This is a genomic window from Collimonas sp. GW821-FHT02H07 (genome assembly GCF_059421505.1).
In genome coordinates this window covers 113,384-171,054 of sequence record NZ_JBWKVC010000007.1, presented here as the reverse complement: position 1 = coordinate 171,054, position 57,671 = coordinate 113,384, and the positions used below count along the sequence as shown (strand labels likewise).

44 protein-coding genes (2 of these 44 running past the window's edge) are annotated in these 57,671 nt (G+C 60.8%); 5 read left to right on the top strand and 39 right to left on the bottom strand.

The genetic code is table 11. The features are described 5' to 3' along the window. The 3 genes from AC07V8_RS13170 to AC07V8_RS13160 form a co-directional block, all read right to left on the bottom strand. Positions 1–76, bottom strand: the start of a protein-coding gene (locus tag AC07V8_RS13170) for a glutamate synthase-related protein (RefSeq protein ID WP_494678586.1). Its footprint begins 4,613 nt before the window's first position; the window shows 76 of its 4,689 coding nt (coding positions 1–76); it begins with the start codon at positions 74–76; the stop codon falls past the left edge of the window. A 171-nt stretch (positions 77–247) separates the two neighbouring features. Beyond that, the gene (locus AC07V8_RS13165) at positions 248–979 is read right to left on the bottom strand and encodes a transposase (protein ID WP_494678587.1); all 732 of its coding nucleotides are present in this window, start codon (positions 977–979) and stop codon (positions 248–250) included. Positions 980–1,050: 71 nt separating this feature from the next. After that, on the bottom strand, positions 1,051–1,941 hold the full coding sequence (locus AC07V8_RS13160) for a LysR substrate-binding domain-containing protein (RefSeq protein ID WP_494678588.1): 891 nt from the start codon (positions 1,939–1,941) through the stop codon (positions 1,051–1,053). A gap of 146 nt (positions 1,942–2,087) precedes the next feature. Between AC07V8_RS13160 and AC07V8_RS13155 the strand changes: the two genes are divergently transcribed. Further along, the gene (locus AC07V8_RS13155) at positions 2,088–3,179 is read left to right on the top strand and encodes an NAD(P)H-dependent flavin oxidoreductase (protein WP_494678589.1); all 1,092 of its coding nucleotides are present in this window, start codon (positions 2,088–2,090) and stop codon (positions 3,177–3,179) included. 57 nt (positions 3,180–3,236) lie between these two features. Beyond that, a complete protein-coding gene (locus tag AC07V8_RS13150) occupies positions 3,237–4,409 on the top strand; it encodes a YbfB/YjiJ family MFS transporter (protein ID WP_494678692.1) in 1,173 nt (390 codons plus the stop codon). A 1-nt stretch (position 4,410) separates the two neighbouring features. On the opposite strand, the gene AC07V8_RS13145 is transcribed toward AC07V8_RS13150, so the two are convergent. From AC07V8_RS13145 to AC07V8_RS13120, 6 genes are all read right to left on the bottom strand, one after another. Further along, on the bottom strand, positions 4,411–4,641 hold the full coding sequence (locus AC07V8_RS13145) for a hypothetical protein (RefSeq protein WP_494678590.1): 231 nt from the start codon (positions 4,639–4,641) through the stop codon (positions 4,411–4,413). Between the two features lie 6 nt (positions 4,642–4,647). Next, positions 4,648–6,141, bottom strand: a complete 1,494-nt coding sequence (locus AC07V8_RS13140; protein WP_494678591.1) for an AMP nucleosidase — start codon at positions 6,139–6,141, stop codon at positions 4,648–4,650. A 130-nt stretch (positions 6,142–6,271) separates the two neighbouring features. Then, positions 6,272–6,943 (bottom strand): glutathione S-transferase, encoded by a 672-nt coding sequence (locus AC07V8_RS13135; RefSeq protein ID WP_494678592.1) that lies wholly within the window; start codon positions 6,941–6,943, stop codon positions 6,272–6,274. 130 nt (positions 6,944–7,073) lie between these two features. Beyond that, a complete protein-coding gene (locus tag AC07V8_RS13130) occupies positions 7,074–8,642 on the bottom strand; it encodes a thioredoxin family protein (protein ID WP_494678593.1) in 1,569 nt (522 codons plus the stop codon). Between the two features lie 105 nt (positions 8,643–8,747). Further along, positions 8,748–11,495 carry a TonB-dependent receptor domain-containing protein gene (locus AC07V8_RS13125; protein WP_494678594.1) on the bottom strand — a complete coding sequence of 916 codons (2,748 nt, stop codon included), beginning with the start codon at positions 11,493–11,495 and terminating at the stop codon, positions 8,748–8,750. 186 nt (positions 11,496–11,681) lie between these two features. Beyond that, on the bottom strand, positions 11,682–12,569 hold the full coding sequence (locus AC07V8_RS13120) for an HTH-type transcriptional regulator ArgP (RefSeq protein ID WP_494678595.1): 888 nt from the start codon (positions 12,567–12,569) through the stop codon (positions 11,682–11,684). A gap of 151 nt (positions 12,570–12,720) precedes the next feature. On the opposite strand from AC07V8_RS13120, the gene AC07V8_RS13115 reads away from it, so the two are divergent. Both AC07V8_RS13115 and AC07V8_RS13110 read left to right on the top strand, forming a co-directional pair. Next, on the top strand, positions 12,721–15,093 hold the full coding sequence (locus tag AC07V8_RS13115; RefSeq protein WP_494678596.1) for a penicillin-binding protein 1A: 2,373 nt from the start codon (positions 12,721–12,723) through the stop codon (positions 15,091–15,093). A 23-nt stretch (positions 15,094–15,116) separates the two neighbouring features. Next, the gene (locus tag AC07V8_RS13110) at positions 15,117–15,740 is read left to right on the top strand and encodes a trimeric intracellular cation channel family protein (RefSeq protein WP_494678597.1); all 624 of its coding nucleotides are present in this window, start codon (positions 15,117–15,119) and stop codon (positions 15,738–15,740) included. A 65-nt stretch (positions 15,741–15,805) separates the two neighbouring features. On the opposite strand, the gene AC07V8_RS13105 is transcribed toward AC07V8_RS13110, so the two are convergent. From AC07V8_RS13105 to chrA, 17 genes are all read right to left on the bottom strand, one after another. Further along, on the bottom strand, positions 15,806–16,891 hold the full coding sequence (locus AC07V8_RS13105) for a porin (protein ID WP_494678598.1): 1,086 nt from the start codon (positions 16,889–16,891) through the stop codon (positions 15,806–15,808). A gap of 183 nt (positions 16,892–17,074) precedes the next feature. Then, positions 17,075–18,025 (bottom strand): PDR/VanB family oxidoreductase, encoded by a 951-nt coding sequence (locus AC07V8_RS13100; protein WP_494678599.1) that lies wholly within the window; start codon positions 18,023–18,025, stop codon positions 17,075–17,077. A 7-nt stretch (positions 18,026–18,032) separates the two neighbouring features. After that, the gene (locus tag AC07V8_RS13095) at positions 18,033–18,461 is read right to left on the bottom strand and encodes a RidA family protein (protein WP_494678693.1); all 429 of its coding nucleotides are present in this window, start codon (positions 18,459–18,461) and stop codon (positions 18,033–18,035) included. 5 nt (positions 18,462–18,466) lie between these two features. Continuing rightward, entirely contained in the window at positions 18,467–19,504 is a 1,038-nt protein-coding gene (locus AC07V8_RS13090; RefSeq protein WP_494678600.1) for a Rieske 2Fe-2S domain-containing protein, read from the bottom strand. A gap of 28 nt (positions 19,505–19,532) precedes the next feature. Further along, positions 19,533–19,757, bottom strand: a complete 225-nt coding sequence (locus tag AC07V8_RS13085) for a recombinase-like helix-turn-helix domain-containing protein (RefSeq protein ID WP_494678694.1) — start codon at positions 19,755–19,757, stop codon at positions 19,533–19,535. 8 nt (positions 19,758–19,765) lie between these two features. Further along, positions 19,766–20,110, bottom strand: a complete 345-nt coding sequence (locus tag AC07V8_RS13080) for a hypothetical protein (RefSeq protein WP_494678601.1) — start codon at positions 20,108–20,110, stop codon at positions 19,766–19,768. Between the two features lie 14 nt (positions 20,111–20,124). Continuing rightward, on the bottom strand, positions 20,125–21,090 hold the full coding sequence (locus tag AC07V8_RS13075) for a VOC family protein (RefSeq protein ID WP_494678602.1): 966 nt from the start codon (positions 21,088–21,090) through the stop codon (positions 20,125–20,127). 38 nt (positions 21,091–21,128) lie between these two features. After that, a complete protein-coding gene (locus tag AC07V8_RS13070) occupies positions 21,129–22,604 on the bottom strand; it encodes an aldehyde dehydrogenase (RefSeq protein WP_494678603.1) in 1,476 nt (491 codons plus the stop codon). An 8-nt stretch (positions 22,605–22,612) separates the two neighbouring features. Beyond that, positions 22,613–23,419 carry an aspartate dehydrogenase gene (locus tag AC07V8_RS13065; RefSeq protein WP_494678604.1) on the bottom strand — a complete coding sequence of 269 codons (807 nt, stop codon included), beginning with the start codon at positions 23,417–23,419 and terminating at the stop codon, positions 22,613–22,615. 10 nt (positions 23,420–23,429) lie between these two features. After that, positions 23,430–25,145, bottom strand: coding sequence for a thiamine pyrophosphate-binding protein (locus AC07V8_RS13060; protein WP_494678605.1), 1,716 nt, complete (start codon positions 25,143–25,145; stop codon positions 23,430–23,432). Then, positions 25,138–25,947 (bottom strand): SDR family oxidoreductase, encoded by an 810-nt coding sequence (locus AC07V8_RS13055; RefSeq protein ID WP_494678606.1) that lies wholly within the window; start codon positions 25,945–25,947, stop codon positions 25,138–25,140. Before AC07V8_RS13055 ends, AC07V8_RS13060 begins: the two co-directional genes overlap by 8 nt. A gap of 5 nt (positions 25,948–25,952) precedes the next feature. Further along, on the bottom strand, positions 25,953–26,789 hold the full coding sequence (locus tag AC07V8_RS13050; RefSeq protein ID WP_494678607.1) for an IclR family transcriptional regulator: 837 nt from the start codon (positions 26,787–26,789) through the stop codon (positions 25,953–25,955). A gap of 9 nt (positions 26,790–26,798) precedes the next feature. Further along, positions 26,799–27,692 carry an alpha/beta fold hydrolase gene (locus AC07V8_RS13045; protein WP_494678608.1) on the bottom strand — a complete coding sequence of 298 codons (894 nt, stop codon included), beginning with the start codon at positions 27,690–27,692 and terminating at the stop codon, positions 26,799–26,801. Position 27,693: 1 nt separating this feature from the next. After that, entirely contained in the window at positions 27,694–28,233 is a 540-nt protein-coding gene (locus AC07V8_RS13040; RefSeq protein ID WP_494678609.1) for a cupin domain-containing protein, read from the bottom strand. Between the two features lie 43 nt (positions 28,234–28,276). After that, on the bottom strand, positions 28,277–29,041 hold the full coding sequence (locus AC07V8_RS13035) for an SDR family oxidoreductase (protein ID WP_494678610.1): 765 nt from the start codon (positions 29,039–29,041) through the stop codon (positions 28,277–28,279). A 263-nt stretch (positions 29,042–29,304) separates the two neighbouring features. Beyond that, positions 29,305–30,609 carry an MFS transporter gene (locus tag AC07V8_RS13030; RefSeq protein ID WP_494678611.1) on the bottom strand — a complete coding sequence of 435 codons (1,305 nt, stop codon included), beginning with the start codon at positions 30,607–30,609 and terminating at the stop codon, positions 29,305–29,307. A 472-nt stretch (positions 30,610–31,081) separates the two neighbouring features. Next, the gene (chrA, locus tag AC07V8_RS13025) at positions 31,082–32,257 is read right to left on the bottom strand and encodes a chromate efflux transporter (protein ID WP_494678612.1); all 1,176 of its coding nucleotides are present in this window, start codon (positions 32,255–32,257) and stop codon (positions 31,082–31,084) included. Between the two features lie 454 nt (positions 32,258–32,711). Between chrA and AC07V8_RS13020 the strand changes: the two genes are divergently transcribed. Further along, positions 32,712–33,416, top strand: coding sequence for a glutathione S-transferase N-terminal domain-containing protein (locus tag AC07V8_RS13020; protein WP_494678613.1), 705 nt, complete (start codon positions 32,712–32,714; stop codon positions 33,414–33,416). Between the two features lie 59 nt (positions 33,417–33,475). Here the strand turns inward: AC07V8_RS13020 and AC07V8_RS13015 are convergent, their stop codons facing one another. From AC07V8_RS13015 to AC07V8_RS12955, 13 genes are all read right to left on the bottom strand, one after another. Continuing rightward, entirely contained in the window at positions 33,476–34,660 is a 1,185-nt protein-coding gene (locus AC07V8_RS13015) for an acetyl-CoA C-acyltransferase family protein (protein ID WP_494678614.1), read from the bottom strand. A gap of 242 nt (positions 34,661–34,902) precedes the next feature. Further along, complete coding sequence (gene qhpG / locus AC07V8_RS13010) at positions 34,903–36,387, bottom strand: flavin-dependent monooxygenase QhpG (protein ID WP_494678615.1); 1,485 nt, start codon at positions 36,385–36,387, stop codon at positions 34,903–34,905. A gap of 1 nt (position 36,388) precedes the next feature. After that, positions 36,389–37,828, bottom strand: a complete 1,440-nt coding sequence (locus AC07V8_RS13005; protein ID WP_494678616.1) for a radical SAM protein — start codon at positions 37,826–37,828, stop codon at positions 36,389–36,391. Beyond that, positions 37,818–38,642: a LodA/GoxA family CTQ-dependent oxidase gene (locus AC07V8_RS13000; protein ID WP_494678617.1), complete on the bottom strand. Its 825-nt coding sequence runs from the start codon at positions 38,640–38,642 to the stop codon at positions 37,818–37,820. The genes AC07V8_RS13005 and AC07V8_RS13000 overlap by 11 nt, the downstream gene beginning before the upstream one ends. Next, positions 38,632–40,047 carry a hypothetical protein gene (locus tag AC07V8_RS12995; RefSeq protein ID WP_494678618.1) on the bottom strand — a complete coding sequence of 472 codons (1,416 nt, stop codon included), beginning with the start codon at positions 40,045–40,047 and terminating at the stop codon, positions 38,632–38,634. Before AC07V8_RS12995 ends, AC07V8_RS13000 begins: the two co-directional genes overlap by 11 nt. A 9-nt stretch (positions 40,048–40,056) precedes the next feature. Next, entirely contained in the window at positions 40,057–41,589 is a 1,533-nt protein-coding gene (locus AC07V8_RS12990; protein WP_494678619.1) for a ferritin-like domain-containing protein, read from the bottom strand. 513 nt (positions 41,590–42,102) lie between these two features. Continuing rightward, positions 42,103–43,137 carry a cytochrome P450 gene (locus AC07V8_RS12985; RefSeq protein WP_494678620.1) on the bottom strand — a complete coding sequence of 345 codons (1,035 nt, stop codon included), beginning with the start codon at positions 43,135–43,137 and terminating at the stop codon, positions 42,103–42,105. A 111-nt stretch (positions 43,138–43,248) separates the two neighbouring features. Then, a complete protein-coding gene (locus AC07V8_RS12980; RefSeq protein WP_369827853.1) occupies positions 43,249–43,329 on the bottom strand; it encodes a tryptorubin family RiPP precursor in 81 nt (26 codons plus the stop codon). Between the two features lie 266 nt (positions 43,330–43,595). Next, complete coding sequence (locus tag AC07V8_RS12975) at positions 43,596–43,991, bottom strand: DoxX family protein (protein ID WP_494678621.1); 396 nt, start codon at positions 43,989–43,991, stop codon at positions 43,596–43,598. A 284-nt stretch (positions 43,992–44,275) separates the two neighbouring features. Continuing rightward, positions 44,276–44,590: a hypothetical protein gene (locus AC07V8_RS12970; protein ID WP_494678622.1), complete on the bottom strand. Its 315-nt coding sequence runs from the start codon at positions 44,588–44,590 to the stop codon at positions 44,276–44,278. Then, complete coding sequence (locus tag AC07V8_RS12965; RefSeq protein WP_494678623.1) at positions 44,587–55,647, bottom strand: hemagglutinin repeat-containing protein; 11,061 nt, start codon at positions 55,645–55,647, stop codon at positions 44,587–44,589. The genes AC07V8_RS12970 and AC07V8_RS12965 overlap by 4 nt, the downstream gene beginning before the upstream one ends. A 6-nt stretch (positions 55,648–55,653) precedes the next feature. Next, positions 55,654–56,109 carry an ESPR domain-containing protein gene (locus AC07V8_RS12960; RefSeq protein ID WP_494678624.1) on the bottom strand — a complete coding sequence of 152 codons (456 nt, stop codon included), beginning with the start codon at positions 56,107–56,109 and terminating at the stop codon, positions 55,654–55,656. A 38-nt stretch (positions 56,110–56,147) separates the two neighbouring features. Then, a protein-coding gene (locus AC07V8_RS12955) for a ShlB/FhaC/HecB family hemolysin secretion/activation protein (protein ID WP_494678625.1) crosses the window boundary here: on the bottom strand, positions 56,148–57,671 show its 3' portion. Its footprint extends 237 nt past the window's final position; 1,524 of the gene's 1,761 nt are visible here — the last part of the coding sequence; its start codon lies beyond the right edge, outside the window; the stop codon is at positions 56,148–56,150.

Here is a 57,671-nt window from a genome sequence, read left to right as displayed (position 1 = left end):
CTTTGATGTGTGCAATAAAACCGACGCCACAGGCATCGTGTTCATTAGCCGGATCGTATAAACCTTGCGCTTGCATAACGTTGCTCCACCACTTTGAGAGTAAGGACATTAAGAATAGTGCAGACGGTTGCAGACTTCAATCACAATAAATGGGGTCAGAGTCAAATTAAGCCCATCAATTTTTGCACCAAAATTAAATAGGGACAGAGTCAATTTAGTGCGTTTGATGGTTTCTTGCTCATTTCCGTTATTTTTTTGTTTCCGGAGCCGCCGACTCCTCGGCCGACTCAGGCCGCGCCTTGAACGGCCTCCCGCGCCGGGACGGACGCACTCTCACGGCTCCCTGCTTTTCCAGCTTGGCCTTGAAGATTTCCGATCCCAGCGGCCAACCCTTGTTGGTGGCATCCATCAATTGCTTGGCCTGTTCGGATGTGAGCGCTTGCTCTGCCATTTCCTTATATGCAGCTTCACGATCGAAGGGCGTATTACCCAAGGCCCAATACAGCGCATGATCCGTCACCAATGGATCGGGCTTGATCCCAACATGGTGCAAATAACTCGACCAGGGATACTCGCCGGGCGTAGACGCAATGCCGGCGCGCACCGGGTTCTGGTCGATGTAGCAGCTACACAACATGAAATACCGCTCTGAGTCGATCACGGTGGCCCTGTAGCGCCCTTGCCACAGCGTGCCCACCCGCGCATATTTCTGGTTGAAATAAGGTACGTAATATCGCCCTACCCACTGCATCATCCGTGCCAAGCCCTCCACATCGCTAGGCGTCGCCAGCAGGTGGATGTGGTTAGTCATCAGCACATAACCGTGGATGGCCACCTTGAACTGCCTGGCCGCATCGCGCAAACGGCCCAGAAAATTCACATAATCTTCGGTTTCGCGAAAAATTGCCTGCCTATCAACACCCCGTTGTATCAGGTGATGCGGCTGGTTGGGAATGACGAGACGAGGTAAGCGAGCCATGGCTAAAAGAGAGCAGTTTGAGATGTCCTCATTTTATCCATTAATTTGACTCTGACCCCAATTGTTTTCATTTAATTGGGGTCAGAGTCGAATTTTTCGGCTTCGGATTGGAGGATCTGGCTGAGGGCGTCGAAGGCGGGGGAGCTGTAGTCGTGGCGGCGGATCAGGTAGGTTGGGATCTGGCCGGCGGGGCCGATGGGGTAGATGGCGAGGCTTTCGCTGCAATTGTGGAGTTCGAGCACGGAGCGCGGGGCCAGGGCGATGCCGGCGCCGGCGGCGACGCAGGCCAGCATGGCGTGGTAGGAGCCGAGTTCGAGGATGCGGTCGGGGCGGCGGCCGGGGATGCTGCCAGAGGCTAGCCAGTTTTCGGCGTGGCGGCGGTAAGCGCAGCCGTTTTCGAAGGCGATCAGGGTGTGGGTCTGCAGGTCGTCCGGGCTGGTGATTGGCGGGTGATTACGCGGGGCCAGCAGCACCAGTTCTTCGGCGTACAGTGGCAAGATCGTCAACAGCGGATCGTCCAATGGACCGGCAACCAGCGCCGCATCGAGGGTGAATGCGCGTACGCGGTCGATCAGCATCTGGGTCGGGCCGGTGCTCAGTTCCAGCTGGACGGCCGGCCATTGCTGGTGGAAGCGCGCCAGCGGCAGCGGCAAACGGCTGGCGGCGGTGCTTTCCATGGAGCCGATGCGCAAGCGCCCTTGCGGCACGGCCGGCTGCACGGCCTCGCGCGCTTCAACGGCCAGGTTCAGCAGGCGCTCTGCGTAGCCCAGCAGGGTTTCGCCGGCCGGCGTCAGCACCAGACGCTTGTTGTTGCGGGAAAACAGGCTGACGCCCAGCGATTGTTCGAGCTGGCGGATGCGGGTGGTGACATTCGATTGCACCCGGTGCAACTGTTCCGCCGCGCGGGTAATGCCGCCTTCGCGCACCACGGTGCGGAAAATTTCCAGAGACAGGAGGTCCATAGATCATCTCATTTAAAGATGAATAACATTTTAATTATTCATTTTTCGGGATGATTATATCAATGTAGGATGGATTCACCTGCCGCGGCGCAACATTTTCCTCTACGACATCCGCGCCTTGGCAGCCTTTCCCAAGGAGCTTCAACATGTCCAGCATCAACCTGCATTCCGGCGCGCAGCGCACATCGTTTGCCGCCCAACTCGATATCCGCTATCCGATCGTGCAAGGCCCCATGAACGGCGGCTCACCGATTGAACTGGTCACGCAAGTCTGCAACGCCGGCGGCCTGGGTTCATTTGCAGCCGCCCTGCTGTCGCCGGCGGCGATCATCGAAGCCGTCCAGAAAATCCGCACGCAGACGGCGCGCCCATTCAACGTCAATTTATTCATCCTGGAAACCACCCAGCCCGGCGAGGCGGAAATCGCGCTGGCGGAAGAACTGCTGCTGCCGTTCCGGGACGCGCTTGGCCTTGGCCCGGCAACCAGGCCGCAGAAATTCAGCGAGAATTTCAATGGGCAGCTGGCAGCCCTGCTGGAAGCCGCGCCGCCGGTGGTCAGTTTCACCTTCGGCATTCTTCCCGCCGATACGGTGGCGCGCTTCAAGGCCAAAGGCTGCAAAGTGATCGGCACCGCCACTACGGTGGCCGAAGCCGTCGCCTGGGAACAGGCCGGCGCCGATTTCGTCTGCCTGCAGGGCGCGGAAGCCGGCGGCCACCGCGCGACTTTCCTCGGCGACATCGAGCAATCCAGCGTCGGCTTGATGACCTTGATCCCGCAGGCGGCGGCAGCGGTAAAACTGCCGCTCATCGCCGCCGGCGGCATCATGGACGGCCGCGGCATCGCCGCCGCCTTGCTGCTTGGCGCCCAGGCGGCGCAGCTCGGCACCGCCTTCCTCGCTTGCCCGGAATCCGGCATCGCGCCGGCCTGGCGTGCCCAGCTGGCCGGCGCGCGCGACGACAGCACGCGCCTGATCCGTAGCTTTTCCGGACGCCATGCGCGCGGCATCGTCAATGCGTATGTGAAGCAGATGGCGCTCCATGAAAGCGCGTTGCCGGCGTATCCTGTACAAAATGCGCTGACTGCTGAAATCCGCCAGGCCGCCGCCAAACTCAACCGTCCTGAATTCATGTCGCTCTGGGCCGGCCAAGGGGTGGCCATGGCGCGGCCGATGCCGGCGGCGCAGCTGGTCGCCACGCTGGCGGCCGAGCTGCAGGCGCCGCACGCCATCAATTACTAGCGCAGGCTGAACTTGAAGCAAACGCAAATCACTGCAACGGCAGACATCGCGATGAAGATGGAACAAAATCAGGAAGCTTGGCGCGTGGCCTTGGCCGGCGCGCTGGCGCTGGCGGTAGCGATGGGCATAGGCCGCTTCGCCTTCACGCCGCTGCTGCCGATGATGCTGCACGATGGCGTGATCGATCTGACCGCGGGCGGCTGGCTGGCGACTGCGAATTACCTGGGTTATTTTATCGGCGCCCTGCTGTGCATGGCATTGCACGGCAGCGCCACCCGCTTCATACGGATCGGCCTCGTCGCCACCGTGCTGCTGACCCTTGGCATGGGAGTATTGCAGTCGTCTGGCCTGTGGCTGGCGCTGCGCACGCTGGCAGGCATCGCCAGCGCCTGCACCTTTGTATTCGCCTCCGGCTGGTGTTTGCAACGCCTGGCGCAACTGCAGGCGCCGGCGCTGGGCGGCATCATCTATTGCGGACCCGGCCTTGGCATCCTGCTGACCGGACTGGCAACCAGCGCGATGGTGTCGCATCACTGGAAGGCATCCTACGGCTGGCTCAGCTATGCGCTGCTGGCCTTGCTGCTGACGGCAATCGTCTGGCGCACCTTCGCCGGATCCGCGTCCGCCTTGAACGCGCCTGCAGCGGCCTCCCATGCACTCCCTGCGGCGCAAATCGTGCGGCAGACACGCGGCCTGACGATTGCCTACGCGCTGGCAGGATTCGGCTACATCATCACGGCGACTTTCCTGCCGGTGATCGCGCGCCAGGCATTGCCGGGCTCCAGCTGGCCGGATCTGTTCTGGCCCTTGTTCGGGATCTGCGTTTCGCTAGGCGCCTGGCTGGCGACGCGCTTGCCGGTGCATTGGGATAATCGACTATTGCTGGCCGCCTGCTATCTGCTGCAGGCATGCGGCATCCTGGTCGGCGTGGCGTCGCCCAGCGTATTTGGCTTTGCGCTCGGCAGCATCTTGCTGGGCTTGCCGTTTACCGCGATTACCTTGTTTGCCATGCGCGATGCGCGCCGCCTGCGCGGCGACCAGGCGCGCAGCCTGATGGGCTTGCTGACGGCCACCTACGGCATCGGCCAGATCGTCGGACCGCCGCTGGCGACGCGCCTGGTCCAGGGCAGCGGCAATTTCACTTCGTCGCTGTGCGTGGCGGCCTGCGCGTTGGTGGCAGGTGCCGGCCTGCTGGGCCAGATGTACCGGGAAAGCCGGCAGCGCGCCTGAGCTATTCGGCGGCGAACTCGGCGGCGGCCTTGGCGGTCCACAGCGCCTTGTTATAAGAAGGAAACGGCGCATCGTAGCTGTCGATGGCGCCATTCTCGCCGACAAAATGCGTCCACCAGCCAGCGGCATCCTGCACCAGCGCGATATCGCCGCTGCGGCAATGTTCCTGGATCGCTTCGCCTTCCGCCAGGGTAACGATGTTGACGCGGCGGTGTTTGATGACGGCAACCATCGGCGCCTAGCGGAACGCCGGTTCGCTGAAGCTGCGCAGCTTGCGGCTGTGCAGCTGCTCGACACCCTGGTTGCGCAGCAATTCCAGCGCCTTGATGCCGATCTTCAAATGCTGGTTGACGCGCTGCTCGTAAAAGCGGTTGGCCATGCCGGGCAATTTGATTTCACCGTGCAGCGGCTTGTCCGAAACACATAGCAAGGTGCCGTAAGGAACCCGGAAACGGAAACCGTTGGCGGCCACCGTCGCGCTTTCCATATCCAGCGCAATTGCGCGGCTCTGGTTGAAACGCAGCAAGGGCTTGCGATGATCGCGCAGCTCCCAGTTGCGGTCGTCGATCGAGGCCACCGTGCCGGTGCGCATGATGCGCTTCAGTTCATAGCCTTCCAGCTGGGTGATGGTGGCCACCGCATCCTGCAGGGCCAGCTGCACCTCGGCCAGCGCCGGCACCGGCACCCACAGCGGCAGGTCGTCGTCCAGCACATGGTCGTCGCGCACGTAAGCGTGCGCCAGCACGTAATCGCCCATGCGCTGCGAAGTCGACAAACCGGCGCAGTGGCCGAGCATGATCCAGCCGTGCGGACGCAGGACCGCGACGTGGTCGGTGATGGTCTTGGCGTTCGACGGCCCTACCCCGATATTGATCAGCGTAATGCCGGAGCCGTCCGCGCGCTGCAAGTGGTAGGCCGGCATCTGCGGCTGGCGCGCCGGCGCCACGCCGGTCAGCGAGCGATCTGACGGCAGGTCATCCAGGTTGGCGTTCCAGGTGGTGAGGTCGCCCGGTTCGACAAAAGCCGAGTATTGCTGGCGGTAGGCGCGCTGCTCGGGATCGCTGGTGGCTTGCATCAGCTCGCGCCCCATGCGGATGAATTCGTCGATATAGAAGGCGTAATTGGTGAACAGCACATAGCGCTGGAAACGGTCGGGCGAGGTGGCGGTGTAGTGCTTCAGCCGATGCAGCGAATAATCGACGCGCGGCGCCGTGAACAGCGACAGCGGATGCGGATCGCCGGGCAGCTCTTCAAAGGTGCCGTTGACGATGCGGTCGTCCATGGTCGCCAGGTTGGGCAGGTCGAACACATCCGGCAGCGTGCGCAGATGATCGGGATCGAGCGTGCCCTCGACGTGGATGCCTTCGGGGAAGGCAAAGTGCACCGGGATCGGCATCTCGCTGACGCCGATTTCCAGCGGCACGTCGTGATTGTCGCGCAGCAGCTTGAACTGGCTGACCAGGTAGTTGGTGTAGAGCGCAGGCCGGGTCAGCGTGGTTTCATAGACGCCGGGGCCGGAGACGAAACCGAAGGAATGGCGGGTATCGGCGCGGGTGTTGAATTCGGTGGTGACGCGTACAAAGGGATAGCAGGCGCGCACCCGTTCCGGCATCGCCTCGCCACTGGCAAAGCGTTTGAAAGCCCGGCGCAGCAAGGCAGTATTGTGTTCGTAGATTTCGCGCACGCGCTCGACGGCCGCGTGGGGATCGGTGAATTGCTCAGTGGGGAACATTGACTCTCCGTTGCAGTAGCTTGGCGTTCAGGCCCGGATATTCTTATCCGGGCCGTACAACCCAATTCTACTGTGATTGGAGAGGAAGTGCGCAGAGAGAATGCGCACACGAGGTGCGCAACGGCCTGCCCTATTTCAGCAGATCGTACTTGCCGCCTCTGGCGATCGCGCGCTGATATGCCGGTCGCGCATGAATCTGCTGCAGGAAATCCAGCAGGCGCGGCCGGCTGGCGTCCAGGCCGCCGCGCGACTGCGATGCTTCCAGCGGGAAGCTCATCTGGATATCGGCGGCGCTGAATTCTTCGCCGGCAAACCAGGTCGATTTTCCCAGTTCGCCTTCCAGGAAATCCAGATGCGATTTCAGTTGCGGATCGATGTAGCTGCGCTGCACGCCGTTGGCAATCATGCGCGCCAGCGGCCGCAGCAAGGCTGGCATCGGCGGCTTGCCGAGGCGGCCGAAAATCAGCTTCATCAGCAAAGGCGGCATGGCCGAGCCTTCGGCGTAATGCAGCCAGTAGGTGTAGCGCAGACGGTCCTTGCTGTCGGCGGCGGGAATCAGGCGGCCGTAGCTGTATTTCTGCATCAGGTATTCGATGATCGCGCCCGACTCGGCGATCGTATTGTCGCCATCGGTAATCACCGGCGACTTGCCGAGCGGATGGACGGCCCGCAGTTCGGGCGGCGCCAGCATGGTTTTCGGATCGCGCTGGTAGGGCTTGATTTCATAGGCCAGCCCCAGCTCTTCGAGCAGCCACAGCACGCGCTGCGAACGGGAGTTGTTGAGATGGTGAACAAGAATCATGGTCGGCAAGTCCGGTCAGGTGAATGGGATCGCTGCGGCGCATCTCGGGAAATAATTGCCGCTAGCGTACCCCATTTGCCGGGAAATATCCTGTCTTTGCAGATTTCCCGGCAACCGCGTTCGCCAGCCGCTACACCCGCGTCGGACTCAGCAAACCCTGGCAGGTGGCGCGCTGGGCGTCCGCCGCCGGCAGCTTGGCGCAGACGCCATCGAGCTGGCCGCGCAAGCGCCCCACCGCCGCCTGATGGCTGCCGCCGTTATTCCAGGCCGTGAGCTTTTGCCCGAGACGTTCCAGCACCGAACGATTGCGTTCATAAAACGCATTCTGGGTGCCGCCCAGTTCCTGGAACAGGCCGTGCGCCACCTTCTCGATGCGCGCTTCGTCTTGCGGCGCCAGTTCCAGCAGGCCGGACAGATAAGCTACGCCCCATTGCAGGCGGGTGGCCGGGCCCTGAGCCGCCTGATAGGCTTGCTCATACCAATTGATGGCAGCCGCTTTGTCGCCGCGTTTCTTGGCGTTCGAGGCCAGGCTGAGCATGAAATAATAAGGCGCATGCGAGCGCTTCAGCTCGGCCTTCAGCAAGCTGTCCGAATCGTCCAGCAGGCCGGCATCGCTCAATGCATGCGCCGCGGTATTGATCACGGATTGGCGTTCGAAGGCATCGGTAGTGGCGCGGTCGGCTTGCGCTACTTTTTGCTTCACCTCTTTCAGCAGCGCCGGCGGCAAGGCGCCGTCAGGATTGTCTATGCGCGCCAGCGATACCTGCGCGGCCAGCGCCGACAGCCGGTCGGTCTTCGACAAACTTGCATCGACCGACAGGCGCTGCATGGCCAGATTGGCCGCCGCCAGCAGCTTGGCGCGCGCCGCCGATTTCGGGTCGCTCGCCAGTTGCACCAGCTCGGCCGGATAGTTGGTCAGGATATCCATGTTCTCGCGGGAGCTGCGCACATCCGCCAGCGTCTTGTTCAACTGCGCCGCCGCTGCCGTCTTGTCGACCGCCCCCGCCGCCTCCGGTTTCGCCGCTGCCACCAGCGCGCTCAGCGCCAGGCGATCGGCGATATCGCCGGCCGGGCTGGCCGCCGCCAGCCGCTTCAGGGTCGCCGGCAAGTCTTTGCCGTTGACCAGTTGCTGTTCATCGGTGTCCCACGAGTAGTAAGCCAGCAAACGCCATTCATCGGCGCTCAGCTTGCCGCCGGCCAGCGCCGCCTGCAAGGTTTGCCGCACCGGACGGTTGGCGCTGATGCCTAGCGTCAGCGTCTGCAGATAACGGTCCGCATCGACCTCGCCCGGCAGGCGCGTGATTTCGCTGCCGTCCGGCTTGAACAGGATCATGGTCGGATAGCCGCGCACCTTGAACCGCTCGCCCAGTTTTTGCGCGCCGGCGCTGTCGCCGTCGATATGCACCGGCACAAAGAAGCGCGATCGCTCGATAAAGCCTTGGCGGTTGAATATGGTTGCCTTGACCTGATTGCATGGCGGGCACCAGGTCGCGCCCCAGTACAGGAACAGAGGTTTGTTATTGGCCTTGGCGAAGGCGAAAGCGGCGTCGACGTCGCCTTCATACCAGTTGATGCCTTCAACTGCAGCAGCAGCAGCAGAGGCCGCTGGCTTTTGGCCGGCGGCGGGCAGCGCGGACGCTGGCCCGGCTGCGCATATCAGGGTGACGACAATGGCAGCAGTAGCAGATTGGATTTTCATCGTGTCTTTGTATAAATTATTAACACCGTATTTAAGCCGACCTCGTCTGGCCGACCGCGTCATTCCCCCGTGCGCGGGAATGACGGAGAGATCGTTATGCCGGCCCTAAGAACCAAAATGATAATTAAATTCCAGCCATCCCATGCGGCCGTAGGGATTGTAGTTACCGGTAGGATAATACGGCCAGCCGCCGGTATTGTCTTGCTTCACCGAGTTGAACACATTGTTGACGATCAGCGCAATCGACGCCTGCGGGCTGATCTGGTAGCTGGCGCTCAGGTTGACCAGCGCGAACGGCGAGATGCGGCGGGTCTGATCGGCGCTCGGCAAGCTGCCGTAGCGCGTGACTTGCACCGTGCTGGTCCATGGACCGCGCAGCCAGGTGACGCTGGCGTTGACCTTGGAACCCCAGTCCGGATTGGTCAGCGAGTTCAGCAGATCCTGGTCGGGATCGCTGGCAAACTGGCGGTAGTGGTGGCTCAGCACCTTGGTGTAATTCGCCTTCAGCAGGAAATCGCCGGCGCCGCCGCCCTTGATGCGCCACTTGCCGCTGAAATCCAGGCCGCTGGTGCGTTCCTGCGCCGCATTGATCGGATTGACCAGGATGTTCTGAATCGCGTTCGGCTGGTAGATCGCCGTGGGCGGATTGCGCACCACCCGCGCCAGCGCATCAACGCAGGTGGGCGAAGTGATATCCAGCTGGCCGGCGCGGCAATTGGCTTCGTTGCGCAGGATGATGTCGGAATCGAGATTGGTCACCAGGTTATCGATCTGGATGCGCCAGAAATCGGCCGAGACATCGAAGTTGGAGCTTGGCGACCACACCACGCCGTAGCTCCAGGACTTGCCGTTTTCCGGCTTCAGGTCCTTGCTGCCGCTCTGGATGTAGTTGGCGCCGGGCGAATAATTATTGTAGTCGCAACCTGCCAGCGGCTGCCCCGCCAGCGCGCAGCGGTAGTAATCGGTGGTGGACGAGTAGTAGCCGCGCGTGGTCGACGAATAGATGTAGTTCATGTCCGGCGCGCGGAAGCTGGTAGCGTAGTTGCCGCGGAATAGCAGGGTCTTGGCGGGACGGAACTCCAGCCCGGTGTTATAGGTGAACTTGCCGTCGCTGCGGCCGGCAAAATCGTACTCGTCGTAACGTCCGGCGACCGTGGCCACCAATTGCTTGAGCAGCGGGATATTCAGTTCCGTACCCAGTGCATAGCGCTTGCGCGAACCGCTGGCGCCGGCGGCGTTCGACTGGTTGTAGAACACGCCCTGGTTGATTTGCGGATCCGGCGTATTGCTGAAGCCCTGGCTGCCGAATTCGGTGACCGCGGCCAGGCGCACCGGTCCGGCCGGCAGATTGAACAGCTCGCCGTTGGCGCTCAGGCTCAAGGTCTGGGTCCAGGATTTGTTGCGGCTGATGGATTCACCGGCAATCGAGTTGAACTCGTCAGGGGTCAGCGGCTGGCTGAGCCGTTTGGGATCAGGCGCGTAGATGGCGACGCCGTCGCTGTCGTAGCCCAGTCGCGGGCCCAGGAAAAAGCTATCCACTTTGCTCAGCAGCACCGGCGCGGTCTGGCGGCTGGTGTAAGCGGAAATATTATAGGCCGCCTCGTAGTTCCAGCTGCTGGTGGCGGGAATATCGCCGCGCACCCCGACAGTCCAGTTGCCGGCGACGTCGTTCCACTTGCGGTTGTAACGCGTCGCGCCGCCGATCTCTTCCGGCGAAATGCGGCGCGACCAGCTCTCGTTGGCGCCGCTGTTCTGGTTGTAGAAATAGCCGTTGCCGCCGCCTTCCGACGTCCAGTTAGGACCGCGCGTATTGTTCTGGGTAGAGTTAAATCCCAGCATCAGGTCGCTGAACACCTCAGTCTTGGGCGTCAGCTGATAAGTCAGGCTGCCGAACAGGTTCTCGCTTTCATTCTGCGTCATGGTGGTCCAGAACGCCGGCTGCGCCTTGCCGCTGCCGCAATACGGGCCTTTTTTCGACTGTACCTGCACCACGCTGTCGTAGAACAGATTGCCTATCTGGGCGCAATTGTTCGCACCTGGATCGACATACTTCCCGCTATCGACATTCTGGCGCGACAATATGCGTGTCGGCGCCGTGCCGTCGGAAGAGGCCGACGCCATGAAATCGCGCTGCCGGCTCCAGATCGGCTGGGTGCGGCTTAGTTCTACGCCAAAGACGCCGCTCAGCTTGCCGCTGCTGCCGCCGCCGGTGAACTGGATGCGCTGGTTGGAACCGCCGCCGTGCTGGGTGCCGCCGGCCTTGACGTTGAGGTCGAAACCCTCGGCGCGCTTTTTGAGGATGACGTTGACCACGCCGGCAATCGCATCGGAACCATATACCGCGGAGGCGCCGCCGTTCAGGATCTCGATGCGGTCGACCAGCGCCGAGGGGATATTCGCCAGGTTGACGAAGTTGACCGCGCCTTCGTACGCCACCGGGTAATCGGCGACGCGCCGGCCGTTGACCAGGATCAGGGTGTGGTTCGGGCCGAGGCCGCGCAGGCTGATGGTGTTCGCCGCCGGCGTGAAGGTGTTGCCGAAATCGGCGCCTTGCGTCATGCCGGTATTTTGCGTCTGCGCGCTGAGGGCATCGTACACATTACGGTAGCCTTGTTTCTCGATATCTTCGCCGGTGATCACGGTAACGCTGGTCGGCCCCTCCTTGCTGGCGCGCGGGATGCGCGAGCCGGTGACCAATACCTGTTTACTGTCGTTGCCGGCGGCGTCGTCTGCCGCCGGACTTGGCTGTGTTGTTTGTGTTTGTGCTTGAGCTGACTGATAGACGTACGGAACGCCATAAGCGATCAATAGCGACAGTGCGGAGCGCACCGGCCAGGTGTTGAATCTGTGCATGCGTATCTAACCCTTCCCATGTTTTCTTTTGTAAAGAACTGTGTCGTTCTTTAATGGGGAGTTAGAATATAGTATCCATACGGAAATAAAAACTGCTGTATTTACATATCTTTATGCGTTACATAAACAGCGGCGACCGCCGTAAGGTCGCCATGCCGAAGGCATGCCGCGGTCCAAGCAAAACCCTCATTTCAGGATTTTCCGCGCCGCAGAAATAATCTGCCGCGACAGGTTTTCCATGCGCGGCGACTGCACCTTCCAGGTATGCCAGTACAGCGCCAGTTCCAGCGGCCGGGTCGGCGCCAGATGGACCATGTCATCCTTCTTGCCGGCAGCCTTGAGCAGCAGTTCCGGCACCATGCCGTAACCCAGGCCGTAGCGGATAGCGTTGAAATGCGAGGCGGCGCCCGGCACATAATGGCAGGGATAAGCGCCAGCCGGCAGCCCCAGTTTGCTGAGCAGGAATGAAGACTGCAGGGTGTCCTTGTGGGTGTAGGCCACCACCGGCGCCTTGCGCGCGGCCTTGCGCGTCAGTCCGTCGGCGAACCAGCGGTCGCGAAAGCTTTCCGACGCCACCAGCCAGTAGCGCATTACGCCCAATAGCTCGGCCGAACAGCCGCGCATAGGTTTCGGCTCGGTGCTGATGCAGCCGATCGCCAGCCCGGTCTCCAGCAGCGAATAAGTATGGTCCTGGTCTTCCACGGTCAGGTCCAGCAATACGCGCTCGCGTATCAGCACCTCCGACAATGCCGGGAAAAACCAGGTGCCGATGGAATCGGCGTTGAGCGCCAGCACCAGGGTCAGCGGCGCATCCTGCTGCACCGCCAGTTCCGCCGCCAGGTCGGTTTCCAGCAGTTCCGCCCGCTTCAGGTATTGCATCAGGCGCTGTCCCATGCGGGTGGCGCGCGCCGGCCGGCTGCGCACGATCAGCGCATTGCCGAGCTGGCTTTCGAGCGCCCGCACGCGCTGGGAAATGGCCGGCGAAGTCAGGTGCAGGCGCACGGCAGCCTGCTCGAAACTGCCGCTCTCGATCACCGCACGAAACGCCTCGGTGTGTTTGGGATTGAGATTCATGCGCGCCATCCTTGGATAAGAAATATTTATGATTACTTAATAATACTTAATTCTACTAAGTATATCGCTTGCTGCCTTCACAATGACCGCTCTCAAAGTCATTCATCCCGCGTTCGCCTTCGATTCGTGCGCCATTTCAACAGGAGCGACCATGCGGCCAGCAGCCGAGCAAGCAACATCGCGACTTCCCCGTCGTCTCAAATTCATCCTCGGCTTCAGCATCGGCCTGATGCTGGCAGCCGGCCTCGCCAGCGGCTACTGGCTGCGCCAGGCCTGGCAGCAGCTGCCTTCGGTCGACCACCTGGCCCAATACAATCCGGCGCTGCCGTTGCGGATCTATTCCAGCGAGGGCATCCTGCTGGCGGAATACGGCGAAGAGCGCCGCGAATTCCTTCCCATTGAAAAAATTCCGCTGGTGATGCGCCAGGCCCTGCTGGCCATCGAGGATGCGCGCTTCTATGAGCACGGCGCCGTCGATTTCACCGGCCTGCTGCGCGCAACGCTGGCCAACCTGACCAGCGGCCAGCACGGACAGGGCGCCAGCACCATCACCATGCAGGTGGCGCGCGGCTTTTTCCTGACGCGCGAAAAAACCCTGCAGCGCAAGCTGATGGAAATCCTGCTGTCCTATAAGCTGGAACAGCAGTACAGCAAGGACAAGCTGCTGGAGCTGTACATGAACCAAATATATCTCGGCGAGCGTTCGTACGGCTTCGCGGCGGCGTCCAATATCTATTTCGACAAGCCGCTGGATCAGGTCAGCGTGGCTGAAGCGGCGATGCTGGCGGGCTTGCCGAAAGCGCCGTCGGCCTATAACCCGGTCGCCAATCCGCAGCGCGCGGAGACGCGCCAGCACTATATCCTGCAGCGCATGCTGGAACTCGGCTATATCAAGGAAGAAATTTTCCAGCAGGCCATGGAAGAAAAGCTTGCGCTCAACCCCAGCCGCAACCCCTCAGTGCGGGAAGCCGCCTACGCGGTGGAGGAAGCAAGGCAGATGGTGATCCAGCTGTATCAGGAGCGCGCCTACACCATGGGACTGGATGTCACCACCACCATCCAGATGGAGCCGCAGCTGGCAGCCGACAAGCAGCTGCGTTCGGGCCTGCTGGATGCGCAGGGACGCAGAGGCTATCGCGGTCCCGAAGCGCAGCTGGCCGCAATCGCCAGCGCTGACGTGGTTCGCACCATACATAAACTGCTGCTGCCCTATCCGGACAGCAGCGAAATCCGTGCGGCGCTGGTCACCGCGGTCTCGCCGAAGCTGATCAAGGCCGTCTTGCGCAACGGCGAGGCGCTGCAGATCGGCGCCATCGATCCGCGCATCGCCGGCGGCTGGGCTAAATTGCCGGCCAGCGGCAAGCGCAGCATCGTGCCGGGCTCGGTCATCCGCACCTATCGCGACAGCTCCGGTCGCTGGCTGCTGAGCCAGACGCCGGAAATGGAAGGCGCGCTGATTTCGGTCGACGCCAGGAACGGCGATATCCTGGCGCTGGCCGGCGGCTTCGACTTTTTCCGCAATCCTTTCGATCACGCCTTGCAGGCGTTCCGCCAGCCCGGCTCCAGCTTCAAGCCCTTTGTCTATTCCGCCGCCCTGGAAAAGGGCTATTTCCCGGGCACCATGGTCGATGATACGCAGCGCGTCCTGCTGCCGCAGGAAACCGGCGCCCGTGCCTGGCGGCCGCGCAACTTCGGCAACAACTACGAAGGCTTCATCACCGTCAGGCGCGGCCTGATGCGTTCCAAAAACCTGGTGGCCGTGAGCTTGATGCAAGCTTCCGGCGCCGGCTACGTGCAAGAGTTTGCGACGCAGTTCGGCTTCCTGGCCGAACGCAATCCGGTCTCGCTGCCGCTGGCGCTCGGCGCCGGCGCCGTGACGCCGCTGCAGCTGGCGCAATCCTATGCGGTGTTCGCCAACGGCGGCTATTCGCAGGCGCCGCGGCTGATCAAGGAAATCCGCGACCGCAACGGCCGGGTGCTGTTTGCCGACAGCGCACGCAAGAATCCGGGCAAGAAAGTCGTCTCTGCGCGCAATGCCTACATCATGGACAGCATGCTGCAGGACGTCGTGAAAGCCGGCACCGGCCGCGGCGCCAAGGTGCTGGCGCGCAGCGATACCGCCGGCAAGACCGGCACTTCGAACAATGCCTACGACGCCTGGTTCGCCGGTTATTCGTCGGGCGTGGTGTCGGTGGTGTGGCTGGGCTATGATCAGCCTAAATCGCTGGGCAACACCACCGGCGGCGTAGCGGCGCTGCCGATCTGGAGCCGCTACATGCAGGTCGCGGTGAAGGAGCGCAGCGAACAGCTGCGGGAAGAGCCGGCGGGGCTCAGCCTCTACGACGGCGATTATGTCTATTCGGAGTACCTGAAGGGCAGCTGCCTGGCGGACAGCAATCCCTTCATCCACAGCAAGTTCAAATGCCAGGCCGACGGCAGCGCCGATCTGGCGCTTGAAAAGGAAGCCTTGAACGCAGCACAGGAACGCGAGCAGATCCTGAAACTATTTTCTTCCGGAGACTAAGGCCTGTTAACAGGCCCTAAGCCATGCTTCTGCATACCATCTATCTGATTGCGATCGTGGCCGAAGCCATGTCCGGCGCCATCATGGGCATGCGGCGCGACATGGACCTGTTCGGCATCTGCGTCGTCGGCACCATCACCGCGCTCGGCGGCGGCACCATCCGCGACGTCTTGCTGGGCAACTATCCGCTGGGCTGGATCGCCCATCCGCAATATCTGCTGTTCACCGTCGGCGCCGCCCTCGTCACCGCCCTGGTGGCGCGCTTCCTGCACCATCTGCGCAGCGTGTTCCTGGTGGTCGACGGCCTCGGCCTGGTGGCGTTCAGCGTGATCGGCTGCGACATCGCCCGCGCCAACGGCATGGCGCCAGGCATCGTGATCCTGGCCGGCATGATCACCGGCGTCTTCGGCGGCCTGTTGCGCGATGTCTTGTGCAACCAGATTCCGCTGGTGCTGCAGCGCGAGCTGTACGCCACCATCGCCTTGTTTACCGGCGCCTTGTATGTCGGCCTGCTGTGGCTCGATGTCGATCCGGCGATTGCGCCGCTGGCCGCCATCGGCAGCGGCTTCCTGTGCCGCCTGCTGGCCATGCGCTTCCACTGGAAGCTGCCGAGTTTCAACGGCAGCGGCATCCTCGGATTCGAGTAGCGGTCCGCTTGTTTCAAGGGATGCGGGGCCGCCATGCGGGCGGCCCGTGTTCCTCGGTTGCCGTCTTAGAATGAATGATGCATGCCGACTGTCGTCACCAGCTGGCTGGCGCTGCCGGAGACACCGGTTGAACCGCCGGCGCCGGTGCCGTTCATCACGGCATATTTGGCGTCGCCGCCAGCCCGTTGATAGGCAGCCTGCAGATACAGCTCAGTGCGCTTGGACAAGGCATGCACATTGCTCAGGCTGACCGTGTTCCAGCGTGCGCCTTCCAGCTTGGACAAGCCGTATCCGAGATTCAAGGTATCGGCCGTCGCATAGCGCCATGCCACGCCCAGGTCCAGGTTTTTCTGCTTCGGCGAAATTTCTGTCGGCAAGGCGATCTTGGTCTGCGTGTAAATGCCGTTCAGCCGCACGCTGCCCAGCGTGTATCCGAGCCCTGCCGCTACCGTGGTCAAGCTGTTGAAGACGGTGGCTGCGCTGCCCAGCTTCAGGCTGCCGAGGAAAGTGCCGGCAAACCCGGCCGGGCGGTCGTTCAGCTTGGAATAGGCCAGTACTGCCCGCAGCGGGCCATTCACATAGCTGGCGCCGGCGCTCACATTGCGGCCCTTGCTGCTGTCGCCGGCCACCTCGCCCAAACCCACCATGCCGCTCATCTGCAGGCCGGCGAAGGTCGGCGATGTGTAGCGCACGGCGTTGTCGAACTGGTAGGTGTTGGCCAGGCTGTCCAGATTCCCCGGATGGAACAGATACCAGTTGGTCAGCTGATAGCCGTTGCTGAGCTTGCCGGCGTAATCGAACACGATATCCGGCATGTGGCCCATGGTCACGGCGCCGAAATCGCCGGACAGGCCGACCGTGCTCATGCGGTTGAACAGCTTCCCGGCCGATGGCTGGGCCCCGGTGTCGGTATAAAATCCGCTCTCCAGCTGGAAAGTGGCTTTCAGGTTGCCGCCCAACTCTTCGCTGCCGCGAAAGCCGATGCGGTCTGGCTGCATGGTGCCTTGGTCCAGGCGCACCACAGAACTTCCGCCCAAATTGTTGACATAGGCGACGCCGGCGTCCAGGCTGCCGTAAATCGTCACATTGCTTTGCGCAGATGCGCTCGCCGCCAGGCCGCTTGCCGCCAAGGCGATCAATATTTTCTTCATGCGTGTCTCCCCCTTCATCGAATTGCCACGGCCGCAGCCGTGTCCACCGTTCCCATATGCCCCGCGCTTACGAGATGTGTGCTTGGCGGATCGTTGACGTTTTGTTTTATATACGAATCAACGTTCCATAAAAAGATTGCGCAAAAAAAATGCCCGAAGCGTATTCGGGCAGATTGCTTGCAACTACAGGTCGAGCACCAGGCGCTTTCCTTTGCAGCCGGATACGCACACCATCATTACTTTGTTCGAGGCGCGCTCGCTCTTGCTCAGCACGCCGTCACGATGCTCGGGTTCGCCTTCCAGCACCCGGGTTTCGCACGAGCCGCAAACGCCTTCGCGGCAGCTGTGCTCGACTTCCAGGCCGGCATCCAGCAGAGCGTCCAGCAGCGATTTCCCGGCCGGCACCGCGACCGTTTTCTTGCTGCGCGCGAGTTCCGCCACGTATTCCCCGCTTTGCACCGCGGCGACATTTTCGGCGGCAGCGAAGCGTTCGATATGCACATTCGGCAAATCCAGCTCGGCGCAGATGGCTTCGAACGCATTGAGCATCGGCGTCGGCCCGCAGCAATAGAAATGCGCATCCTTCGGCCTGGCTGCCAGATAGGCGCGCAGGTCGGGCGGCGCGCCTTGTTCGTCGTCGAAATGCGCGCTCACGCTATCCTGCTGCAACAGCGCCGTGCTGAACGCCGCTTCGCCGCGCGACCTCGCGCAGTACAGCAGCTCGCACGACTTGCCCTCGCTGCGCAGCTGGTTCAGCATGCAAGAGATCGGCGTGATGCCTATGCCGCCGGCAATCAGCACCGAATGCGCGGCGGACGCGTCCAGGGGAAAATTATTGCGCGGCGCTGAAATTTTCATGTCTGCGCCGACCCGCAGCTGTTCATGCACGTAGCGCGAGCCGCCGCGGCTGTTGCGATCGTTGAGCACGCCGACCACATAGCGATGGCGCTCGGCCGCCGCGTTCAGCAGAGAATAGCTGCGCACGATGCCGTTAGCCAGATGCAGGTCGATGTGCGATCCGGCTTCAAACGGCGGCAATACGGCATCGCCCAGCGCCACCAGCTCCACGCTAAGAACACCTTTCGCCTCGAAACGCATGGCCTGGACACGAACCGAAATCAGAGAATTGCTCATAAAAACCTCAAACTAAACGATGGCCTGTTGTGATGCTCCGTTGCAGATCGATGTCGCGCCGCGCAAAAGCATCGATCTCGACCGTCAACTCGGGAAACACCAGGCCGCTCACCTGCACCAGCGTCGAACACGGATACGGTGACTGGAAGAAGGCGCGGCGCGCGCGCCCTACTTCATCCTTGTCGCCAATATCCTTCACATAAATCACCAGCTTATAAATGCTGCCTAGCGTACCGCCGGCGGCTTCCACCAGATCGCGGATCTTGCCGAGCACCACCAGCGTCTGCGCATAGGTATCGAGCGCCGCATTGCGTGAAGCCGGATGTGCGGTCATTCCGGACAACACGATCTCATTGCCGAGCAGCAGGCAATTGGACCAGGTCGCGCCGGCTGGTTCGGCTAGCTTGTCGCACGTGACATGGTGCACAGCGGTCATGCTGTTCACGCCGCCTTGACCTGGATGGCGGCCTCTTCCTTGGCCAGCTGTTCCTTGGCCAGGTTGCGCATATGGCGGCGCAGGCGGACGATGCCCATATCGTGCTGATACAGCATCTCGTGCTGGTTGGCGTCCGGCTCCATCACTTCCAGCACGACGCGATCCTGCTCCAGCACCGCCCAATGACGCGCTTCCAGCCGGTTGCGATAGAGGAAACGCCAGGTATCGCGCTGCCATCCGCTCACTTTGCGGCAGCGCCAGTGAAACACTGCGGCGACGTTATCGCTGATTGGGGTATAGCTGCCGATGATGTAGAAGCTGCCGCCGGGTCCGCCGGTTTTCGGATAGGGAATCGCCAGGCGCATCCAGTGAAGATCCGTATCGGCCCATTCCGTCCAGTCGAAATTGACGCCGGTCTGGCCTTCTTTTTCGAACACAAAGCCGATATCGGTTTCGCGCACGCGGAAGGTTGCCGTGCTGTCGCCCTCGGCCATCGAGTGCGACTGCTTGTGCAAGAAAGTGCCGTGCATCGGATCCATCACGTTGTCGAGCACGTAGCGGTAGCCCCCTTTCCATTCGGTGTAGCATAGGAAATGCGAGTATTCATCGCTAGTCAATTCTTCGGGGAGCTGCAACGGCGGCGGCTGGTCGACATCAACGCTGGAGTTGTAAAGGAAAATCGCACCGCAAGCTTCCTGCACATGGAAGGAGCGGGTCGCTTTCGCGCCTTCGAGCTTGCAGCCAGGGCTGCCAGGCACGCTGGTGACAACCCCGTCGAAACGCACTTGCACGCCGTGATAACCGCAAGCGATACGGTCGCCCAGCGCGATCCCCATGGACAATGGCGCGCCGCGATGCGGGCAATGGTCTTCCAGCGCATGCAATTTACCGGACGCTTCGCGCCAGATGACGAATTTCCGTCCCAGGCGCCGCAGCGACACCGGGCGCTCGGCGATAAAATCGGAAGGACAAATCGGGTACCACAAATCTTTCAATCCGGCGGTAAGTACTGCTTCCACTGGATCATTGGCTGTCGTTCTCATCACTATTCTCCTGAATGGCTCGGCCGGCTTAGGCCGCCAGTCTTGCGATTTCTTCTTGATATAAAGTTTCAGTCCAGATACCGCCGTTAAGCGGGCAACCCGGTCCGGTGCGGTTCAGATGGACTACCAGCCCCGGCAAATCGTGGATGCCGGCCGCAAATGCGCGTTCGATGGAATCGCCAAGCAAGTCTTCAAACTGAGTTGGCTGACGCCGCCTCGCCTGGTGCGGATTAAGATAGACGTCCTGTTTCATATCGTTCATTACTGGCCTCCATTTTTTACGCGTTCGCGGATACGCTCACGCACAGGTACAAAATCGTAAGTCGGATAACATTCGGTGCGGTACGCGCCCCAGGCGCTACGCTCGAGCTCGACATTGACCAGCGGCAGCAACGCCGGCGGCAGCTCCAGGGTGACGATCTGGCCTAGCCCCATCGCCACCGTCCATGACACAACGCGCGAACCTTCAACAGGGAAGCGCTCCCACCAGCCGGCCTTTTTCAGATGCGCCTGGATCTGTTCCAGGTTCATCGACTGATCATGCTTGAGCAGCACGGTCAGCAACATGGTTTCTGCTCGTCCGCTCTCTGTTTTCAACGAAGACATGTGCATACCTCGTATCAGGACTTGCTGCGCTCGGTCAGGAATTTGCCGCTTGGTCCTTCGGCATTTTTCTGGCGGCGGGTATTGCCGTCGATGCCGCCGTCGATCGCCCATTCGGCGAAAACGGTGGGACCGGGCTCAAAGTCGCGCGCCTGCCAGTCCTGGTTGAGCTGGTCTTCGTCGGCGTAGTATTCGATCAGGCCGCCGGCAGGATTGCGGAAATACCAGAAGTAAGCCGATGAAATCGGATGGCGGCCTGGTCCCAGCTGCGTATCCCAGCCCTGGCGCGACATATGCATGCCGCCGCCGAACACTTCGTGGATGTCGCGCACGGTAAACGCGACATGGTTCAGGCCGGCGCGCGCCTCGGGCGGCTGCAGCAGGAAAATATCGTGATGGCCGCCCTCGGCGGCGCAGCGCAGGAAAGCGCCGCGGCCGGGGTAATGATCGGATGGCACGAAGCCGAAATTGTCACAGTAAAAGCTTTCGCAAGCCTGCACGTCCTTGACGAAAAACACCACGTGACCGACTTCGATAGGCGCGGCGCGTTCGTAGGCCGGGCTGCGCTGGTTGATGCGATGCTTGTGCGCCCATGTATTCATTTCAGCGCACTCGACTTCTATCTCGCGCTTGCGCGTGACCTGGAAGCGCACCGCCAGGCCGTTCGGATCGGTACAGCCGATGCGCTGGCCCTGGTTCACATAACCGGACAAGCCTGCAATGCGGCTGGCGAAACGCGTCAGCACTTCAGCCGCCGATACGCCCCAGACCACTTCGCGCAAGGTCGGGCCGGCTTCTATCGCCGGCGGCAAACCGGGATCGCCGCTATGCTTGACGATCACCCGGCAACCGTTCTGTGTTTCAAACACCAGCGTGCTCTCGCTCTCCAGGGTCTGCACCATGCCCCAGTCGGAAAAAAATTTCTTGCACAACGGCAGGTCGTCCGCGCCGTAGGTGATTTCATCTATGCCTAATACATCCATTACCGTGTCTCCTCGCTTTACCTCTTTGTTACTGCCGTTCAGCTCGCCCAGGGCAAAGGCTGCTCATTCAAGCCCCAGTACATGCTCTTTTGCTCCATGTATTGCAAAATGCCGAGCCGGCCTTTTTCGCGACCCAGGCCGCTGTCGCGCCAGCCGCCGAACGGCGTTGAAATCGACAACTGCTTGTAGGTATTGATCCAGACATTGCCGGCCTGTACCGCGCGACCGAAGCGCCAGGCTTTCTTGTAGTCGCGAGTCCAGATGCCGGCCGCCAGCGCATACACGCTGTCGTTGGCTTGCTCGATCAAATCTTGTTCGTCATCGAAAGGCATGGCGACCAGCACCGGGCCGAAAATCTCTTCCTGGCAGATGCGCTGCCGATTGCTCAGACCCTCGATGATGGTCGGCGAATAATAATTTCCGCGTTCGAACAGCGCCCCCTGCGGCCGGCTGCCGCCGGTGCGGATGCGGCCGCCGTCGGCCACGCCCATCGCCACATACGATTCGATCGAATCGCGATGACGCGGCGTGATCAGAGGTCCGAGCTGGGTGCGTTCGTCGGCCGGATCGCCGACACGCAAGGCCGCCGCGCCGGCCGCCAGCCGTTCGATGAAAACCTCGTAGATGCCGCGGGCGACGAACAGGCGCGAGCCGGCAATGCACGACTCGCCGGAAGAGCTGAAAATCCCGTAGAGCACGCCAGCCACTGCATGGTCAAGATCAGCGTCCTCGAACACCATGGTCGGCGACTTGCCGCCCAGTTCCAGCGAAACCGGCATCATCTTGTCGGCGGCGATATGGGCGATGTGCTTGCCGGTGGTGGTGCCGCCGGTGAAGGAGACGCGCCGCACCAGCGGATGCAGGGTGATGGCGTCGCCGATCACCGAGCCCTTGCCCGGCAAGACGCTGATCAATCCCTTCGGCACGCCGGCCTCCTCGCAGATGCGCGCCAGCTCCAGCGCCATCAGCGGCGTGACTTCGGCCGGCTTGACCACCACGGCGTTGCCGGCGGCCAGCGCCGGCGCCATCTTTTGCGCTTCGCTGGCGATCGGCGAATTCCATGGCGTGATGGCGGCGACCACGCCCATCGGCTCGTACACGCTCATGGTCAGGTTATCGCCGCGCATCGGCGTGATGGTGTCCTCCATGGTTTCGCAGGCTGCCGCAAAAAACTGGAAGGTGCCGGCGGCGCTGGCTACCAGCGCCCGCGTTTCGCTGATCGGCTTGCCGTTGTCCAGGCGCTGGCGCTGCGCCAGGTATTCCGCCTGCTCGCGTATCAGCTGCGCTACGCGATGCAGCACCGCGGCGCGCTCATGCGGCTTGCGCTGGGCCCAGCCGCTGGTGCGGAAAGCATGGTCGGCGCCGCTGATGGCTTCTTCGACGTCGGCCAGGCTGGCGGCATGCAGCCAGGCCACCGCTTCGCCGGTGGCCGGATACAGGCTGGCGTAGCGATCGCCCTGCCCCTGGCGCCAGTTGCCGGCGATGCAGATCGGCAGTGTTTCTGTAGAATTCATTTCACTCCTCAGATTGATAAGGCGTGGGCGCGATTGCCGAGCGCGCGCACCACGCTGAACACCGTCAGGGCCGACGTTTTCGGATTGGCGGCCAGCGGCTTGCCGCGCATGGTCAGCTCGAAGCCGCCGAAGGCGCCCTTGGCTTCCACATGATGGACGTTTTCCGTGACGCCGGGATCGGCCAGCAGCCGCACCTGGGTATGGTCCAGGCCCAGACCGGCCAGCGACAAGGTAGCGGCGACATTGGCGTTCTTGGGATACAGGCGCGCGGCTTCGCGCGCCGTGCCTTCAAAGATGACGGTGGCAGTCTGCAGATTATCGAGATCGAACAGACCGTCGGCCGGCGTATCTTTCCAGGCGCCGGGCGGCTTGCGGCCGGTGTAGACCACGGAATCGAGGCCGCCGACCCGCGCCGCCGACAAGGCGTCGATCGCGCCGATCGCGCCGGACAGCAGTTGCACCTGGGTCTTGCCCTCGCGCGCCGCCGCTTCCAGGCGCTCCACCAGGCCCAGTTCGGACAATGCGCCGATCGACACCACCATGCAGGGAATGCCGCGTTTCAATGCCGGAATGATGTGCTCTTCGATGGCCTTGTGGCCGGCGCATTCGATCAGCAAATCAGGGCGCTGGCCCTGCTCTTCCAGGCGGTTGGCGACCCGTGCGTGCGGCGCCAGCGAAAACACCAGCGGCCGCGCCGTCTCCATGTGCGCCTCGGGCACGATGACGACATCGAAGGCGACTTCCGGATCGCTCTTCAGCAATTCCATCACGCCCAGGCCGATGGCGCCGCAACCTATCATTGAAACATGCAGCATATGCTTCTCCTCAGGCTAGCGTTGCAACGGATTGTTCCGCCGCTTTTTCTTCCGGCTTTTCATCATTCACCGGAGGCCCCGCGAATGCCGTCTTGAATTTGCCGATGGACAGCATGTCGATTTCCAGCAGGTACGGTCCCGCTTCAGACAGCGCCGCGCGCAAGCCGCTTTCAAGGTCGCTCAGCTTGCTGATGCGGACATGGCGCAGCTTCAGCGATTGCGACAGCAGCGCGTAGTCCGGCGTATGCAGCTCAACGTAATGGCGGCGGCCGCCGTATTGCGCATCCTGGATATTCTTGATGACGCCGTAGCTCTGGTCGTTCATCAGCACGATCACCATGTCGGCGCGTTCCTGCACTGCAGTCGCCAGTTCGCCCAGATTGAGGATGAAGCCGCCGTCTCCCGCCAGGCAGAAAGTCTTCTTGCCCGATGCCGTCGCCGCCGCGCCGACCGCGGCGCCTATGCCCATCGCCAGACCCTGGCCGATGCCGCCGCCCAGCGCATGCACGCCTGCCAGCGGATCGAAAATGCGCAGGTAGCGGTTGCCCCAGGTGCTGTTGGAAACGGTGACGTCGCGCACCCAGTTGAAATTGCGTCCAGCCGCTTGTTGCAGCTGCTCGACCAGGGCGCTGTACGGACCGAGCCCGTCCACCAGGCTGTGCACCGCGGCTTCGCGCGCCTTTTGCAGATCGCCGATGAAACCCGGATCGACCTGCATCGCCTGCAGGCGGTCGGCCAGGCCGTCCAGCGCCAGAGCCGCATCGCCGCAGACAAAGTAGTCGCTGTTATAGCAGCGTCCTTCCGCGGCCGGATCGGCATCGATGCGATAGCGTGCCGGCGGCAGTTTCAGTTCGTATTTCAGGGTCTCGTTGCCGCGCAGGCGCGAGCCGACCACCAGCACCGCGTCGCAAGTCTGGTAGAAATTCTCCACCGGCTTGTGCAGGTTGAAGGCGCCCAGCGAGCGCGGATCGTCTTCCGGCACGATGCCGCGGCCCTGGGTCGTGCTGACGATGCCGAAACCGAGATCGAGCAAGCGCTTTACCTGCTTGCTGGCGTGGCGCGCGCCGCCGCCCAGCCACAGCATCGGCCGCGTGGCCTTGAGCAGGCGCGCCGCCAGTTCGTCCAGCGCGTGCGCCGATGGCGTGTTGCCCGGTATCGGCAAGGGCCGCAGATCGGACGGCATGGCGATCATGGCGGCCTGGATATCGATGGGGATTTCGACGCTGACCGGGCCCATGGGCGGCGTCAGCGCGGTCTGCACCGCCAGCTTGACCGTGCTGATGGCGGTATCGACGCTGCGCACGCGGAATGCCGCCTTGGAGATCGCCTTGAGCATGCTGAGCTGATCCGGCGCTTCATGGATGTAGGACAGGCTCTGGTCCAGGTACGGCGTCTCGATCTGCCCGGTCAGGTGCAGCAGAGGAGTACCCGCGGTGAGCGCCTCGACCATGGCGCCGGCGGCGTTGCCGGCAGCGGTGCCGGTGCTGGTCAGGCAGACGCCCAAACCGCCGGTGGTGCGGGCATAGGCATCGGCCATGTTGGCGCCGCCTGCTTCGCCGCGTGCCATGACGAAGCGGATCTTGTCGCGTTCGCCGAAGGCATCCAGGATAGGCATGTTGTGAATCGAGATCACGCCGAAGGCAGCCTTGACGTTGCACTGTTCAAGGAAAGCTGCGATGGCGCAGCCGACAGTCACTTGTTCTAAGGGTTGAGTCTTTTTAGGCATGGCGGGAAAGTCCTCCTGAAACGTCGATATGACTGCCAGTTGTGTACGAAGAAAGCGGTGTCGCCAGAAACATGATGGCGCGCGCGGCTTCCTGGGGATGGCCGAGACGACCGAGTTGGATATTTTTTTTCTGCGCCAGCGCCTGGGTCCATTGTTCCCACGACATCTCGCGTTCAAGGCGCGCTTCGTAGCGGCGCCGCCACTGACCGGATTCCACCAGCCCGATCAGGATGCCGTTGACGCGGATGCCGAGCGGGCTGAATTCTGTCGCCAGCGAGCGCACCAGGTTATGCACGCCGGCGCGCGCGGCGGAAGTCGCCACCATGTGCGGTTCGGGCTGAAGCGCCAGCAGCGAATTGACGCAGACCACGGCGGCAGCGCCGTCGGCGCCCGCACTGCGCTGCAATTGCGGCTGGAAGGCCCGGGTCGGATAGATCACGGAGAAAAACTTGAGGCGCAATTCTTCCATCCAGGCTTCGTCGTCGGTGTCGGCAAAGGTCGAGACGCGGCCCTGGCCGGCGTTATTGACCAGCATCGATACCGCGCCGAGATTCTTCTCGACAGCGGCGGCGAAGGCTTGCACTTGCTCTTGCGACAGCACGTCGCATACGCCGCAGTATATTTTGGCCTGCGGGAAGCGCAGGCGCAGCATGGCTTCGACCTGCGTCAGGCGCTCCTGGTTGCGGCCGCAGAACGCTACCGCGGCGCCTGCTTCCAGCAGCATTTCCACGGTCGCCAGGCCGATCCCTGAGGAACCGCCGGTAACCGCAGCCACCTTGCCTTCGAGTCTCACCATGCTCATGCTGTTTACTCCCGCCACATGTTGACGACCTTGCCGCCCGATTTCTCAGGAGCGTGATCGAGCAAAGCCGACAACTCGCCGGCGGCGGCGCGCACGCTGCGCACGATTTCGCCGAGCTGGTCCGGCTGGATGTGCGGCAGAGGCAGCGTCGCACCCATCGCGGCGACCACCTTGCCGGAATGATCGCGCACCGGCGCTGCGATGGTCGAGATGCCGGTTTCGAAGAAACCTTCCTGCAGCACATAGCCGCGCGCCTTGTCCTGCTGCACCATGTCGAACAGTTCGACCACGGTTTTCGGCGTATTGCTGGAGAAGCTTTCCAGATGTTCTTCCGGATACAGTTCGCGCAGTTCCGCCAGCGACAGGTCCTCCAGCAGGACCCGGCCCAGCACGGTGGCATGGGCCGGCAGACGGGTGCCGACATTGACCGAGCTGACGAAGGCGGTCGGCGTCACCGACTTGGCGACATAGACGATGGAACGGCCGTCGCGCACCACCAGGTTGCAGGGATGGGAAATCTGGTCGCGCAGGCGATCCAGCAACGGCCGGCCGATCTCCGTCAATTCCAGCGAAGCCAGGTATTCAAAGCCCAGGCGCAGCACTGCCATGCCGAGGCGATAATCGCGCCCGCCTTCATTGCGTTCGACGAAGCCCATGCGCTCCAGCGTGGTCAGCAGGCGGAACACCGTCGAGCGCGGCACGCTCAGCCGGCGCGCCAGTTCCGGCGCCGACAGGCTTTTGTCCTGGCGGCTGAATTCGCACAGCAGGCGCAATCCCCGTTCCAGTCCTGGAACCTGGTATTTATCTTGCATTTCTTCTTCTGGCAGCTCTATTTTATTCATGATGTTTTCTTAAGAGAGTTGATCAAGATGACGACGTATCACTGCGGCTACGGCTTGCGGCTGCTCGACATGGCAGGCATGGCCGGCCGCTTCTATCAATTGAAACGGCAACTGGAAAGCCTCTGCCAGCGCCCTGCTGTCTTGCGGCGTGGTGACAATGTCGTCAGCGCCGCAATATACCGCCATAACCCGCGCAGCAGCCAGCCCTGCTGTCATGGACAGATAACGCTGAAGATCGTCGCCGCACAGCATGTACACCGCTTGGGCATAGCCCGCCGGATTCAGCGTTTGCGCATTCCAGCGCACCCAGGCCCGCGCCAGGTCGCCAGCCTGCGGCGACAGCATGCGCTCCGGGCTTTTCTGCGCCATGCCTTGGATACCCGGATCTTCCAGCGCAGCCAGGCGTTGCTGCGCAATCTCCCGGCCGCGGACGCGCTTGTCATCGCTGCCATAGCCTTGCGCCGGGCTGATCAGCAATAACTGCGAGACACGCCCCGGCTCCTGCGCCACATAGGCTGACGCCATCATTGCACCCAGCGAATGTCCTACCAGCACGCAGTCGGCGATGCCCATGACCCGCAAGAACTGCTGCAGACGTGTCGCGTAGTTCGCCGCGCTCGGGCTTGTCATCGGCAAAGGCGAGGAAACGCCGTAGCCCGGCGCATTCCAGGCGATCACCCGCGCATCGCCCGCCAGTTCCAGCGCGCACTGCAGCCATGACGCCGCACCCGAGCCTATGCCGTGCAGCAGCACCACGGTTTTCCCAGCCGTTTCCGCCCCGCAGCTGCGGTAGGAAATCGCGCTGCCGCCGACATCGACGCTGCGCTCCGCAAAGCGCGCATGCAGCAAATCGATGGCGTCCTGCAGTTGGCTGGCGCTGCCGGCGGATGCGATGGCGGTCATGTCAATCACGCTTGATCTTTGCCAGCGGGTGATCTGCAGGATAGGTCGGGCGGACCGGGGTTTTGGCGCCCAGCATCACGCACATCAGCGCATCTTCTTCGCCGATATTGATTTCTTCGCGATACACGCCGGGCGGGATCGACACTACGTCGCGCTCGGTCAGGATGGTTTCGTAGCGTTCGCCGTCTTTCTCCAGCACCAGCTTGAGCTTGCCGCGGAGGACGAAGAAGACTTCCTCGACGTCCACGTGCAAATGCGGCGGTCCCTCATGGCCGGCCGGAATGATCATGGTGGAGAAAGTGAAATGCTCGGATGGAATCACGCTGCTGTCGCTGGCCACGCCGGTGCCGCCGGTGCCGATGTAGCGCATTTGCGCGCGGCGGTATTTGGGATCATGGTCGGCCTGGAATTTCAAGGCGTTCCAGTCGTACTTGCGGCTGGAAAAGCGCGCCACCCGGCTGTCCATCCACTGGCTGAAACTGCTGCCCTCGGCCTGGTCCCAGCTGCGCTTGATATTCTGTTGTTCGGATAAATCAGTCATTGGTTTCTCCTTGCGTTAGTGCGTTCTGGTGAGTGCTGATAACTTAGTTCATGACAAAGCCGCCGTTGACGGCCATGACCTGTCCGGTATAGAAGCGGGACAAATCCGACAGGGCAAAAACGACCGCGCCGCAGACGTCTTCCGGCAATTGCTCGCGCTGGATGGCGCGGCGGTCGTGGTACATCTGATGACGCGCCTGCGGCACATATTCGGTCGCTTCCACCAGCGTCAGGCCCGGCGCTATCGCATTGACGGTGATGTTGTCGGCGCCCAGCTCGCGCGCCAGCGAACGCGTCATGCCGATCACCGCGCTCTTGCTCGCCACGTAGGCCAGCAGGTTGGGCGCGCCCCACAACGGCGTGTCGGAAGCCAGGTTGACGATGCTGCCGCGGCCGGACTGGCGCAGCGCCGCCAGGCAGGCATTGGTCATGAGCCAGGTGCCGCGCACGTTGACGTCCATGACCCTGTCCCACATCGCGATTTCCAGCTGCTCGGTGGTGCGCCCGCCGGAATTGGTCACGGCGGCGTTATTGACCAGGCCGTCGAGTCCGCCAAGCCAGGCTATTGCCTGCCCGCCGCATTGCTCGATGGATTGCGGGTCGGCCAGGTCGAGCTTGAATCCAGCCACTTTCAGGCCGCGCTGCTGCAGGCCGGCGACCGCTTGCTGCAAGCTGTCTTCCAGAATGTCCGCCAGCGCCACGCTGGCGCCGGCTTCCGCTGCGGCGACCGCAAACGCCAATCCCAGGCCGCGCGCCGCGCCGGTAATCAGAATCCGCCGCCCTGCCAGTAGTTGAATGCTCTGCGTCATATGTGACCCGTTGTCGTGGTATTTGTTTGTTTCATATATGAACCAATGATTTATATATGAGTCGCTAAATGGAAATATATCAGATATTCTGCAAAAAGATAGGGCTTTTTCCTTCCTTTTGTCTCTTTTTGGTTCTTATCTAAGCTAATGATTTATATATGAAATGTTGCTAATTGCGCGTGCAGCCCTGGAGCGGCTTCGACAGCCACCCGGAGACGCCTGCAAGCGCACAACTTTGCCTGGGAAGAGCCGCCCTTGGATCGCTATGCGCCGACGCCAGACGCCGCCGCAGCGCTCATTTGGAGGTCGCTTCGCTGGCGCAGCCAAAGAATCAGGCCGCATGCAAACACCACCAGTTGGGTACCAATCAACAATGCAAATCCGGCGAAAAATCCCGATCCGGCGCTGGCCGAGGCGCCCGAACCCGCGGCGACGGCGCTGATCACGCCGCCCATCAGGGCTGGCATGAATCCCGCCACCAGGCTGCCGGTGCCGTTGACCACGCCGAAGGCGCTGGCGGTGTGCTCGGGGCGCGAATAATATTGCACCGTGCTGGGTATCGCCGGACTCAGCAGTCCCCAGAAGAAATTGGCGGCAATCAGGCTGTAGGCAGCCCAGTAGGGGCTCGCCACATTGATGGCGAACAGCACCGACAAAGCCACACCCAGGCTGGCCGCCATGAAGATGAAAGGCACGTGCTTGCGCTCGATCTTGTCGATGATGACGCCGCCCAGCAGCACGGCCAGCACCAGTGCGTACTGCGGCAAGGAGGCAAGCCAGCCCATTTCCTTGATCGAGAAACCGCGCGCTTCTTTCAGGTAGGCCGGCAGCCAGTTGCTGCTGCCCCACAGATACGCCAGCGCGGCCGAAGTCAGGATCGTGATCAGCATCAGGTTGCGTGTCTTCAGCGCGCCTTTGATGATCTCTCCCGCCCGCGCCATGGCATCGCCCAGCGAACTCGGCCGCTCCGCATACACCGCCATTTTCGGCATGCGGACAAAGGCCAGCACCAGCGGGATGCCCAGCACGATGTTCAGCAGGCCGATCAGGTAGAACGACATTTCCCAATGAAAGCTGACCAGCATGTAGCCGACGATTGGATAGCCGAGCGCCAGGCCGAGGCCGGTTCCCATGTTGACGAAAGAATTGGGCTTGCCGTTTTCACGGCTTTCAAAATGCGCCTTGATGTAAGACGAGGCCAGGGAAAACAAAGGCCCTTCCGCCACCCCGAGCAAGATGCGCGACGCCACCAGGATGCCGTAGCCGTGGAAATGCGGCGTCATGAAAGTCACCACGCCCCACATGGCCAGGCCGTAGATGAGGCTGCGGCGGACGCCGAACAAGGCGGCGCAAAACGGCGTCAGGATAAAAGCGGAAATTCCGTAGCCCAGCATGAACGCCGTCGCCAGGAACCCCTGGCTGGCGCGGTCGCCCTTGGCGATGTCTATGTGATTCAGAAATGCCGGATCGGTGATCAGCACCGAGATGTTGATCCTGTCCACATACGAGATGGCGACGACGATGAACAAGGTAATCACGCCATACCAGCGGCCGCTATTCGACTTCATAAAATCTCCAATGTTATTGAATTATTTTTCTAGTAGCGTCCGCTTGCCTGCGCAAGTTAAGCGTCTTTTGTTTCACATATAAAACAATGACTCATATATGGAGCTATTGCCTCAAAATATAGCAGAGAATTGGAGAAATGGAAGGATTTTTTGTTTTGCATGCGACCTGCTGTTTTATATGCAAGACAATTTGATCTGCCGGATTGTTCGACGGATTGTTCGACGAATTGCTGCCGGTCGAGCGACGCGCCTGCAAAAGGCGGATGGGATTGCGCTGCTACGCTTGGAGAGAATTGGAGAGGTGCCGGCAAGAGAGAAAGACTTGCAAGCATGATTGGCGAAAAAATACTGTTGAAAGTGACAGGTGCCGCCGGCGAATCGGGGCGGCAACGCGGTGGGCAGAAAATCCGTCTGGATTAGCGTGCGCTCACACCCTTCGATGCGGGCCACAGGCTTATTGCTGCGGCAAGCCTCAAATAACGGCTGCTGCAAGCGCCGTCAGCGCAACCACCAGCCAGGACGGCCATTTCCAGACCAGCAGCAGGCAAAACGCCAGCGCCGCCAGGCAGAAATCGGCCGGCCTCAGGATAGCGCCGGTCCAGACCGGGTTGTAGAAAGCCGCCAGCAGCAGCCCGACCACCGCCGCATTGATGCCGGTCAAAGCCCTTCTGGCGCCCGCATGCTGCCGCAGCGCTTCCAGGAACGGCAGTGCGCCGCAGACCAGCAGGAACGAGGGAAGGAAAATCGCCGCGACGGCAAGCAGCCCGCCCAGCCAGCCGTTGGGCATCCGGGACGATACGCTGCCGAGGTAGGCGGCGAAGGTAAATAAAGGCCCGGGCACTGCCTGCGCCGCGCCATATCCCGCCAGGAAAAGCTCGTTCGAGACCCAGCCCCTGGGCACCACTTCCGCCTGCAGCAACGGCAGCACCACGTGGCCGCCGCCGAACACCAGCGCGCCTACCCGGAAGAACACGTCGAAAAGTTCGGCGACGTAGCGTCCGGAAGTCTCGGCCAGCAAAGGCAGCGTCGCCAGCAGCGCCAGGCAGAGCGCGATGGCCGCGACGCCGGCGCGGCGGCTGATGTGCGAGGCCGGCAATTTCTCCAAGGAGACCGGCGCCGCCTTCAGAAACAGCACGCCGGCCACGCCTCCCGCCAGGATAACGCCGATCTGGCCAAAGGCATTGGGCAAGGCCACAGCGATGCACGCCGCAAGCAGTGCGATAGCAGCCCGTTTCGCATCCGGCGTCAGGCTCCGCGCCATGCCCCACAGCGCCTGCGCCACCACTGCCACGGCGACCACTTTCAAGCCATGCAGCCAGCCGCCGGCCAAGGCAGCGTCCATGTGCACGACAAAGAGACCGAACAGGATGAGCGCCAGCGCCGACGGCGCAGTGAATCCCAGCCACGCGGCAAACCCGCCCGCATAGCCGGCCCGGGTCAGGCCCAGCGCAATGCCGACCTGGCTGCTGGCAGGCCCGGGCAGCAGCTGGCACAGCGCCACCAGGTCGGCATAGGCCGACTCGGCCAGCCACCGGCGCCGCTCCACGAACTCCGTCCGGAAATAACCGAGATGCGCGACCGGTCCGCCAAACGATGTCAGGCCCAGCCGCAGAAAGACGAGGAATACCGTTAAGGGGGAATCGCGCATTGTCGGGGGGATTGAGATTTTTCCGTTCGCCTGCATCTTAGGGCCTGTTAACATTTGATTTGGGAGATGCGTTCCAACCAAAACGTGTGCTGGCAAGGCGCGTGGCGTAGCTGGGGCTGGAGCCCCAGCAAGCCATGCAACGCCGCCAGCGCACGTTTTGGCTGGAACCCTCCGGGAACGGCTGCAGGCGTCACATGCCGTTGTTGCAACTCCTTGCCGCGCAGTTGGCAAATAAGCCGCTACGTCGCGTCGTCGCGCCTAGGCCTGTAACGCTTGCCGCGCGTTCGCACTCACAAATCAAATGTTAACAGGCCCTAGCGCAAGACGCCGGCAAAACGCTGCCGCTCAAAGCCGGCAGTCGAGAAGCCTGCTAATCTTCCGGTCTGACATTCCGGCGCCGCCGGATTTTCAAACAGATCAATAACAGATCAATATCAGCCAACAAGGAATTTTCATGAGCGATCTTTCGAGTTTCCCTATCACCAGGAAGTGGCCTGCGCTGCAGCCAGACCGCATCCAGCTGTATTCTCTGCCGACGCCCAACGGCGTCAAGATCTCGATCATGCTGGAAGAAACCGGCCTGCCTTACGAGCCGCACCTGGTCAGCTTCGACAGCAACGACCAGACCTCGCCGGAATTCCTCTCGCTCAATCCAAACAACAAGATCCCGGCCATCCTCGATCCCGACGGTCCCGGCGGCAAGCCGCTGCCGCTGTTTGAATCGGGCGCTATCCTGCTGTACCTGGCGGACAAGAGCGGCAAGTTCATACCGGCGGATCTCGCCGGTCGCTACGAAACGATACAGTGGCTGATGTTCCAGATGGGCGGCATCGGACCGATGTTCGGCCAGCTTGGATTTTTCAACAAGTTCGCCGGCAAGGATTACGAAGACAAGCGTCCGCGCGACCGCTACGCGGCGGAATCGAAGCGTCTGCTGGCAGTGCTCAACCAGCGCCTGGCGGAACGCAGCTGGATCATGGGCGATGCCTACACCATCGCCGACATCGCTACTTTCCCGTGGGTACGCAACCTGATCGGCTTCTACGAAGCCGGCGACCTGGTCGGCATTGCGGATTTTCCGCACGTTACGCGGGCGCTCAACGCCTTCCTCGCACGCCCGGCGGTCATGGCCGGCCTGACGATTCCGAAACGCTCCTGAACCACCGATGACGGACTGCCGCCGGAACCGTCGGGCGGCAGTTCCGGCGGCAGCTAGCGTCAGAGACGTTCGATGATCAGGGCGATGCCCTGGCCGCCGCCGATGCACATGGTGATCAGGCCATAGCGCTTGCCGGTGCGGATCAGTTCATACAGGCATTTGACGGCGATGATGGTGCCGCTCGCGCCCAGCGGATGGCCGAGGGCGATGGCGCCGCCGTTGACGTTGGTCAGCGCCGGATCCAGCCCCAATCCTTTGCACACGCCCAGCGACTGGGCAGCGAACGCCTCATTCGATTCGATCACCGCCATGTCGGCCAGGCCGAGGCCGGCGCGTTTCAGCGCCAGCTGGACTGCTGGAATCGGACCGGTGCCCATGATCGTAGGATCGACCCCCGCCACACCATAGGAAACCACGCGCGCCAGCGGCTTCAGGCCAGCCTGCGCGGCAGCGTCGGCCGCCATCAGCACGCAGGCAGCGGCGCCGTCGTTGATGCCGGAAGCATTGCCGGCAGTGACCGTACCGCCCTCCTTCTTGAACGCCGGCTTGAGCTTGGCCAGCGATTCCATGCTGGCGTCGGCCTTCGGATATTCGTCGGTATCGAACAGCGCGACGCCCTTGCGCGTCTTGATTTCCACCGGCACGATCTGCGACTTGAAATGGCCGGCCGCGATCGCCGCCGTTGCGCGCCGCTGGCTTTCCAGCGCGAACGCATCCTGCTCTTCGCGCGAGATGCTGTATTTCTCCGCCACGTTTTCAGCGGTGATGCCCATATGGCCGCCGCCGAAAGGATCAGACAAGGCGCCCACCATCATGTCGATCATCTTGATGTCGCCCATGCGCGCGCCGAAACGCGCCGCCTGGGTCGCATACAGCGAGCGGCTCATGCTTTCCACGCCGCCGCCGACCGCGACCTCGGTCTCGCCCAGCTGGATGGCGTTGGCAGCGCTGATGATGGCTTGCAAACCCGAGCCGCACAGGCGGTTCAGCGTCAGCGCCGTGGATTCCTTGCCCATGCCGGCATTCAGGCCGACCACGCGCGATACATACATGTCGCGCGCTTCGGTATGGATGACGTTGCCGAAAATGATCTGGCCGGCCTGCTTCGGATCGACGCCGGCGCGCGCAAACGCTTCCTTGACCGCCACCGCACCCAGTTCGCCCGGTGCAATATCCTTCAATGCGCCGCCGAATGCCCCGATCGCCGTACGGGCTGCGCCGACGATAACGACTTCTTTTGTCATGCTTATCTCCTTGCTTTAGTAATCTGATGACAAGACCTGCTTGCCGCCTTGCCGGAACGCATCTTGGTTGATGATTGGTTGGTGATCAATGCATTCCAGGCGCCTCCGGCACTACTTTAGCAGGCATCCGCTTTCCAGTCCTGTCCGGCATGCGCAAATTGAAAGCCGGCATGCGCCTTTCCTTGAACGGCCTGAGGTGCAGGTTGAATTGACCAGAGAGCGGATGCGCCCTCCCGCCACTGTCAGTCGCTTACAATTTCCAGCAGTCCACGCTGCCGCAACCAGCTCAGCAAACGCCGGGCTTTTTGAAGATTCATGGATTGGCCGAGTAGGTCGAGCACAGAAGATAGCGCGGCTTTTTGCGACAAGATTTCCAGGCGCGGCAGTATCGCTTCGTTTTCCCAAAACGCCAGCGGACGTTCCAGATGCGGGTGGCGCATGGCAGGCCGCAATTCGACTTTGTCGCCCGTGACGCAGGGAAGCGAAACTATCTGCACCAGGTGATGGAAGCGAATCATCTGACTGGTTTGCATATCCAGGCCGGCTTGAATGACCGGTTCGCGGTAGCTGGCCAGCTGATCGATTTCCTGTTGCAGCGCCTCGATCATGAGCGAGGCGTCGTGATTGCCGGGCGCCGCTGCTATCGTTGGCGTTGAGCGCTCCTGCCAGAATGGCTGCTCGCTGCACCACGCCTGCTGGTAATAGGCCGCCGTCCAGAAATGATGGCGGGCATAGGTTTCAATCAAGCGCTGCTGGTAAAACTCACGCGCCAGGGTTCGCTGCGCCGCGTTGTCGGCCTGCAGCACAGTGTGAATCGCAATCGCCGCCTGCAATGAAAACCGCATCGCCTTTTCCACGCCGGACGATGATATCGGGTCTAAGGCAAATGCCGCGTCGCCAAGCTTCAGACGGCCATCCTGCCAGCTGTCGACCGCCACATACGGCGTCGCCACACACATTTGCAAGGGGCTGCAAAGTGGCAGCTGGGCCACGCTGGCGAACAAGCGGCTTGCGCTGCAATTGCGGCGCAGCCACGATTCGGGCCGGCTTGAACTGAGCTGGCGCGAGGTAAGCGGATCGGATAGCAGCATGATGCGATAACGCCGGTCCGGCAGGCGGGTGCCCCACAGCCAGCCCTGCGCCAGCGCCTCCACCTGGGTGACATGCGCTAATTCGGAAGGGATGTCGCTTTCTGCAATTTCTGCCCACATGGCGGATAAGCGCGGCGCACAGAGCATTTGCCGGGGCTGGCTGTTCCGGCGTCCCTGGGCATCCAGAATCATCCGGGCCTGCACTTGATACACGGCGCCTGGCGTTGAAAAAACCAGTCGCCAGTCTCCCGCGCTGCCGCCAACGCTATTCAGACTGGCTGGCCGATGCACTTCAATTCCGCGCGCCATCGCCAGTTGCAGCAGGGCCGCATCGAAAGCCGAACGGTCGACTACCGCGGCATCGGCATGCGCTACCGTTTCGGCAGTCCTGCTGCGCCAGCTCAGGCGGGTCGGCAAACGGGTCAGGTGAGGCACATTTTCCAAGGCCTGGTTGGCGTCCAGAAAATCGATGATGTTTTTCACGCCGGGGGTCAGGGCTTCACCGATCTGGGGGCGCGGCCAGGCAGCGCTGCGTTCGATCAGCACAACGCGATAGCCGAGTTGCTGCAAGCGCAGCGCAGCGCACAAGCCGGCCGGGCCGGCGCCGATGATGAACATATCGGCCTGATGCTTCATGTCATCCTGTGTGTGCGCCGTCGCTGCCGGCAAACCAGGCTGGCGCGAGCTGGCCGAGGCGGCCGTGCGCGCCGATGGTGTAATGCAGCCAGCCGCGGATGTAGTCGCAGGCGCTGCGGCCGCGCGCCAGTACTTCATGATGGCAGCCGCCGCCGCACATATAGCGCGCCCAGCAGGAATTGCAGGGCTGTTGCCGGTGTACGTGGCGTTGTTCCAGCCATACAGTCTGGCGGCCGGTATCCACGCCGTTGGCAAGATCTCCCATCTTGCCGGCCGCATCGCCGACAAAGCGGTGGCAGGCCGAAAGTTCGCCTTCGGCAGATACGCCGAAATAGCCGGCGCCGGCGCCGCAGGGGTAAGGACGATGCGTGCCGCGCTGAATTTCACGCAGGGCGTTTTGCATGTTCATGAAAGGATAGCGTTGCCCCAGCATGACATGCTGTTCAAACGCCAGGCCGCAGGCGATCATTCCCTGCAACATGTCTTCCATATCCTCCGGCGTCATTTCCGCCTGCCCGTTGGAGGCGCGCAATAGCGGCGAAAAGCCGACGCTATGGAAGCCCATATCAATGAATAAATCCAGCGTGCGCGGCAGGTTCAGATTGAAGGGCGTGACGGTCACCCTCGCCGATACCTGCATCCGGCGCTGCTGTTCCAGCAGCGGCGCGACACGTTCGATGATCTGGTCGAAAGAGCCTTTTCCGCCTTTGAACGGCCGCAAGCGGTTGTGCTGCTCGGCCGGGCCATCCAGGCTGACGGTGACGGCAAAACCGTGTTCCTCGAAAAAATCGGCATCGTCCGCTTGCAAGAGACTGCCATTGGTCGTGATCGAAAAGCGGCAATCAACTGCGCCTTGCCTGGCCTGTTCTTGCGCATAGCGGGTGACGGCCCGCAGCGCCGGACGATTGGCCAGCGGCTCGCCGCCCATGAAGGCCAGGTTGACCTTGGCGCCGGGCGCGGCCTTGGCCAGCAGCAGGTCGACGGCTTGCTTGGCCGTCTCCAGTTCCATGTTCTTTGCCTTGCCGCCAAACTCGCCCTGCTGCGCGTAACAGTAGGTGCATCCCAGATTGCATTTTTGTGCAATCGCCAGAGACAAGGCATGCACCGGCGGCGCAGCCAGCGGCGTATCGTCAATCAAGGGCGCCAGCTGCAAGCCGCTGCTGGCGATCAAGCCTTGCACCACCGCGTCGTCCATGCCATCCAGCGCTGCCCTGAATTCAGCCGCCAGTGCGGGCGGCAAATGGAATAAACGGCTGCCGTTCACCACCAGCAGCTGTGCGCCCTGCGCATCTTCGATCAGATGGGCATCGCGTTGCCGCGGCCGTGAAGCCTCGGCGATACGCGCCGCCAGCGCGGGGGCCATGCCGGCTCCCGACGCGGCAGCGGCCAATGCCGCGGGAATCCCGCTGGCATCCTGCAGCGCCGCTTGATCATGCTTCATCGGCATCTTTCCCGCGGATGACGAATTGCAGATCCTCTTGCCAGGATTTGAACAAGTCATCGTAGGACCACAGGCGGGTGTCGACCCGGTTATCGGGAATGTAAGTGCCGGTACGCTTCTTTGCAAACCACATATCGCCCTTGGAAAGACCGTCCTGGCCCGGCTCCACATTCACATAGTCGGGACGCGACGCGGCCCAGTAATAGCAGGCGCATTCGCGATAGTCGTTTTGCCAGGGGGCGCACAGGCCCTGGGTCAGTTCCCCCGGTTGCAGCATGTCGGTATTGATGGCGGCGGTTTCTTCCTCAAAGAAACGGCGCATGGTCAGGCTGACCTTCAGCGTTTCGGTTTTCGGCGTCAGCAGCACTTCATCGGTGGCGTTGGCATAGGCGGTGAATTCACACTCGACCTCCTTGCCCTGCAGATGCATGATGCGGGCGAAGGAATTCGACCACTCCATGAACGAGACCGCATTCGGATTGGCGGCGCTGGCCAGGGTGCCCGACGAGCCATCCGGCATGACCGGGCCGCTGGTAGGAACCATGGTGCCGACATCCAGGCCGGCAAAGCGCAGCAGGCGGCGTGTCGCCAGGTGCTGGAATTGCGGCTCGGCTTCGAGCACGTAGTTGTTGTTCTCCACCAGCGTGATGCCTTCGAAAGCGCGCCGCCATAGATTCCGGAAATCGAACTCCAGCCCCGGGAAACAGTTGGAGATCGCGCTGCGCGGCAGCACCGAGGCCGGATTGCCCGCGCCGCGGTGGTGGATTTGCGCCGTCAGGTTGCTGGCGCGGATCGTCATGTTTTTACCGGACATTTTTTTCTCCGTCTGGATTGGTTTGGCCGAACATCGCGTTGCGGGCAGCCTTGATCACCATGTTGATGTGACGCCGGGTCAGGGTCAGGCTGCGGCCATCGGCGCCGCGCATCAGGGCCGGCATCTTGCGCAATCCTTCCGACGACAGGTCGCCGATTTCCTCCGGCTGGCGCAACACCTTGGCGAACCAGGGCGCACCGCCGGCAGTCAAGGTGCTGAATACCCTTTCATGCAAGGCGCGCAAGGCGAGATTGTCGACGATGGATGGCGCCGCAATCGGTTCGTAATAGCGTTCGAAATCGGCGCTGTTTTGCCGCACCATGGTGCTGGCCACGTTCAATTGCCCGTTGAATGGATTGCCGTTCATCACGGCTGAATTCATCAGGCGTATGGTTTCCAGGGCGCGCAGCACGATTTCGGTGGCGGCATCGAGCGACACGCTTTCTTCCGCCACTTCCGGGCCGTACAGGATCTGCTCCATTTCGTCCGACACGACCCGGATCGGCAGCGTATCCGGCGCGAACGCCGGCGGCCCGGCGCCGATATAGCCGTGCGCCCATAATTGACTGCCATCCTTGCGCGTCAAGCCGATGCGCGCGACGCCGTCGCATTCATCGTCAAGGTAGCCCCAGCTGACCTGGTTGCCGTCTTTGTCGGCGTAGCCGGCGTAGATGCCGGCCGGGTTGGTCAGGGTCGGGCCGGTGCTTTCGGTGTAGTTCAGCCAGTCGCCTTGCTTTTCGTCGTACAGCACCAGGTCTTCGTGATCGATCACCGGATCGTCGTGCAGCTTCAGGTCCTGGTACGATTCGCGCCGTTTCATCCGGGTGCCGTACACAATGCCGGCAGCCGGCGTATAGCGCAGCCGGATTTCCGGGAATTGCGCACTCGGCTTGATGAACTGGATATGGCCAAGCGGCAGCTTTTTGCGCGGGTGGAAATTGGGGCAATGGCCTTCCATCGCATGACGTTGATGGTCCTTCAGGGTATGCAGGCTGGCGTGGATCTTGTCGTTTTTATTATTGGTGCGGCGGTAGATCTTGATGTTGCCCAGCTCGATATCCCAATGCAGCGCGCTCAGGTCCAGGTTTTCCGCTTGCAGCAAGGCCAGCGTCAACGGCTGCAGTTCTTCCGGCAGTTCGCTGGTGCGCGCATACACTTCCAGGAAAGGCGCGACCGGCCGGATTTTCTTGTTTTCGTCTTTGAAGCGGATGGTGTCCGGCACATAGCTGCGCAGGATTTCGCCGCTCGCCGGATCGACCTCAAAGCTCTGGCGCGGCACGATGCGGCGGTAGTCGAACGGCTGATCGGGATTGACTTCCAGGTCAAATGCTTCCAGCGGCGTCGCTGCGGCCCCCAGGCGTCCGATGGCGATGGGCGGCAGGATGCGGAGTTCTAAGATCGGCATGACGGGCTCCTAAAGTAAGGCGGGATCGATGCTGCCGGACAGGATGCGCTTCGCAATCGCGATCATGCTTTGATCGGCTTCGCGCAAACTGTGCAGGTAGGCATGCCTGGCCGGGCTGCTGGTCGCCAGCAGGGCCGCAATCAGGCCCTCGGACGCGGTGAGCAGGTCGAGATGGCCGATCCAGCGGTCGGCTTCCCCGAACGGGCTGTTCAGGGTATAGGGCATCTGGAAAGGCGGACCGGCGAATCCCGCGCCGGGATCGGTCGCCGAAACCGGCGACTGCATCAGGATTTCCGAGATGGCGCGCAGGTTATACATTTCGCCGAACGTGGCATTCACGATGGTGCCGCGCGGCGTGATCAATCCCGCTGCATTCAAGCCGCCGTACAGCGTAAAGCTGTGGATCAGATAGGTCAGCAGCATGCGATAGCGCACATTGTGCAGGGTCGCCCACAGCGCCGATTCCGGATCGGTGATTGCCGTGGCCGGCGTCCCCCCTTGCTCCGGCTCTTCGTCGGTATCGAGCGACACATAGGGATTGATCGCCACCGGGCGCGATGCGCTCCATGTCCCGTGGCTGGCCTTGAGCGCCGCGCCGATGTCAGGGTAGGAGCGCGCCCACGCATCTGCCAGGAAATCGTCCGGGCGCGCATTGTTCCACTGTTCCAGGCTGCAGGGTTGATTGTTCTGCGCCGCGCGCATTTCAACGTACACGCGCAAGAACCGCACAAAATGCGAGGGTTCCGATCCATGCGGGGCTTCGCCTTGCTTGGCGATTGCCTTCAAGGCGTTCACCGCATCGTCGCGGCAAGTCACCGGGACCACCAGCACGTCCGGCGTCTTGCCCACGCTCCTGCCTTCGCTGTTGCCGCGGTTGCCGCCCTGGTAGCCACGTCCCCATTCGGCGAAATTAGCCTGGCATGAAAACGTGTCGGGCTGGAATACGTAGTCGGGCAAATACAGCGGATCTTCCACCAGCGGAATCAGCGTGTCGAACAATTCCGCGACCTGGTGCGGGTTCGACGTCTGGGTGGCGACCCGCGCCCTGATTTCATCGCCCAGGGCGCCGCCATTCCAGCCCACGGCCGCTTCCGTGTACACATACTTGGCCAGCGAATCCAGGGTCAGCGGCTGCAGCATGAACGGAAACGGGTAAAACGGCACATCCCACGGGTAATCTTCGCGCTCGAAGTGCAGCGGCGCGCCAATCAGCCGCAGCACGTTTTGCACCGAGATCAAATGCCCCATCTCTTCCTTGGCGATGCCAAGAATCACCTCTTGCCAGTTGCGTACCGTATCGCGAAACACCGGCGGCACCTGAGGTCCGCCCAGGGAATAGGCGGCGTACAGATACTGCACCATCAGGCAGTGCTCGATTTCCGCATCGATCGAGAGCAGGTAGGCGACATAGTCGCGTGGTGAGAATTCAAGATTGAGCAAGAATTCGCTGGAACCGTCTTGCGCGGTCAGGGCCCGTGGCGCGGTACGGGGCAACGCTGTCGCTCCGGTGCCGAGATGACGCCGTATTTGTGAAGCTCGCATTGTTTCTCCTCGCATCAACTTCGTTAAGAAAGGTAAGGCTTGTGAAGACAAAGGAATACACGTTACGGCCTGGAGTTTCGGCAATGCTGAGACGGCGGCACGGTTCGGTAATGCAATTGCGGCGGCGCGCCGGTGCTTATCTGCCAGCCAGGCTATTACTCATCGATCAAGGTGAAGCAGAATTCAGGTGGGAAGACGGGGCGAGATATTTATTTTTTTCGCAAGGTTCAATAGGCATATCTGCTGCTCCGCAAACATGAAGTCCGGAGCAAGATTGTTCCTCAATCCGTATTTGAACAACTGTCAAAATTGATAGGATTTACGCAAAGTGGCGGGAACAGTCCCGCGGCGGCGCAGATGGCTCAAGGCAAGCGGCGCCGCGGCGCGAAACAGATCGTTGCCGATCTATGCGCGCCGGGCTTTGCGGGATCGTACGAGCCGGGCGCTGCCTGAGCGGCAGCGACGGCTGGATCAACGGGATGTGGTCAATTTCGCAAGCAAAGGAACTTCACCTCATTGCCGGACGACGTTGACCTGGAAGACGCCAAGCAGGCCGGCAAGCGGCACTTCAGCCGTGATTTGCCGCGGACTGACAGCAAGGCCGTCGTTGCGCAGAATATCGAGCAGCCTTTCGGCCAGGGGCATCACCATATGCTGTCCCCAGCAGCGCTCGGAGGTGTGGCCGAAAGGAAGGTAGCCGGGCTGCTCGCTGGGGTTGATGCTATCCCAGCGCTCGGGACGGAACTCGTCGGCGTCGTCCCAGATTGCCGGGTCGCGGTGACTGAGAAGCGGCAGGATCAGGACATCGTCGCTGGGACCGATCCGGGAATCGAGGGCGGCGTACTCGGGGGACGCGTTCCTCAAGATATTCCAGGACGGCGGCAGCAGCCGCAGGGCCTCATACAGGATGTTGCGGTTCGAGGTGTCTTTGTCGAATGGCGAGCCGAGCCAGAGCGCGTTGGCGACGAGCGTGGAAATGGTGAAGCAGACCGGGGCGGCTGTGCGGCGATACATTCCCATGGCATAGCGGCGGTCGTTGTAGGTCGAGGCGCCGGCGGTAAGTTTCGCGATGGCGGATGCTTCCGGCTGGAGCCGGACCGACGGCGCCGCACCAGCGGCGATGAGCGCCCAGGTCAGCTTGGGCGTCAGTTCCAATATGCGGTCCATGAGGACGCGCAGCCGGAATGGGTCGCCGCCGAGAACAAGATCACGCAAGTAAACGTGGCCGACGTGCGGCCATGCGCCCGAAAGATCGACCGTTTCGGATACGGGCTTCTTCAATGCTGCCCGTACATCGCTGCCGATCGCTTGCATCAATTTTAGAGCGTCGGCGCGGGGAATGGAGCGTCCGTGAAGGGGCTTGAATGTCGGACGCTCGAATTCGGTGGCCGGCCTGGCGCTGAGGATCTGGTGGGTCAATGCCGTCCCGGCGACGCCAACGGTGTTGGCATCCAGCCGGAATACGTCCTCGCCGCGATGATCGCGCAGGAGCGCTTGGAGCCTCGGTGTAAAAACAGTCGTTCGGATGTGTTTGCCAGTACTTGGCATCGATGCTCTCCATGAGACGGAGGCCCGCGTCCGGCGGGCCGTTCAGGGCTTCACCGAACGCGGTTGGAAGCTCCAACCGCATCCCTATGAATCAGGCGATGGCTTGCAGGTTCAATACCAGATGTACCAAGCGTATGCCTTCAGGCTTTTTTGGCGAGTCAGCATATTTTTAAGAGTGAAAAGAATTTTCATAAGTAGCACCTTCCTTTAATTGTGGACTGCCTTGTGGGCAGCGTGGAATGCTCAAGTGGCACGGGTCTTGCCATCGACGGCATGAGGGACATGCTGCAATCCGGATCATTTCCGCCGATTGGATGCTATCCCACAATCAAGTCAGATGGATAGTGCAGGCGGTTCGATTATTCATGACCTGTCACAAAAAACAGACAGGTCTGTTCTTTTAAGAATATTGCCGCATATCATATGTTAAATTATTGCGCCGGGAAAATGCGCAGTTGTCAGGCTTGCTGCCCCGCCGACGCCAAGGCTTGCCTGCCCGACGCGCTGTCGAGGCTGACCGGGCCGGCGCCGAAGTAGGCGATGTTGAGCAAGCCACCCGCCAGCATGATGTTCTTGAGGAAGTGGATCATCTGGTTCTGGTCCGCAAAGTTGTGGTGGAAGAAAATCGCTGTCGCCAACGTGAACAAGGCCATCAGGGGCGCAACCAGGCGCGTGCGGTATCCCAGCAGCAGCAAGGCGCCGCCGCCGGCTTCCATCAGCACCGCGATGGCAAAGCCCAATCCGGCCAGCGGCAAGCCGACGGTGACTTCGTCGTCGTTCAAGACCGCCAGGCTCCTCAAGGGCTCGTGGGCCGCGTTGTTGTGCCCGTGCAGCGCGAAATGGTGTTTGGCCAATGGGGGATCTCGGGGTATCGTGGGATTGATTTTTCTAGAACGGGATTCTGACCATGCTCCTAAAATCCCCCCGATTCTTCCCTAAACGCCGGATAGGCTATGACCCCGCATAGAGGGGCAATCTAGGGGAATTAACGGTGGTCCTCATAGTGACAACTCCCCCCTTACCTACTCCTAAATTACCCTCAACTATCCCTGAAATTAACTCAGAGAGATCAAAATAATGGTTATTTCGCCATCCCGGCATACTTTCGTCGATGCTGGTGATTCACGAGACGACGCTCTCATTTGTTAATCTGCCAAATCCGAAACGATTGCTTTGTCAAACTCCAGAATTCCTTGTGCATTTTCTCTTTGAAAATAGAATGAACTCCGGCTAAAAAAAATAGGATAAGAAACGAACCATTAAAAATAAAAAAACTGTAAAGATAATTACTATTCCAAGGTTGATTTTTATAGAAAATTTTATAGAACATAATGAGCACCCAGGCTACGTCAATCCCACCCAGCGATCCAAAAAAACGACCCAATCCCGTTCCATTTCCCCAGCTTTTTGAAGTGAGCAATCTCAACCAGAACATTTTCCATTCCCATCTCATTTTTTCTCTCCAGGTGGCGCTGAGGGCGGAGGATCTGTATGTACAGATCCCGACCAAACCGGAAATATCACGTTTCCGATGTACCTAACTATTGATGGGATGCTACTAGGATTTGCAACTGGCACAAATTTCCCCCCAGTTGGTTGAAGAAGCGCCGCAATGCTTGGATCGGGTTTTTGCGTGTAATTCATTGTGCCTTTTAAACCAGCTCCTCCCCAATCACCAAGCAGTTTACCTAATCCCGAAAAAAATGCGCCAATTAACATACCTTGGCCAATAGAATCATTCGTCCCAGTTTGACTGTTGTTATATGCGGTAATCGCACCATTGGTTGCACCACCTAACGCCATGACAGCACCCGTGCTCTCCAATGCGGTACCCAAACCAACAGATGCCCATGAAATAATTGCTGCATTGGCCATTCGCTCGTAATTCAGTGTCCCGTCTCCATAAAAGGTCTGATTCAGGTATTCCGATCCAGTGCCAACAACTGCGACACCAGCCGCAGTGATTGGCGCTCCCATCCCCATCCGAAGCAATATTCCGGCTGTAAGTGGATCAGCAGTTGGTGTTGTTGCTCCACTACCCCAGCCAGGGATTCCAGGACCATATGCGGTTGAATTTTCATTCGCACTTGGCTGGTACTGCCCAAGGCAATTATAAGGAGCCGGGCATGATTGAAGATCCTGTTTTGCAATTGCGTTACGGGCATTAATTATTTGCCCCGCTTGAGTACAAGCATCCGCAGACCCTTTACCGCCATTACATGAAGCGACTAAGTCATCCAATTGCGCTTTCGTGGCTTTATCAACGTTATCCAATGCAGTTACAACGCCACAAGCTTTGGAATCCCCGTTATCACAGGCCGCCTTGGCAGCATTACGTATAACATTGCCTTTAGGAGACAGCCAATTGTTCGTCGCCGCGTTCTGCGCAATACTTGCTCCCACGTTGGCATTGAGCGCCGAACCACCCGTGGCGCCTGCCACCAGTGCACCCACTGCTGTCGACAAGGCAATCACCGTCTGTGTCTGAGCAGCGTCTAATTTTTCAGGATGGAAGGTCCCGTTCGCGTCATAAGCGTCTGGATACAATTGGCGCGTAATCTCCTGCGCGGCGTATTCACCTGCCGCGCCAGCGCCGGCACCTCCCAAGGCACTAGTGCCATTGGCGGCGGCAAGGATACCGCCAAGCACCGCATGGGTAAGAACTTGCACCGTCTGGTTGTTATGGCCAGGTTGTGAGAAATAATCGCCAATCGCCTGCGCCGCATACGGCGCGCTGGCATTGGCTGCAAGTTGACCAACTCCTTCGCCAGCAACGCCGCCAACTAATAATCCCGTTACGACTTTTAAGGCCCGCGTATAGTCACCCGTCGGTCCCCAGTTAGCGGCAGTAGCTAATGTAGCGTTCGCTGCCAGCTGGGCACTGTCACGGTTTTGGGTGGCTATATCCAGCGCTTGCTGGGCGTCGCTTCTTTGCTCCGGCGTGCTGTTGTTGAGAACAGCCTGCGCCTGTGCGACGTTTTCATTGGCGTTGTCGAGTGCCCCCTTCGCTAGATTAGCTTGCTTGACCGCTACGGCAGCCTGATCGTTGGCGATTTGCGCACTGGTCGCAATCACGGTGTTGGCGGCGGCCGCCATGGCCTGCTGATTGCTCATGACGTTTTTCAGATCCGGCAAAGCCGCAATGGCAGTATTCGCCGTCGCCAGATCGGTATGCGCCCCCAGCCCGGCAGCAGTCGTCATGCTCTGTCCGCCAATCTTAATGTTGCCATCGGTCAGCGTGCCGTACGTGGTGGAGCTGCTACTGCCGCTCTCGAACAACGGAATGCCGGGAGTGACGTTCGGGTTGCTAGCGCCGGTGTTGGTTTGTGCCGGTGCTCCACCTGAATTGCTACCACCGAGGCTTCCGCCGACACCACCCGACATACTCACCGTATCCGCCGAGTAATCCATCTTGTTGGCGATGTTTTCTACTGTGAGGGAATTGGCCGTCAGATCAGACTTGCCGGCATTGGTACTGGCAATGGCGCCACCCTTCAAGGCCACCGTATCGGCTGTCACATGATAGCCGCCGTTACCAGCAAACAATCCAGACTGTTGGTTGACCGCATTGCTGCTGCCGTTGGCAGTCGATTGCCCCACATTGCCCGATGCATCCCACGCCGTACCAAAGGAGATTTGTACCCGCCCGCCGACGCTGCTTTGCTCATTGTGCTGGGTAGCGGTATCCTGGAGCGATGTGATTGCCAGCGCGCCGCCGACATCTGCATTGATCGTATCGGCTTTGACCGTGGCGCCGGTTAACGTGGTATCGCCCTTGGACTTCAAGGTGACGGTGTTGCCGCTCAACTGCGTATTACTGTTCGTCGTTGCCGTATTGTTGTAATTGCCGTTGGCCACATTCGCGGTGGCATACGCATACGCGCCGGTGCGTGCACCGACTTCATAGCCCACGCCGATTTCTACTCCCGCACTGTGGTTGCTGCCGCTACTGGTAGTCGTACTCTGCCCGGCATCGAGCAGGATATTTCTGGCCGAATCGAGCGTCAATGTTTTACCGGCGGCAGCGATATGCGCACCGGTGGCGTGAATATCGCCCTCGGTACTGGTCAGAGTGACGTTGCCGCCACCCTGAATGCTGCTGCCCTGGGCTTGACTGTAATTGCTGCGGTCCTGGCTATTGGCCGTCGTAAAACCGACGCCGACTTCAGCTTTGAACAGCTCGCCGCTCCCGGCTCCACCTACGGCGGCACTGGCGGCACTGGCGACTTGATACCCGTTCGATGCGGCTGCCAGGCCCTGCATGGCTTGCAAGCGGCCGTCGGACTTCTTCGCATTCTCCAGATTATTGCCAAGATCAATCAACGGTGACGTCACTCGGGCGAATGCGCCTATTTTCAGATCAGAGCTGCTCTGGTCGCTGCTGCCGGTGTTGACCGCCGTATTGATGTCGATGGATTTGCCAATGATGTTGACATCCTGAGCGGCCAGCACATTGCTGGCGGTCTGCGTGTACTTCTCTCCGGCGGTCAGACTGACGTTGCCTTGCAGACTGCCGACATTGGAGGCGACCTGGGTGACGGCGGTATTGTTATCCTGGCTCTTCTCCGAGTGGTAGCCGGAAAAGCGCTCAGTATCGGAGATCACGACCTTGCCGACGGCCTGGTTGTTACTCTGATTGGCGTTGGTGAGCGTGTTCTGTCCGCTTTGGATGGTCAGGTTCTTTGCGGCGTTGATGCTCAGATCGCTGGTGGCCACCAAATTGGCTGCGGTCAGATTGATGTCGCCGTCTGTCGTCGCCAACATGGCCTTGCCGCCTGCCGAGAGCGTCGTGCCGTGGATGGTGTCGGTACTGCCATTGCCGTTGCCTTTGCTGTTGAATACCCCTGCAGGCATACTGCCCCGGTTATCCGTGCTCCAGCCCTTGGCAGTGTTGGTTTGTCCTTGCGTCTCGAAGCTGTGCGCCACGTCCAGGTTGATATTGTCTTTGGCGATCAGCGTAGCATCGCCGCCGGCACTCATCGCTGCCCCCTGGCTGGTGATGCTGCCATCAGTGGCCAGCACCGTCAGATTCTTACCCGCAGTGAGCGAGCTGATCTGTGCCGTGCTGGTGGAATGATCCTGGGTGCCACTGCTACTGTTCGAACCGGCTTGGAACACCACAGCCGTACTCGCAGCCTGCGTGCCGTCGCCAACTGCATCGCCAAATTTGGTGCTCTTGCCCAGAAAGCTGGTGCTCGGATTGCCGCTGGCGCTTTGCTGATAGGCGCTCTTGAAGGCCGCGACCGGGTTTAGCGTCAACCCTACCGATAGACCACTGGAGCTCGATTGTTGGGAGCTGTGCTCCACGCTGGTGTTCTGCGCGGCAGAAAGGTCCACGTTCTTGCCGATCAGCGTCAGATTCTGGCCGGCGCTGATGTCCGAGGCCACGACGCTCAAGTCCTGTCCCGCCTGGATCCGCGTATTGCCATTGATCGAGGTGATGCTCGAACCCTGCTGGGTGACCGTCGCCACACTATCCTCACTGCTGCCACTGGATTTACCATAGCCGACGCTGGCAACGCCGGCCGAGAATCCCGCTGTGAAACCGGATTTGCTTTGCTGGTGGCTCACATCCGTCTGGCTGGTATCTTGTACCGACACGATGGCGACCTTGCCGTCAGTCGCCTTCAGCGACACATCGTTGACACCGATGACATTGCTGCCACGCACCGTCAAATCATTGGCGGCCGTGATACTGACCTGATTGCCGGCCACGGTACTGCCCTGGGCGACGTCGCCCGTCATGGTGCGCACGTCATGGCTGCTGCTGCTCGACATGAAGCCCTTATGGCTGCTCTTGTCTTCCTGGCTGAAATCGTTGTGCAGCATCGCTTCACCGACCGTCACATTGCCGGTCGACCCCAGGATGGCATTGCCCTTGCCATCGGCATTGTTGCCGGCGCTAATCGCGCTGGCCGTCACCGTGAGATTTTTTGCCGGTGCCCCAGTGACCAATACTGCATTGCCGAAGGCATCTTGCTGGGCACCGGCCAGTACGGTCGCGTTGCCGCCGGCCGTTAAGGTGCTGCCCACTGCCGTCTGGTTGTGCTGGTCAATGACTTGCGAGCCATCCTTGCTGCTGCCGTCGGTATGGTAGCTGCTGCTGTCGGTGGCGTTCTTGATGGTCAGATTGCCGCCTGCCGCCACCAGCATGTCCTTGCCTGAGGACAGATTGCTGCCGGTGACGGTCATATCGCCACCACTGACGACGCCCAGCGTGCCACCTGCGGCTACCGTGCTGCCGACCGCATGCGTGGACTGTACGTCGGTGTGGGTATTCCCTACCGGCGTCACATAGTGCGATCCTGTCGACACCGTTTCCACATTGATGGCGTTGCCAGCGATCAGCGTCCCATTGCCGCCGGCGCTGACTTGCACCCCCTGCAAAGTCAGATTCTGTCCAGCGGACATGAACAAGTTCTGAGTGGCCGCAATCGTGCCAACCGCGCCGACCGCCGTAATCGCTGACGAATTATTCCCAAAATTGGTGATCGCCGTATTCGTGGTCGACTGACTCAGAATATCATTGCCCGCAAACAGGCCAATATTGCCGCCGGAGAGCGTGCCGCCGATATTGCTGATATTGTGGTCGGCCGCGAGCAACAGTTGCTGCGTACCAGAAATGGTTCCTCCGGTATTGGTAATATCGGTGCCGTGAATCGCCACCGAATCTCCCGCGATCAATGCGCCGGTCGGCGATAAATCCATGTTCTTGGCCAGATACACCTGCGGCACCAACACCGTCTGCTGACTGCCATCCGGCAGAGTCACGGTTTGACTCACTAACCACACAATATCGGTCGTCAGCGCCGCCATCTGTGCGTCACTGAGCGCCATGCCGGGGACCATGTTGAATTGCTTGGCGTACGCAACGCCGCTGGTCATCAGCGACTTATACTCATCTTCCGCGCTGGCATAGCCATGCAAATAGCGCATGCCGGTCAGATTGGTGACCTGGTCCGTGACGAGCTTTTCTTCATAGAAGCCGTCACCCAAGCGCTTTTGCGTTGCGGCCGGATTGATCCCCAGCAGGTTCAGCATGTAGTCGCTAGATATAAAATTGCCGTATTGCGTAAAGCGCGGATCCGTCTCGACCAGGTAGGGTTGATTCGCCTTCGGCTCGATCTGGTACAGGCCATTGGTCGGCAACACCGTATTCACCGCACCGGCGCGCGCGCCATCCACGACACGCGCAGCGCCTGGTGTGGAGGTGCTACCGCCATTGGCCACCGTTGACACGCCACCGACCGTTGCCTGGTTTCCTGTCGGTACACCGCTGATCGTGTTATTCGTCGCTAGCGCCAGCGGTGCGATGCCGTCGCCCAAGCCCAGCGAGGCGGCGCTCGCACCAAGTGGCCGACTTGACGCACCCACGCTGGTATTGCTGATTTGACCGCCCGTAATCGACACCGCCTGATTGCTGGTGATGGTGCCGCCAGCGACGCCAATGTTTTGCGTAATTGGCGTATTGCTCCACGTCGTCCATTGCACCGGTGGCGATCCTGCAGAATCCGCGCTGCCAAATCCGCTTTGGTTGGTGGAATTATAGGTCCGCGTCAACTGCGTGGACGTATTGACGATCTTGGTATTGTTGCTGCCATCAGCGGACGCCACGCCGTCGATAGTCAGATTGCCGCCGGCGGCAATTTGCCCATTGTTGTTATTCAGCTGCGTACCGATGGCCAGATGCATGTCGCCGCCAGAGGTGATCTTGGCCGGCGCACCGGATGTCGACGCCAATTGCGTTTCTGTCACCACTTGATGCGCAATACGCTGCACCTCGACCGGATAGCTGCCGGGATAATCGGCCTGCCCCTTAACAGTACTCGCGAGGATAGTTGTACTCGGGTCGGTGTAACCTTTATACGTTTCTAGCCGCACGCAATTCGTGGTGCAATTACCATACTGGTTCGAATAGCTGATAGTACCCAGCGTATGGTTCACAGTGGAGTTGCTGTATTCCGACCAGGCATTGCCGTTGGCGATCTGATCCGGATTGGTTTGATTATCGGCACGTGCCGTAAAATAAAGGACCTGTGTACCTGCAGTTGGGGCCACACGTGACTGGCTGCCATACTGAAAATTATTGGCACCGTTGGGCAAAGGATAAGTGAGGCCACTTTGCATCCATTCAAACACCGAATCTTTCGCCGACAGTGTCACGACAGCCTTGTAGACCAGATAGCCGTCTGGCGTCACGACTGGGGTGACTGACACAATCGACGCCGGATTCAAGTAATAAGCATCTTGGATGCCGATATTCGAATTGACAGTGCGATTATAGCTATCCGGTTCCGGACGCAATGAGGTCCACCACGACGACGGATTCATGGTCGTCGTGGTATCGGAGACCGTGACCGTATTGGTCTGCACGTTCTGCCGCACGTTGTTGATCTGGTTGGCGGCCACGTTCAAGGTGCCATCGGCCTCAATGGTCGACGACAGATTGTTAATCGTCCCGGTCTGGTTGAACAGATAGCCGTTGGCATCCTTGGCCCCGTTGGCGGCGATGTTCAAGTCGCCGAGACTGTAGAGCGTCGCCCCATTCTGATTATTGACCGTGCCCGTCACCCACAGATTGACCTGGTTGACGCCGGCGATAATCGCCGCCGCCCCATCATTGGTGAGCGTGCCCGCATTCGCCGTCACGGTATTACCGATCAGCGTCCCGGTGTTGGTCAACAGGTTGCTGGTGGTATTAACATTGTTACCCTCAATCCGGCCGGCGTTGGTCAGATTGCCGGAACCGGCGTTGACGGTCGTGGTGCCCGTGGTCAGATCACCGGGATTACCGGAAGCGATGTCGGCGCCTGCCTGGTTGACGACATTGGCCGCATTGACAGTGATGTTGCCCGCTGCTGCCAGCGTCGCCGTGTTGGTCAAGGTGCCGGTGATCGACAAGGTCAGATTGCGGTTCGCCGTGATCTGGTTGCCAGCATCATAGGTATAGTTGCCTTGCAGGCTGACATTGCCGTCACGCCCGGCGACGATCTTGCCGTCACCGACCAAGGTATTGGCGGTCAAGCTCAAATCGACATCGCTACCCACCGAACCGTTGGTGTTGGTAAATGTGCCAGTCGTGATCGCAACCCCGCCGCCACTGCCTGCCGGGTTGGCAATGCTGCCGCTGCTATTGTCGATATTAGCCGTCGTAAGAGCAACGCTGCCGCCGCTGATGCCGCCGCCGACGTTGGTCAGCGTTGCGCCCGGCTGATTCATCGTCAGCGCGCCGGTGGCGAGCAGCTGGCCGCCGGTATTATCGACGCTGGTCGGCGTGTTCAGCGCTAACGCGCCGCCGGCGACGATGTGGCCGCCCTGCGTATTCGACAGCGCCGGCGTATTGATGGCGACATCACCGGCGCCGCCGATCAGGCCCGTACCTGTCGTGCCGGAAGAATTGGCGTTGATGATGCTGGTCGTGCCGGTGACCGTGGTCAGGCCGGTGCCGACATTGATGATCTTGCCGTTGGTATTGTCTAGCGTGCTGCCAGAGACCTGCAATTGGTTCGCGCTGCCCAGCGCTTCGATCTTGCCGCCGACGTTGGTTAGCGCGCCCTGGGCCGTGGTGGACACGTTGCCCATGCCTTCCATGGCGCCGTTCGTGTTGTCAAGCGTGCTACCTGAGGAGACGGTCAGATCCCCAAGCGCACCGATAGCGCCAGCGACGTTGCTGAGGCTGCCGGCGGCTGCCGTGACCGCTCCCTTGCCGCTGATACTACCCGCATCGTTGTCGAGCGCCTGGGCAACATTGACCGCAATCGCGCCGGTCCCCAGGTTCTGGATTTTACCGGCCACGTTATTGACCGATTGCGCGTTGACCGTCGCGCCCGCCGTCGCCCCTTCAATGGTGCCGCCCTGATTATTGATTTGGCCGGAATTGGCATTGACGGCAACCGCCGCGCCGCCGATATAGCCGCCCTGGCTGTTGTCAATAGTGGACGTGCTGGTCACCGACTCGTTGCCCACCGCCGTCAGCTTGCCGCCCTGGTTGACGACGGAACTTGCCGTGATGATCCCTGCGCCATTGGTGCCCAGCACACCGCCGTTGTTCGACAACGCCCCCGTTTGGACTGTTAAATTTCCGGTCCCCATATGGGCGACAGAACCGCCGTTGTTGTTCAACGTAGCCGGCGCCAGCGTCAGGTTGTGGGCCAACACGCCAATCATGCCGTTGCTATTGTCGAGCAGCTGCGACACATTGATGGTCGCCGTGCCGTTGGTGTTGTTCTGGATGATTTGGCCGGCCGCATTGTGAAGGGTGGTCGCTTCCAGATCAATCGTGCCGGCGCCCAGCACACCGCCGCTGTTATCGAGTGTGGTAGCCGTGATCGTCGCACTGCTCGGACTCGTCGTGGATCCGGCCTGGATCTTGCCGCCACTGTTGGTTAGCTGCGATCCGGCATTGACGGTCAAGGCATTATTCGATGCCAAGCTGCCGCCATTGTTGTTCAGGGAAGCCGCTGATAGATTCAACGTCTGCTGCGCGGTGATGGTGCCGCTATTGGTTGCTGCACCGGCGGCAATGTTGGCAGCGCCATTGGTGGCGATGGCTCCCTGTTGATTCGACAACGTCCCCGTCTGGATAGTGAGGGTGCCGGCGGCGGCTTGCGAAATGGTGCCGCTGTCGTTGGTGAGCGAACCGGAAGTTAGCGTCAAGTCATTGGCGTTGCTCTGTATTTTGCCTTGCGCGTTGTTGAGCAGCCCCGTGGTTTGCACCGTCATCGCCGCGGTGCCGGTTTGTGAAATCAAGCCGGATTGGTTGACGATGTCGTGCGCCTGCAGATTGACCTGGTTCGCCGCAATCGTGCCGGCGTTGTTGCTCAAGGTCGTCCCGGCAGAACCGGTCAGTGTGCCGCCGGCGGCCAAGGTCCCCGAGGAATTGTCCAGCGCCTGCGCTGCAGCGACAGTCAGATTTTGCGCGGCGCTGATCGTGCTGCTATTGACCAATGATCCCGCCGACACGGCGACGTTGCCGTTGCCGCCGATGACGCCGGCAGCGGCATTGGTGAGCTGGCCGCTGGTCGTGACCGTCAAACCATCGGTATTGAGCGATTTAATTGCGCCTGCCGTATTGTCAAGGCTCCCAGCCGTCAGAGCGAGCGCGCCGCCGGCGAGCAGCGTGCCCTGGTTGTTCGAGACCGCACCCGAGGTATTAATATTTTCTGCAGCGGCGGCAGTGATTTTACCGCCTTGATTGTTCAAGCTGGCCGCCGTCATGGCGACCTGGCCGTTGCTGGCAATAACGCCCTGGACGTTGGCGACATCTCCGCTCTGAATGGTCAAACTGCCGCTGCCGGCATGCTGGATCTGGCCGCTGTTATCGTTCAGGCTGCCTGACTGGATCGTCAGGTTTTGTGCATTGGTAGTGAGGACGCCGGCGCCATTGTTGAACAGGCCGGTAGTCGTTATATGGGTGTCGCCCGCGCCCGTTTGCGTCAGCGTGCCGCCGACGTTCGACAGACTGGCGGAATTGCTGGTCAATTGTCCCGCGCTGATACTGCCTTGATCGTTCGTGATCGCGCCAGTGGCGCTGAGAGCGGCGGTCCCGGCCGCTTGCAAGCTGCCGCCGGTCTGGTCGATGTCGCCAGCCCGTGCGGTTAAGGCGACATTGCCGACAGCGCTAGTCTGACCATGGGCCAGATTCAGACTCGCGCCGTTCATGGCAATATTCGATCCCGCCATGTTCTGGCCGGTCGCGCTCACGCCGCCGGATGCGATCAGGTTCAAATTACCGGCCTGTGTGGCGTGGCTGGAAGAGTCAATACCGGCACCCAGTACGCCGGTCGAATTGATGCTGCCGGAGAAGAGCGTTAAATCGTTTTGTGCGGAGAGGACACCGCTGTTGCTGATCTGCCCGTCCGAGGACAGTTGTGCAGTGGTCTGCGCGTAGAGCGTGCCGCTGTTCACCAGTCCGTCGGTGGCATTGATGTTGACATGGCCGGTCGCCGTCGTGCGTCCGCCCAAGGTCACCACGCCTTTGCTGTCGACGTCGATGTCGCCGGCCGTCGCACTGATGCCAGAATAGCTCCGCACGCCGATGCCTGCTTCCGTGCTGATCAGGTGAATGCTGTTGGCAAACATCCCGCCGAGCGCCGAAGAGTCAATTGCCACCGTGGGCGCGCCGCCCTCGCCGGCAATGACCTGAATCCCGCGATCTGTGTAGCCAATTAAATTTGCCCCCGCAATGACATTGAGGCTAGCACTCCCCGAGACTTGGCCATTCAAGGCCACCGAACGGGCAAACAGATCCAGGGCGTCGAGGTTGCTGCCGTTGAGGCCGCCGGGACCGACCTCGATGTCGCCGCGTGTGACCCTCAGCGATTGCAAACCACCGTCCGGACCAATCACAGGCGTGCCGGTCGTGAGCGTTGCTCGGCTCGTATTCAGGAAGGAGGCGGCGCCGCCAGCGCCGCCGACATAGATGCCGTTGGGATTGGCAATCACCACTTCCGCACGCTGGCCAGCAACCTCAATCGTACCGTTGAGCTGGGAAATTCCCGTGCCCGTCACTTCGTTTTAGATCACCCGCGCGGCATTGCCTGGCGTGATATTGGCGTTCCCAGGAACCCAGCCCGCCGTTTGCGTGTTAGACAAAGTAGCGGAATTATTCAGCACCGCGCCTTTCGGGTCTATTGAGAAGCTCGTAAACTGATTGTGGCTCAGGCCAGCGCTGGAAGGCGTCGCGATATTGACCAGCGGTACGCCATTCGGTGCGCTGGTGACGGTCGGTTTCCGGTTACTTGCCGCATTAGGGTCCGCGACGATCTGGGCCGATACCAGCGTCACGCTGCCGAACAGAGCTGAGACGGCAACAGCCAGGTACGCGAAGCGCAGTAGTGGCGAACTGTTGGTAGTAGGTGCGCTACCCGACTGACTGCCGCTTCCCTTGGTTTGATTGGAAATATTTTCTGCGACAACGACCAGGGCGTTACGTGACTTGCTAAAAATCACGCGGAAATTTTGCTTGTTCATTTTATTTTTCCAGTGCGGACAATTTGAATCTGTCGCATTTAATATTGGTAGGCTAAGTTGAAGCCAACAACTGGCGTGGCGGTACTAAAACCCTGCGGCTTATACAGCGCCCAGCTGGAAAACACGTCATAGGTCAAACCATAAAAACCGCCGCGCAGGCCAAGGACGGCGCCGGCCAGCTTATTGCCGAGCAAACCAGAATTCTCCGCTCTATCGGCCGTCTTCGGCCAGCCGGCAACGCTAGGACCGTAGACTTGTCCATAGTCGAGGCCGACATAGGCTGATTGGCCGCTATGAGCGATTGGCAGATTCAGTTCGTTGCGCAAATAAAATCCGCGCTCGGCGGCCAGGGTCAGCTCGCCATCGAAGCCGCGCACCGTGTAGCGGTTGCCGATGCTGAATTGATCCGCCAGGATCAGCTGCGAACGCGAGGCTTGACCGTGCAGCGTGCCGATGTAGGTCACTGGCTGATCGGCGATCTTGAACGGGACGCTCAAGGTGGCGTCGATGGTCTGCAAGGTGTAGTGCAGGTTATTGGTGGCGGGATTTTCTTGTCCCTTTAGATCCTTCAGATAGGTCTGACCGTTGAACCAATTGACACCCCATCTGTTGGCGACCGACAGATCCAGCTGCGCGCTGCCAAAGTAGTGGGTGTGCACCCAGGCCAGCTCAGCGTAAGTGGTATCGCGGTTTTGCAACTGGATTTCGGCATCGTCCACATAGGCGTGGCTCCAGCGCTTGCCGACCTTGAATTGCCAGCTGTTCTTTTGCTCCTGGTCACGCTGGAACAGTTGCGAAATCTTCAGTTCCAGATTGCGCGATTTGCCATGCGAAATGAATGGCTGACTCGCTTGGGCCACCGCTTGATGATAATCATAGGTGCTGCCCGAGACCGCGAAATTCCAATACCCGAAAGGAATAGCGTAATAAATATTGTTGCCGGTGGTGCCGCGCTGACCGGCCTTGCGGTCGGCATCGGTGCTGATGCCGATATTGAATAGATCGTTGAGTCCCAAGGGATTGTCGACGGCCAGATTCAAGCCGGCTTGCAGCTTGCCGGTGCCCTTGGCGCCGCTGTCGTCCAGCGTGCCAGTCAGCTTCCACGGCTTGCTGCGCTTTACCGAAATCACCACATCGCTTTCACCAGGCGTATCGCCCGGCACGATCTGCATGTCTACATCCTGGCTCGGAACACGTTTCATCTGTTCCAGTCCTTGCTCCAGGTCGCGCAGATTGAGCAGCTTGCCGGGGCCGGTCGGAAAGGCTGTTTTCCACGTGCCGTAGAGGCTCGGATCGCTAAAGCGAATCGCGTGGATCACACCAGGGATCAGCGTCAATGTGAGGGTGCCGGCGGCAATGTCTTGTCCAGGAATGCCGACACGCGTGGTGCTGTAGCCGCGCTCTAAAATCCGGTTGGTCAGGCGCTTGACGATCACGTTGAGGCCGTTTTTTCCAATGCATGCGCCATCGTAACGACGCAAGTAATCTTGCGCGAAACGGAAACGATCAAACGGCAGATCGCTGGCGCCGACCGCACGAACCGCGGGCGATAGCTGCGCAGG

Coding starts and splice junctions, on each gene's coding strand:
- AC07V8_RS13165 (WP_494678587.1), bottom strand. CDS start 979: ATGGCTCGCTTACCTCGTCTCGTCATTCCCAACCAGCCGCATCACCTG.
- AC07V8_RS13160 (WP_494678588.1), bottom strand. CDS start 1,941: ATGGACCTCCTGTCTCTGGAAATTTTCCGCACCGTGGTGCGCGAAGGC.
- AC07V8_RS13155 (WP_494678589.1), top strand. CDS start 2,088: ATGTCCAGCATCAACCTGCATTCCGGCGCGCAGCGCACATCGTTTGCC.
- AC07V8_RS13150 (WP_494678692.1), top strand. CDS start 3,237: ATGGAACAAAATCAGGAAGCTTGGCGCGTGGCCTTGGCCGGCGCGCTG.
- AC07V8_RS13145 (WP_494678590.1), bottom strand. CDS start 4,641: ATGGTTGCCGTCATCAAACACCGCCGCGTCAACATCGTTACCCTGGCG.
- AC07V8_RS13140 (WP_494678591.1), bottom strand. CDS start 6,141: ATGTTCCCCACTGAGCAATTCACCGATCCCCACGCGGCCGTCGAGCGC.
- AC07V8_RS13135 (WP_494678592.1), bottom strand. CDS start 6,943: ATGATTCTTGTTCACCATCTCAACAACTCCCGTTCGCAGCGCGTGCTG.
- AC07V8_RS13130 (WP_494678593.1), bottom strand. CDS start 8,642: ATGAAAATCCAATCTGCTACTGCTGCCATTGTCGTCACCCTGATATGC.
- AC07V8_RS13125 (WP_494678594.1), bottom strand. CDS start 11,495: ATGCACAGATTCAACACCTGGCCGGTGCGCTCCGCACTGTCGCTATTG.
- AC07V8_RS13120 (WP_494678595.1), bottom strand. CDS start 12,569: ATGAATCTCAATCCCAAACACACCGAGGCGTTTCGTGCGGTGATCGAG.
- AC07V8_RS13115 (WP_494678596.1), top strand. CDS start 12,721: ATGCGGCCAGCAGCCGAGCAAGCAACATCGCGACTTCCCCGTCGTCTC.
- AC07V8_RS13110 (WP_494678597.1), top strand. CDS start 15,117: ATGCTTCTGCATACCATCTATCTGATTGCGATCGTGGCCGAAGCCATG.
- AC07V8_RS13105 (WP_494678598.1), bottom strand. CDS start 16,891: ATGAAGAAAATATTGATCGCCTTGGCGGCAAGCGGCCTGGCGGCGAGC.
- AC07V8_RS13100 (WP_494678599.1), bottom strand. CDS start 18,025: ATGAGCAATTCTCTGATTTCGGTTCGTGTCCAGGCCATGCGTTTCGAG.
- AC07V8_RS13095 (WP_494678693.1), bottom strand. CDS start 18,461: ATGACCGCTGTGCACCATGTCACGTGCGACAAGCTAGCCGAACCAGCC.
- AC07V8_RS13090 (WP_494678600.1), bottom strand. CDS start 19,504: ATGAGAACGACAGCCAATGATCCAGTGGAAGCAGTACTTACCGCCGGA.
- AC07V8_RS13085 (WP_494678694.1), bottom strand. CDS start 19,757: ATGAAACAGGACGTCTATCTTAATCCGCACCAGGCGAGGCGGCGTCAG.
- AC07V8_RS13080 (WP_494678601.1), bottom strand. CDS start 20,110: ATGTCTTCGTTGAAAACAGAGAGCGGACGAGCAGAAACCATGTTGCTG.
- AC07V8_RS13075 (WP_494678602.1), bottom strand. CDS start 21,090: ATGGATGTATTAGGCATAGATGAAATCACCTACGGCGCGGACGACCTG.
- AC07V8_RS13070 (WP_494678603.1), bottom strand. CDS start 22,604: ATGAATTCTACAGAAACACTGCCGATCTGCATCGCCGGCAACTGGCGC.
- AC07V8_RS13065 (WP_494678604.1), bottom strand. CDS start 23,419: ATGCTGCATGTTTCAATGATAGGTTGCGGCGCCATCGGCCTGGGCGTG.
- AC07V8_RS13060 (WP_494678605.1), bottom strand. CDS start 25,145: ATGCCTAAAAAGACTCAACCCTTAGAACAAGTGACTGTCGGCTGCGCC.
- AC07V8_RS13055 (WP_494678606.1), bottom strand. CDS start 25,947: ATGAGCATGGTGAGACTCGAAGGCAAGGTGGCTGCGGTTACCGGCGGT.
- AC07V8_RS13050 (WP_494678607.1), bottom strand. CDS start 26,789: ATGAATAAAATAGAGCTGCCAGAAGAAGAAATGCAAGATAAATACCAG.
- AC07V8_RS13045 (WP_494678608.1), bottom strand. CDS start 27,692: ATGACCGCCATCGCATCCGCCGGCAGCGCCAGCCAACTGCAGGACGCC.
- AC07V8_RS13040 (WP_494678609.1), bottom strand. CDS start 28,233: ATGACTGATTTATCCGAACAACAGAATATCAAGCGCAGCTGGGACCAG.
- AC07V8_RS13035 (WP_494678610.1), bottom strand. CDS start 29,041: ATGACGCAGAGCATTCAACTACTGGCAGGGCGGCGGATTCTGATTACC.
- AC07V8_RS13030 (WP_494678611.1), bottom strand. CDS start 30,609: ATGAAGTCGAATAGCGGCCGCTGGTATGGCGTGATTACCTTGTTCATC.
- chrA (WP_494678612.1), bottom strand. CDS start 32,257: ATGCGCGATTCCCCCTTAACGGTATTCCTCGTCTTTCTGCGGCTGGGC.
- AC07V8_RS13020 (WP_494678613.1), top strand. CDS start 32,712: ATGAGCGATCTTTCGAGTTTCCCTATCACCAGGAAGTGGCCTGCGCTG.
- AC07V8_RS13015 (WP_494678614.1), bottom strand. CDS start 34,660: ATGACAAAAGAAGTCGTTATCGTCGGCGCAGCCCGTACGGCGATCGGG.
- qhpG (WP_494678615.1), bottom strand. CDS start 36,387: ATGAAGCATCAGGCCGATATGTTCATCATCGGCGCCGGCCCGGCCGGC.
- AC07V8_RS13005 (WP_494678616.1), bottom strand. CDS start 37,828: ATGAAGCATGATCAAGCGGCGCTGCAGGATGCCAGCGGGATTCCCGCG.
- AC07V8_RS13000 (WP_494678617.1), bottom strand. CDS start 38,642: ATGTCCGGTAAAAACATGACGATCCGCGCCAGCAACCTGACGGCGCAA.
- AC07V8_RS12995 (WP_494678618.1), bottom strand. CDS start 40,047: ATGCCGATCTTAGAACTCCGCATCCTGCCGCCCATCGCCATCGGACGC.
- AC07V8_RS12990 (WP_494678619.1), bottom strand. CDS start 41,589: ATGCGAGCTTCACAAATACGGCGTCATCTCGGCACCGGAGCGACAGCG.
- AC07V8_RS12985 (WP_494678620.1), bottom strand. CDS start 43,137: ATGCCAAGTACTGGCAAACACATCCGAACGACTGTTTTTACACCGAGG.
- AC07V8_RS12980 (WP_369827853.1), bottom strand. CDS start 43,329: ATGAAAATTCTTTTCACTCTTAAAAATATGCTGACTCGCCAAAAAAGC.
- AC07V8_RS12970 (WP_494678622.1), bottom strand. CDS start 44,590: ATGAGATGGGAATGGAAAATGTTCTGGTTGAGATTGCTCACTTCAAAA.
- AC07V8_RS12960 (WP_494678624.1), bottom strand. CDS start 56,109: ATGAACAAGCAAAATTTCCGCGTGATTTTTAGCAAGTCACGTAACGCC.